Here is a 56,920-nt window from a genome sequence, read left to right on the forward strand (position 1 = left end):
ACCTGCATGGCGCTGCCCACCGACCAGCCGATCAATCCGCTGCGCAACACGCCGGAACTGCGCGCCACCAATCAGGAACAGCCGTTCCTGCCGATCTACAGCTATGCCGCCGTGACGGACAGCGTCGAAGGGCTGATCCTCGTGAACATCGACACCATGGCCGATGGCGAGTTCCGCAACAATTTTCTGAAGCGCGCGGTGACGTGGAACCCGGATCATGTGCTCGACGGTGCGCGGCACATCCAGCTGGCCGGGCAGGTCGCCTACATCACCGCCGATATTGGCTTGGTCGTGGTCGATCTTGCCGATCCGTTGCGTCCGCGCCTCGCGGCCGTGCGGCCGTTGAAAGACGCGCGGGCGAGCGCAATCCAGTTCCGCTATCTCTGGGTCAGTGATGCGGAAGGGGTGAAGCTGTTCGACGTGACGAAGCTGACCGATCCGGTCGCCGTACCGGGCGCGACCGTGCCGCTGGCCGACGCGCGCCGCATCTATGTTGCGCGCACCTACGCCTATGTCGCGGCCAAGAAGGATGGTCTCGTCATCATCAACGTCACCAATCCGCTCAAGCCCGTCGTCTACGCCAAGGAAACCTTCGGCGGACAGATGACCGATGCAGAGGATGTGATCGTCGGGTCGACCAACGCAAGCGCCTTTGCCTATGTGGCGGACGGGCGTAATGGGCTGAAAGTCATTCAGCTGACCTCGCCGGACAGCCAGCCCAATTTTTACGGTTTTTCGTCACCGCCCAAGCCGGAATTGATCGCCTGGGCGAAGACGCCGACCCCGGCGTTGGCCTTGTCCAAGGGGCTGGACAGGGACCGGGCTGTCGATGAAACCGGCGGGCAGATCGCTGTTTTTGGCCGACTGGGTTCTCGGCCCTTTACCCGGCCGGAAATGGAAAAACTGTTCCTCACCAGCAAGGGCGTGCCTTACAAAGTCAGCGATACGCCGGACATGACAGCATGGCGCGCGCCGATGAAGCTACCCGCGCAATAGAAGTTCTCCTGTCCTGTCCGAGAATTTCTCATATGCGGTAGTGCGTAATTGTTCCGCGTGTCCGCTCGGTTCATCGCATATTACTTAACACCCACCCTACTCTCGTTCATGCACGTGCGATGCTGACCGTCCGGAACGACCGCTCCATTCGTGCTCTTGCGATCGGTTACGGATTGCTGGTCCTGTCCGTGTCGGCGGCGATCTGGGTTTCTGTTCTGCAGCGCAAGGCGTTCGACATGGTCGAACATACCATGCGCGTAGAAATGACGCTGGGATCGGTGGAAACCCATATCCAGCAGGCGGAATCCGCACAGCGCGGCTATTTGCTGGTCCATGACGAGCGGTATCTGGATATGTTCCAGCAGGCTCTGGCAGCGCTCCCTGCGGATTTTCGGGAATTGCGCGGGCTGGTGGCGGACAACCCCGGACAAATCCAGCGGCTTGGCCAGCTCAGCGAAATCGTCGGTCTGCGTCGGGCCTCTCTATTGCAGGTGCTGGCGATGGACCGCGCCGGGCAGCCCCCCGATGCCGAACGTATCCGCCGTGGCCGTCAGCTTATGGACCGCGTCGATGCGGTCGTCCAGGAGATGCGCGGGGAGGAGCGCAGGCTGCTCGAAGAACGCACCACCTATGCGCATGGCCAGTGGCAGCTTGGCCTTGCTGGCCTTGTGGTGAGCGCGCTCGTCCTGTTGGCGCTGGGAATTTTCGCGCTGCGCCATGCCCGGATTCTGCTGGCGGAGACGACGGCATCGCGCGACGCTTACGCCGTGGCCCACGAGCAGCTGGTGGATGAAGTCAAACAGCGCCACGCCGCCGAAGAACAGATGCGGCAGATGCAGAAGACAGAAGCTCTGGGCCAGCTTACCGGAGGCATCGCGCATGATTTCAACAATATGCTGGGCGTGGTGATCGGTTCGCTCGACATTGCCCGGCTGCGACTCGCCGGGCAGGCGGAGCCGCGCGCGCTCCGTTCGCTCGACAACGCGATGGAAGGCGCCCAGCGCGCCGCGCAGCTGACCGCACGTTTGCTGGCCTTTTCCCGCCAGCAGCCGCTGGAGCCCAAGGCACTTGATGCGAATCGCCTCGTCAGTGGCATGTCCGATCTGCTCCACCGGACCACCGGCGATCATATCCGGGTGGAAACGGTGATGGGTGCGGGCATCTGGACGTGCTTTGCCGATGTCAGCCAGCTCGAGAATGCTGTCCTGAACCTGTGCGTCAACGCGCGGGACGCGATGCCCGATGGCGGACGCATGACAATCGAAACGACCAACGCTGCGCTGGATGACCGCTACGCTGCCACGCACACGGAGGTGCGGCCGGGGCAATATGTGATGATATCGGTCAGCGACACCGGGGCGGGCATGCCCGCGGATGTGATCGACCGGGCTTTTGATCCCTTCTTCACGACAAAGGGCGTGGGCAAGGGAACGGGCCTTGGCCTCAGCCAGGTGTTTGGCTTCGTCAAACAGTCGCACGGCCATGTGAAAATCTATTCGGAAGTCGGGCAGGGCACGACCGTCAAAATCTATCTGCCGCGCTATTATGGCTCGCAACCGGTCATGAGTTCGCCTGATGCGCAGCTCTCCACCGACCTGCTGCCCCGTGCGCGCGGGAACGAGGCGATCCTGATCGTCGAGGACGAGGAACGGGTGCGCCAGGTCGCGGTCGAGGCGCTGCGTGATCTTGGCTATCACATCGTGCAGGCAGGCGATGCGACGCAGGCGCTGGCGCTGCTCGCCATCCAGCCGCACATCGACCTGCTGTTCACCGATATCGTGATGCCGGACATCAACGGACGACGGCTGGCTGAGCAGGCGGTGACCCAGCGCCCTGGCCTCAAGGTGCTGTATACCACCGGCTACACGCGCAACGCGATCGTGCATAACGGGATGCTGGACCCCGGGCTCAACTTCCTTGCCAAGCCCTTCACGGTCGAACAGCTTGCCGTGAAGGTGCGCCAGGTGCTGGACAACACCCCGTAGAGTGTTGCTTCAGGCCGGGCGCTCGGCGATCAGGCTTTTTACCAGCGGCTGCATCGTGGCATCGAACTTCGCCAGCATCACATGTTCGTCCGCCGTCTCGAAGAAACTGACCAAGCCGTTCTCCGTCCAACTGTGGAGGGCATAAGCGGGCGCGTCGGCAATGATCATCGGGCGGTTGTCGGGCACGTCCGGGTCGATCGGCGACAGGTCGAGCGCCACCTGCGGCGCGGTCGATGGGCAGATGGTGACGGTCGTTCCGCGCCACGGCGCGACGATGGCACGGTGCAGATGGCCACAGATCAGCGCTTGCACCTGATGTCGTCCGGCAATGGTCTGAGCAAAACGGCGCACCCATGGTTCGTCGGCATGGGTGTTCATCCAGTCGATCCCGACTTCGACCGGCGGGTGGTGCATGACAATGATCGCCGGCGTTGCCTGGTCCTCGTCGAGCCGGGCTGAGAGCCACGCCGCCCGCGCCTCGCAAAACGCGCCCCCGTGGCGCCCGGGATCCAGCGTGTCAATGATCAACAGCCGTAGCCCGTCGAGCGCGACCGCATACTGAACGAACCCGTCCTCCGCCGGGATCCGCGGAAACTGCGAACGGAAATTGGCCCGGTCGTCATGATTGCCCATACACAGATAGACGGGAAATGGGCAGACGCTCAGCGCGTTGGCGAGGCGGCGGTAGCTGTCCTCATCCCCCCGGTCGACCAGATCACCGGTGGCGAGCAGCAGGTCTGGCCGGTTGGGACCGGTGAGCAGGCGCTGGATCACCTGATCCAGCCGCTTGCGGTTGAACTCGGCCGGATTGCCCGGATCGAATCCCAGATGGATGTCGGTGATCTGCGCGATCAGCATCCGTTACGTCCCTTCTTCCATCCGGGATTATGAACCGGCCTCGACACCGGCTTATGGCAGATCAGCGGCCCGTTCCGCCGTTGGTTTTTTGCGTTTCTGTTCTGGCCCCACAGCCGACGACCCCACGTGTGAGACCCATGGTGCGCCTTCATCCATATGATAGCTGTGACATAGAGCACAGGCGGAGGGAACATCCGACCGGGATTTTTCGCCTCCGTGGCATTCCCGGCAGGATTTGAGGTCCGGCAGCAGCAGATCCGTCGCCTTGGTCGACGTGGTGGTCGCGTGGCAGCTTTCGCATTTTTCGGTCTTGTGCGCGGCATGGTCAAACCAGCCCTTCTGCATATAGCGCATCGTCTGGTGCACCGGCAGGACCGTCCAGCCGGTCGCGCTGTTCACGCCCGGCGGCGTGACCGTATGGCAGTCATAGCAGGCGCCGCCCTTCGAAAACACCGCGGCGATGGCGGCATCCGCGCCGTTGGGCCGCGCGGCCACGGCGCCAAAATAGGCATGATAAACCTTGCCCTGCGCGTAGTCACCCGGCCTCCGCCGCGCCATTCCGCCCAGCTGGATCGGCACGGTCGGCCCGGTCGAGCGGTAGAAGGCCCGCAGATCGGCGATCACCTGGTCCGGTTGGCCATGGCGCAAGGTCCGCGTCACGCCGCCGATCGTCTCGAAGCCGAGGCTGTGGCAGGCCTGACAGTTGGTTTCCATGTCGACCGGTTTAAAGCGGACCCCATCGCTGGTGGGGGTGTGGCAGCTCTTGCACGCCAGCGCATCGCCATAGCCTTGTTCCGCACCGAGCCGCTGCGCCATGCGCGCGACCCCGCCCGTACGCGAGAGATGCAGGGCATGCGGGAATTTGAGACCGCTGTCGTCCATCGGCTTGCGATCGAGCGCGATCCGCTCGAAACGGGGATGCTTACCCGGCTGCACCATCACAAGCGGGCGGAATTGCGGATGGTCGGTGCCGAAATCGCTGGCGTTGCCGATTTTCGTGTCCGTGAGCCGACTGTCGAGCGTGGCGTGGCAATCGGCGCAGAAAATCTGCGGCGTGGGCTGCATCGGCCCCGCCCCCTCATGCTCGCGGTGGCAATCGACGCAGGCTCCCGGACCGGGCTTGCCGAACGCATGGGCGACGCTCGCGAGGAGGCGGCCGCCCAGCCCCGCTTCGGCGCGCGCTTGCGCAATGCGCTCCGGTCGGGCGTGATCGTGCACGTCGGTGTGGCAGGTCTTGCACGCGCTATCGCGGACGGACACGAACGCCTGAGTGTGGCAGCTCTCACATTTTCCTTCCAGTCCATGATGCGCCTTGCTCAGCGGACCGGATGACCAGCTGCTGTCGCCCAGCACGACGTCCTTCGCCGGACCGCGCTGCTTCATCACGGCGTAGATGTTGCGCGTGTCTTCGCGTGGGCGGGACAGATAGCTGGCGATCGGCACGGCGAGGAACGCGAGGAGGATCAGCACGACCGCGGCCCAGGCGAGCGGGCGCTTGCCGATCATCGTACCGGCTAGGGAGAAGACCTGATGCTCGTCGCGTTCCTCTGCTGCGTCGGATACGGCCTCGGTGCGCTGGACGGACAGCACGACTTCGTCCGCGTCGGATCGCGACACCGTGATCCGGTGGCCGCCGAAGCGCAGCTCCGCTCCGGTCGCGCTGTCGATCTCTGCGGATTGGCTCGGGCGTCCATCGACATCGAAGCCGAGCGTGCCGGTGGCGCGCACCGCGATCCGGCGCGCATCGATCCGTTCGATCCGGGCGTGGTCTGGCGTGACGGCCAGGTCGGGCAGGTGAATGTCGCATTCCGCCGACCGGCCGACCCGGATCTGCGGCTTGGCGATGGTCGCGCTGCGCACAAGCTCGCGCCCGTCGGCGGTGAAGCTTGTCGTTCGGATCAGAAATGCCATGGCCCCCGCCCTGTTCCCCGTATTCTCGTCCCCCGCGCTCATACCCGTTACCAGTAAAAGAAGACGCTGACGATATGCGCGGTCAGCGCCGCGAGCAGAGCGAAGGTTGCGGGCACATGCACGTAAAGCCAGATTTCAAGGAGCGCGCGCAGCCGCAGGTGACGCCGCAGTTGCGCCAGCATCGCTTCCTTGCGATCGAGCAGCGCATCCACCTTTTCCAGGGGATCATTGCCGAGATTGGGCCGTGTGGAAGTTGCGCGGCGCAACTCGCGATGCGCCTGCGTGGTCACGCAATCGCGGTGGTTTCCCGTCAATCGGCGCCATAAACCTCCTCCGAAGGGGTCCTGATCGAGCGACATCCGGACCAGCGCCGCATCCTCCTGCGCGAGGGGTTGCGCGGCGTCGTGCAACTGCCGGTCGATCGCGCGCAGGGCGTCGAGCATCTGGCCCTGCGTCATCTCGCTCCGGTTGCTGCTCAATGCGCGGGGCAGCACCGTGTAAACAGTGATGCCGTACAGGCCCGAGAGGATGACGAGCATCATCAGCCCATACGCGAGCGTGTGGACATTCCAGCCGAACTGGAAGCCGGTGTGCAGCGTGCCGATGACAATCAGGCTGAGGCCCAGATAGACATGGGCGGACGTCCACGCCTTCAATGACCAGCGGCCCGTCGTCATCGCCCGCTTGCGCAGGCCGAGCGCGGTCAGCCAGAGGATCAGCCCGACGCCGATGGTCCCAAGCGTGTAACCGTACCAGCTTCCGCCATTGTGGCGCGGCGTGATGTCGATCAGCGCGTAGCTGACGACCAGCAGCAGGCTCAATCCGCCCGCGATCTTCGCCCAGCGAAACCCGGCGTGGCGCAGGAAGCCGTCGTGGAGGGTCTCGCCTTTTGCGCGTGGGGTATGCGTGGAAGACGCGCGGGTCGCCATTAGAGCGCCTCCCCCCCAGACATTCCGTTCGGGCTGAGCCTGTCGAAGCCCTGACCTTTCTTGAGAAAACAGGACGGCCCTTCGACAAGCTCAGGGCGAACGGAGCGATCACCAGAAACCATCATCCGTTCTCCCGTTCCAGCCGGGCGACGGACAGGAAATCCTCCGGCGCGACGCGGATCGCGGCGCCGGTAGGGCAGGCGCGGACGCAGGCGGGGCCACCGTCAATGCCGGAGCACATGTCGCACTTTATCGCCTTCTTCGGTTTCTCGACGCCCGGTTCGGCATGTTTATACCGCCATTTTTTCGACGGCTCGCCCGGTCCCGGTCCCTTGCCCAGGAACAGCCAGCTCAGCAGCGATGGCTTGGGCGGTGGCACGCTGTCCATGCGGATCACGCCGTAGGGGCAGTTGCGCTGGCAGTTGCCGCAGCCGATGCAGGTATCGTCGATGAACACTTCGCCGTCTGGCCCGCGATGGATGGCGTTGGGCGGACAGTCGGCCATGCAGTGCGGATGCTCGCAATGGCGGCAGGATGTCGGCACGTGGAGATGGGCGTAGGTCTTGCCCGCTTCCCGGTCCAGCCGGGACAGGCCTTCATGGCTGTCTGCGCAGGCCTTTTCACAATTGTCGCAGCCGACGCACAGATTTTCGTCGATCAGCAGCACGTCGGTCGCCTCGCCAATGCCGTTGTCGACCAGGAAACGCGCGGTTTCGGAATACATGTCGACCGCGCCGGAAAAGCTGTCCTTGCGGCTTTCAATAAAGGCGTTCACATCCTGCCGCGATGCCATCATCGTGCGGGCGCGCTCGAGCAGCGCGGGCTTGCGGTCCATCAGCGCGCGCATCGCCGCGCCGTCGAGCTTGATGACCTCGGACTTGATCGCGGCCTTGACCGTCGCGGTGCGCTTGCCGCCGCCGATCAGTGTCATTTCCCCGACATAGGACCCGGCGGGAAGGTAGGAGAGGAACACCGGCTTCGCGGCGACCATCTTTTCGACGATCATCGATCCGACGCGGATGACATAGATGTCGGTGCCGTCCTCGCCCTCGGTGATGATCGGCTGTCCCGCGCGGACGGACAGGACCTCGGCGCTTTCCATGAGTTGCGCGACATCGTCGGTCGAAAGACCGGGGCCGAAAATCTGCAGCAGCTGCCGCTCGATCGAGATCCGGGTAACCGCGCGCTTGGCCGCCGGGACGGACGCCATCAGCTTCAATGCGGCGGTACGGGACACTTCGACCATGATCGATGCCGCGCCCGCGCGGACCGTAGCGCCACGCCGCCGCCCGGAAATCAGGCCGACCTCGCCGAAAATCGACCCCTGCTCAATGGGCACGGTGACAGACGGATCGGTGGGGTTGACCTCGACCAGCGCCGATCCTTCCGCCACAGCGAACAGCGACGAACCGGGTGCCGCCCGTTCGAACACCACGTCTCCCGCCTTGTAGGCGCGCACTTCGCTGTCGAGCATGAATTCGCGCATCTGCAGCGGGGACAGGTCGTTAAGGATCGTCACGCGCGCCCGGAGCAGCTCCAGCCATTCGTCCACCGAGCGCGTGCCGGGAAGGGCAGCGAACTTCGCTTCCAGGATCGGTTCGTCGGCGGGCTTCAGGTCGCGGTTGCCGTTGATAAACTCGACCACGTCGTAGCCCTGGTTCATGCAATGCTTGATGAGCGGATAGCCCGCCAGCGCGCCGATCACGAAGATGCCGGGATTGGTGGTTTCGAACACCGGGGACAGTTTCGGGAAGGCCTCGCGGTCTTCGCTGGTGAAGTCGATGCCGCAGCTTTCGACGAACTTGCGCGGCGCGGCGGAGCCCATGCGCGCGATGATCCGGTCGCAGCGGATGGTTTCCTGCCCGTCGCGCGTATCGAGCACCAGTTCGCCCGGGCGCACTTCCGCCGGGGACGTCTCGGTCATGATGCGAATGCGGCCCTGCTCGCCCGCCTCCATCAGCAGCTTGACGTTGGCGCTCTTGGCGCGCGCGAAGTCCGCGCCGCGGTTGAGGATCGTGACGACATTGCCCTGTGCTGCGTCGGCGGCGAGGCCGAGCGCGTTCTCGATCCCCGCATCGCCCGACCCGATCACAGTGATGTGCTCGTCGACATATTCGCCGGGATCGTCGAGCTGGTACTGGATGTGCGGCAGATCGCCGCCGGGGCAGCGCAGCAGATTGGGGTTGCCCTGCGTGCCGATGGCCATGATGACGGCTTCGGCGACGAACGTCTGGCCCTTGGTGGTGGTAATCGTAAACGCGCCCGCGCTTCCCGTAATCGCCTTCACCTCGGCCTGATAGGCGACGGTGACGCCCAGTTCCGCTGCTTGCCGGTTCCAGGTTTCGAGAATGGCCTCGCGCTTGCCCGCATCGAAATCGCAATCGGATCGCAATATCAGCTGGCTGGGCGTCGCCATGACGTGCTTGCCCTTCTGATATTTATAGATCGTATCGGACAGATGGTCCGTCTTTTCCAGCAGGACGTGCGACAGCCCAAGCTGCGCGGCGCGCGCGGCGGCGGACAAGCCAGCCGGACCCGAGCCGACGATGGCTATACGGACGCTGTCACTCAAGGCAGAACCCCCATTTCTGCGGAAGACGGTTGGCGATCAATCGCCGGTGTTGATTGCGGTTGCGAGCCCCGGGCGGACTTTACCAGCTTCACCCGAGGGTGCCAGTGCAAATTGCCGGATTTAGCGGCCGGATGTTGGAACGTGGGGGGAAAGGGGGACGGATCCTGCCGCGCGTGCACCCCGTATCCGCGCGATCAGGCGCGGAATGGGCGCATGACGGTCCATCCATGCGCTATAGTCGCGATAGGCCGGATCGGCGGAGAGGTGCGCCTCCTCGGTACGGGCGCGCCAATAATACACCGCGCTGGTCAGGGCGAGCAGGGCGCAATTGCGCACGGCGTCGGTCCAGTGCCCTGTGGTGGTCAGAACCGGGATGACCGAGAGCCACCAGAACAGGTTCTTGGCGAGATAGGCCGGGTGCCTGGTCCAGCGATAGGGTCCATGGGTGATGATCCCACGATGCGTGAGGTTCGAAAAGCGCAGGCCGAACGCGACCGTCGCCCACGCGTAGATGCCGGTCAGCAACACCAGCAGCCCGCCCCAGATCGCCAGCAGCAGCGGATGATCGGCCAGCCACACGCTCCAGTCCGCCGTGCCGCGATGATAATCGAGTGGGCCGCCGCTCCCCATCAGCACGAACGGCGGGTAGCAGATCAGCGCCGCCGCCCAGCCTGCCGTCAGCGGATTGGCGCTGCGGATATGCGCGTCGAGCGGGCGCAGGGTCAGCATATAGCCGACCGTGGCGAACGCGACGTCGATCAGGAACAGGCTTGCAATCAGGAAACTTGCGAGCGGCACCGGACCGGAGAGGATGTCGGCGGGCTGCCAGCGGATCACGCTTGCGAAGTTGTCCGGCACGACCGAGAGCATAAAGGCGAGGAAGAATGCCTTGACCGCCCAGCTCCGCAAATGATCGGCGATCTTTCCGGCTTCGGGCTGGCCCGCTGCGCCGCCGATCACCCATTGCCCGAAGGCAAAGCAGTCGTCGCGCGGCTCCACCAGCCGACGGTCGATCCACACGATATAGGGGACGGACAGCACGAACAGCACCGGCGCGGCCCCGGTCAGCAGCTTCATGGCGTAGACATAGCCGCCGTCCGAATACCAGCGCGCCAGTCCGTAAAAGAGCGCTATCCCGCCCCATGTCGCCCACAGGCCGGCAAGCTTCACGATGCTGATGTCGACTGTTTCGCGCAGCGGGCGGGGCGACCCCGTCCAGTTGATGCCGGTTGTCGGGTTGCGGTGCACCTTGTCGACGAGCAGCGACCATGCGATCATCGGGACGCCGCACGCCACGACAGCCGCGATGCCCGCGTGCGGGCCATCCATGCCGAAATGCCAGGCGATCAGCGTCCACCCGACCAAGCCGATGAGGCCCACCAGACCCACGCCATGGCTGACAGCCGAGCGCGGGCACCCGGAAGCGCCTTCGGAATGGGGAGCGGAACGGTCCTTCATGCCGTGCGGATAGACGGAAAAGGTAAGGATCCGGTGAAAGCGGCTCTCAGCCGCCCAGCACGTTGATCGTAAACGCCACGATGCCGAGATTGAACACAAACGCGGCCAGGCAATGCGCCGTCACCACTTTCCGGATTGAACGACTGGTAATATCCATGTCCGATGTCTGGAACGTCATGCCGAGTGTGAAGGAAAAATAGGTAAAGTCCCAGAATTCCGGCGGTCCGTCTCCGGGAAAGTCCACCCCTCCGCAATCGTCGCCTTCGGTATCGGGACTGTACCAGAGATAGGCGTAATGCATAGCGTAGATGAAATTCGAAAACAGCCAGGCAAGCATCAGGGTCGCGATGACCAGCGTGATCGTCCACGCCGAGTGGTTCTGCTTTTGCGACAGTTCTACGCCGACCGCCACGAGCAGCACGAACGACACGATGAACGTGACGAGCAGCATGACCTCGCGATTGGCGTTGTTGCGGCGGGCGGCGTCACGGATCTGTTTGTGGTCATGGCCAAAAAGGGGCCAGAGCGTCGCGATGAACACCATAGCCGCGATATCGAATCCGCCCATGACCGCGCGCGACCATGGCAGCGCCAGGGCAATCGGTACCGCCGACAGGCAGAGTGCGAGAAACAGTCCATAACGCCATGGCAGGAAGGGCGATTTTGCTCCACGCTCCAGGGGAACGGGCTGCTGCGCGGGGGACGTGTCGACCATTATCCAACTCTGCGCTGATTTTGACCTGGCACGCAAGGCCGGAACGCTTGCGCGCGTCCAGTCGTTAAATCGGCGAAAGGAATTTGCCATGAACGAACCGATGCACCGCGGCACCGAAGATACGAGGGCGGGAAGCACCAACCATATCGTCCGCTATGTGCTGGCGATTTCCGTCGCGCTTGCCGTGATCGGCATGGCAGTCGTCCTGTTATGGGGCGACGCCCGCGCACCCGACAACGCAACCGGCAGCACGACGATTTCGAAAGGCGAGGTGGACTGACGGGCCTTAGCGGTCCCGCCGCCCCAGCAGGCGCAGGCGCAGCGCGTTCAGCTTGATAAAGCCCGCTGCGTCGCGCTGGTCATAGGCACCCGCGTCGTCCTCGAACGTCACGACCTTTTCGCTGTAGAGGGAGTTCGGCGATTTGCGGCCGACGACATAGACCCCGCCCTTGTAGAGCTTCAGGCGGACTGTGCCCGTGACCTTGGTCTGGCTATGGTCAATGGCCGCCTGGAGCATCTCGCGTTCGGGTGAGAACCAGAAACCGTTGTAGATCAATTCGGCATAACGCGGAGCGAGCTCATCTTTCAAATGCGCCGCGCCGCGATCGAGCGTGATCTGCTCGATGCCGCGATGCGCGAGGTGATAGATGGTGCCGCCCGGCGTCTCGTACATGCCACGCGACTTCATGCCCACGAAGCGATTCTCGACCAGATCGAGTCGACCGATACCATGCTTGCGGCCGTATTCGTTGAGCGTTTCGAGAAGGGTGGCCTGGGACATGCCGACGCCGTTGATCGCTACCCCATCGCCGCGCTCGAAATCAATGGTGATGAACTCGGGTGCGTCCGGCGCGTCTTCCGGATTGACGGTGCGGCTGTACACATAGTCCGGCACTTCTTCCCACGGATCTTCCAGCACTTTCCCTTCAGATGACGTGTGCAGCATGTTCGCATCAGTGGAAAAGGGGCTTTCGCCGCGCTTGTCCTTGGGCACGGGGATCTGGTGCTTTTCGGCAAACGCGATCAGGGCCGTGCGGCTGGTCAGATCCCATTCGCGCCACGGGGCAATGACCTTGATATCGGGCTGGAGCGCGTAATAGCCCAGCTCGAAGCGCACCTGATCATTGCCCTTGCCGGTCGCGCCATGGCTCACGGCGTCGGCGCCCAGTTGCTTGGCGATTTCGATCTGGCGCTTGGCGATGAGCGGGCGGGCGATCGACGTGCCGAGCAGATAAAGCCCCTCATACAGCGCATTGGCGCGCATCATCGGGAACACATAATCCGCGACGAATTCCTCGCGCAGGTCGTCGATGAAGATGTGCTCTTCCTTCACCCCCATCAGGCGAGCCTTGGCGCGCGCGGGTTCCAGTTCCTCGCCCTGCCCCAGGTCGGCGGTGAAGGTCACCACCTCGCATTGGTAGGTCTGCTGCAGCCATTTCAGGATGACGCTGGTGTCGAGGCCGCCCGAAAAGGCGAGGACGACACGGTTGATCTTTTCTGGCGTGCTGGACATGGCGACGGGCTTTCCCTGAAGATATTTGATCGCGCCGGTACACGCCGCCGCGCGGTTTCGCAACATCTCACCACCAGTGCAGGGATGCACCCAGCAGCCAAAGGCCGATCGCGATGAACAGCGCGGCCGCGATCGCGCGCACGACGCCGAGCTTTACGCGCGCGATCAATGCTTCCCCGAGATAGACGGCAGGAACATTGGCGATCATCATCCCGAACGTCGTTCCGGCGGTGACGGCGTAGACATTGGCGAAGCGCGCGCCCAGCGCCACCGTCGCGATCTGGGTCTTGTCGCCCATTTCGACCAGGAAGAAAGCGATCAGGGTCGTCAGGAATATGCCCGAAGTGCGGGGCGTTTTCATCTCTTCGTCGATTTTATCCGGAACGAGCGTCCACAGTCCCATGCCGATGAACCCCAGCGCGATGGCGATGCGAAAGGCCGGGCTTTCCAGCATTCCCGCGAGGGTATGGCCGAGCAGTGCCGCCAGAAAATGATTGGCGATGGTCGCCGCGAAGATGCCCGCCACGATGGGCAAAGGACGCCGGAACCGCGTCGCGAGCAGGATGGCGAGAAGCTGAGTCTTGTCGCCAATTTCCGCCACGGCAACAAGGGCGGTGGATGTGAGGAACGCTTCCATGGATAGCCTTTGCGGGTCGGACGGTGCAGACGCAATGCCACCGGCCTTGCCGCCCGACCGAGCCCAAAGCCGATGTCATCGGTCTCGTCCAACCGGCGCTTGCGCGCTGGTCCCGCACACCATGGCATCTCTGCCAAATATGTTGATATGCGGTCCGCAACAGGGCGGAGGGGCTACTCCCCGGGTGACGCTCCGGCGATAGCCCGGCGCTGTGCGTGGGTCAAGGCGCTGTGCCCAGCCGCAGGCTCAGGCCACGCGCGATCGCGTCGAGCCGTGCCGCGTCCGTCCCCTCCCGCGCCATGGCCGAGAGTCCGGCCAGCAATGTCATCATCTGGTCCGTGGCGATGACGGCATGCTCCGGCGCGCTGCGGGATACGCCGCGATAGAGGGCGGCGGCAATGCCCAGCCGCAATTTCCGGACATAGGCGCTGACGACCGCGTCGCTGCAATTGTTGGCGGCTTCCAGGAGCATGCACCCGCCGGAGGATGCCTCACCCTGCGGCGCGAAACGCCGGGCGGAGCACGCCAACACATTGGCCAACCGATCGTCGAGCGGTAATTCGCTCGAAAGGGCGTCGCGGACCTCCTCTGTCCAGTCCCGCGCATAGGCATCTGCAATCCGTGCGAACAGCATCGCCTTGTTGCCGAAGGCTGCATAAAAACTCGGCGGATTGATTCCCATCGCGCCGGTCAGGTCGGCAAGCGTTACGCGGTCATACCCACGCGTGAGGAACATGGTCCGGGCGGCGTCCAGCGCCCGGTCGATGTCGAATGCGCGTGGCCGACCGCGCCGGGGACGGTCGATCGATGGGGCGGGCGCGCTCATGTTCATGCTATCGCAGAATTGGTTAACGGGCGCTACAATTTTGGTGGGCTAGCCCGGTCTCGCGCCCGTTCATCATGCAGATAGGTGGTCAGGCGTAGAGTTCGCGCAGGTTCAAAGGAGATTTCCATGCGCAAGATCTGGCTACTTGGTGGTGTGGCGGCGTTGGTCGCGGTTCCGGTTATCGCGGCGGAAATGGCCCCCGGCAAAACGATTGTCCGCAGTGAAGTGGAGGGCAAGGTCAAGGAGCATTTCGCCGAGGTCGACGCCAATCACGACGGCGCGATCACGCCGGAAGAAATGCGTGCGATGCGCGAGCATAAGCGCGCCGATTCGCTGGATGCGCATTTCAAGCGGCTGGACACGGACGGCAATGGCAGCATCAGCCGCGCCGAATTCAACGCGGGGCACGCCGCCATGGGCCCGATGGTGGAGCCGCCGATGGCACATGGCGGGGAGGGGCATGGTCCCGGTCCGGGTGGCCCGATGGGCGGCATGCACGGCATGGGCGGCATGATGATGTTCCAGCAGGCCGATGCCAACAAGGATGGCAAGGTCACGCTTGCCGAAGCGACGGCAGGTGCACTGCGCCTGTTCGATATGGTCGATACCAACAAGGATGGATCGGTGACGCCGGATGAACGGCGCGGGTTCCGTGACCAGATGCGCGCGCAATGGAAGGGCAAGCGCGGCGGGTAATCGCCGTGGGGCCGGGCGTCACACCGGCGCCCTCAGCTTCGCCTCGGTTTCGGTCATGTAATCGCGCGTGATCGGCAGCGTATGGCGGTTCCGCGCATATTGGAGCTGGTAGATCAGCATGCCGCCATGCTCAAACGCCGCCGTCGCCCCGGCGAGGTAGAAGCTCCACATGCGGAAAAAGCGCGCGTCGTACATCTCCTCGATCTCTGCACGATGGGCCTGCACCCGGTCGTACCAGGCGCGTGTCGTCAGGCCATAATGCAGGCGCAGCGCCTCGACATCGGTGGTGATCAGGCGGTTGGGTTCGCTACCCTTGAGGATTTCGCTCAACGCCGGGATATACCCGCCCGGAAAAATATACTTGCGCGTAAAGGCGTCGGTCGTGCCTGGCCCGCCCATGCGCCCGATGGTGTGGAGCAGCATCACGCCGTCCCGGGTCAGCAGGTTGTGGCAAACGCGAAAAAACTCGCGGTAGTTGGGCACGCCGACGTGCTCGAACATGCCGACCGACACGATCCGGTCGAACGGTCCCTTGACGTCACGATAATCGCACAGTTCGAACCGGACATGGTCAGCGACGCCGGCCGCCTGTGCACGCTCGCGCGCAATCTTGAGCTGCTCTTCCGACAAGGTGATGCCGGTGACGTCGACCCCGCACGTCCGATGCAGATAGAGGGCCATCCCGCCCCACCCGCAGCCGATATCGAGCACTTTCTGCCCCGGCAACAGGTGCAGCTTGGCGGCGATATGCGCCTTCTTGTCCGCCTGCGCCTGTTCGAGGCCGATGGACGGATCGGACCAGTAAGCACAGCTATATTGCCGGTCGCGGTCGAGGAAGAGATCGTAGAGAGCCGCCGACAGATCATAATGATGGGCGACGTTGCGCTTCGACGCGGCGCGGGCGTTCCACTGGTTGAGGGTACGGGATAGACCCTTCGTGACCTTTCGAAACGTGCTGCGGGGTTCGATGTCGCGCCCGCTTTCCCACGGGTTATTGCCACGGATGAGCGCGATAAAATCCATGATGTCGCCGCCCTCGATCGTCGCGCGGCCGTCCATATAGGCTTCGGCAAAGCCCAGGCGCGGGTCGAGGACGATCTGGCGCGCCACTTTTCCGTCATGAAGTTTGAGCGTGAGGTCGGGGAAGGCGGGATCAGGCTGGCCGTAACGGCGCGGGGCTGTTCCCGGCGTATCGAGTGTGAGCGTGCCGCGCTTCACCAGGCGGGGCAGGATCCGGTCTAGAAGAGTCATCGAAGCATAATCCGTGTTGCGGCGAAATGTTCAGATGCCCGCATACCACTGATATCCGGCGACATCTTCCCAATATCCGCCCTTGCCTCCAAAAATCGAGGCGAGATCCGACACCGCTTCGATGCGCATAAGATATTTCGCCTGCTTGTAACCCAATTGCCGTTCCACGCGCAAACGCAGCGGCGCGCCGTTCTGGACGGGCAGTGCCCTGTCGTTGAGCGCGTAAGCGAGAATCGTCTGTGGGTGAAACGCGTCGACCAAATCGATGCTTTCATAATAGGGGTCGGTGCCGCCACCGAAGTCGGCGCAGTGAAACACCAGATAGCGCGCCGTCGTGCGCATCCGCGCGGCGTGGAGCAGGACCGCCAGCGGCACGCCCCGCCATTTTCCGATCGCGCTCCATCCTTCGACGCAATCATGGCGGGTGATCTGCTCGCGGTGCGGCATCGCATGCAGCTGCGCGAGGGAAAGCGACAGGGGGCGATCGACCAGCCCGTCGATTTTCAGCCGCCAGTCGGCAAAGCCGTTGCGCCACAGCGCCTTGTAATCCTCGGTATTCGGGTTGAACGTGCCGTTGGCACGGAACACCGGCGACATCTGGTCGGGCGAAAATTCCTGGGCCAGCGCGTTCCGGTCGGTGATCGCGCGTTGCATCCACAGATGGAAGTTATCCGCCGTGAAAAGCGCCTTACGCACGCTTTCATGCTCGGCGAGCCTGTCGCATCCGGTGAGCAGGGCGGTGGCGGCCGCGCCTGCGCCGGTCACCAGCGCCCGGCGGGACAGGATCAGGGTCATGGGCGTTCCTCCCGCGCGGTGGGTTTTCCCGGCACGCGATACCAGCCGCTCAGCATCGATCGCAGTTCATTGAAGGGGCCAGCCAGCAGCACCATCGCGATATGGACGATGAAGAACGCGACTACCGCCCAGGCGGCGATGAAATGGATCGACCGCGCCGATTGTCGCCCGCCGAAGATCTCGACCAGCCAAGGGAACGCCGCGTTCATGCCCGGCGACATGGTCATGCCCGTGAGGATGAGCACAGGGAGCAGCAGAAACAGCGTTTTGTTATACGCGCCCTTCTGCAGCACATTGTAACGCAGCGCCTCCGCCCCGGTCGGGAAGCGCAGCCGCGCATGATCGGCAATGTCCTGCGCGATATGTCCCGGCGCCAGTTCCCCCTTGCGAAAGGCGAGATCGCGCCGGAAATGCCCGTTGATCAGGCTCCAGATCATGTAGACCAGCAGCCCGAACGCAAAGAACGGCGCGGCGAAAAAATGCCAGTGGCGCGACATGGCAAGGTTGTAATGACCGGGCAGGGTAAGCCAGCCGGGAAACCGCTCCAGCACCAGCCAGGCATGATCGAAGTTGGCGCCATAGTGCCCCCAGTAGAGGCGCGGATGAGCGTTGAAGATGCCCAGCCCGCTCATGAACAGCGTGGCGAGGGCGAAGACGTTGATCCAGTGCCACAGGCGCGTCGAGAGACGGTGGCGCTTCACCAGTGTCCCGGATGGATCGGCCTCGCTTGGGGCCGGAGCATCAGACTGTACGATTGTCGCCATAGCCGCCTCCCTCTGGAAGAGGGGCATAGCGCAATTTGGGCGATGAGGCGAGAGGTGCCTAGATTACCACGGCGGTCCCGGTTGCGGACACCATCAGCATCGATCCGTTGGAGCCGAGCACCTCGTAATCGAGATCGACGCCGATCACGGCGTTCGCGCCCAGCTCGGCCGCGCGCATGCGCATTTCGCCCAGCGCCTGTTCGCGCGCGCGGGCGAGAACGTCTTCATAGGCGCCGGAACGCCCGCCGACGATGTCGCGGATACTGGCGAACAGGTCACGGAACATGTTCGCGCCGACGATCACTTCGCCGGTGACGATACCGCGATACTGCTGGACGGGCCGGCCATCGACGCCGTTGGTGGTCGTCACGATCATATCGGACGATCCTGCCTCGCCCGATCCTGTATTCGATCCCCAGGGTGATTGAACCATCCCGTCCTCCTTATCCGCGTGTCACTCTAAACCCAGCGCAGCCTTGTAGGTTTCCAGCAGGGCTTCGGCTTCCTGCCGCACATGGCTTTCCAGCTTGCGCAGGCGGACGATCGCCCGCATCGTCTTGACGTCGTAGCCGGTCGACTTGGCTTCGGAATAGACGTCCTTGATGTCGTCGGCGATGCCCTTTTTCTCTTCTTCCAGGCGCTCGATCCGTTCGATGAATAGACGTAACTGGTCGGCCGCGACATTGCCTTCGCTCATGATATGCTCCCCGCTGAATGCGAACTGGTGAATCGGAGAGGAGGCTCTAGTGCGTCTCCTTGTTCTTCGCCACGCTTTCCTGCATGCGCTGCAACTGTTCCGGGGTCGCTTCGGCCTGATGCGCGGATTTCCACTGCGAATAGGGCATGCCGTAGATCGCTTCGCGCGCGGTTTCGCGGTCCATCGCGCCGCCCTGCGCCTGATCGGCTTCCGCCAGCCAGTCGGCGAGGCAGTTGCGGCAAAAGCCCGCCAGGCCCATCAGGTCGACATTCTGCGCGTCCGTGCGGTGCTGCAAATGCGCGACCAGCCGCCGAAACGCGGTCGCCGCCGCAGCATCATTGATTAACGGACCGGCCATTGATACGTCTCCTTCACGTTTCCGTCACAGGTCGGGGATAGGACAAAAACGCCTTCGGGAACAGACCGGAGCGACGGCGAGGAGATTTCGTGAAAGCTATTCGTCCCCGGCTCCGCAAGGTCCGCATCCTCGCGACCCTTGGTCCCGCCAGCAGCAATGCCGACATGATCCGCGACCTGTATCTGGCGGGCGCCGACGCCTTCCGCCTCAATATGAGCCACGGGTCGCACGAGGATCATGCCGCGAATGTCGCGCATATCCGCGCGCTGGAAAAGGAATATGGGCGGCCCACGACGATCCTCGCAGATCTTCAGGGCCCCAAGCTGCGCGTCGGCACGTTCCGCGACGGATCGGTGGAGCTTAAGGTCGGAGCGACCTTCGTGCTCGATCGCGACGATACACCGGGCGACGTTCACCGCGTAGCCCTACCGCATCCCGAAATTCACGCCGCGCTGCTGCCCGAGACACGGCTGCTGCTCGACGACGGCAAGATCGTTTTGCGGGTCAAATCCTGCGGCGACGGGCGGATCGAGACACGGGTGGAGGTCGGCGGAACCCTGTCGAACCGCAAGGGTGTCAACGTCCCCGACGTCGTCGTGCCGATGGCTGCGCTCACCGAGAAAGACCGGCGGGATCTGGGCTTTGCGCTTACGCTCGGCGTGGACTGGGTGGCGCTCTCCTTCGTGCAGCGGCCCGAAGATCTGGCGGAGGCGCGGCGGCTGATGGGCGGCTATGGAGCGCTGATGGCCAAGATCGAGAAGCCGTCGGCCGTGCAGCGCCTTGAGGAGATACTGGAGGTCGCCGATGGCGTCATGGTGGCGCGTGGCGATCTGGGGGTCGAGCTGCCGCCCGAGGCTGTGCCGCCGCTGCAAAAGCATATCGTCGCATCCGCGCGCAAGCTGGGCCGCCCGGTCGTCGTGGCAACCCAGATGCTCGAATCGATGATCAAGGCGCCGACCCCGACCCGGGCCGAAGTGTCGGATGTCGCCACCGCCGTCTATGACGGGGCGGATGCGATCATGCTGTCGGCGGAAACGGCGGCGGGCGACTGGCCGCGTGAGGCGGTGGCGATGATGGACAGCATCGCGCGGAGCGTCGAGGGCGACCCCGGCTATCTCGACCGGTTGCATTTTACCGAAACCAAGCCGGACGCGACGACTGCTGACGCGCTGGCCGAAGCAAGCAACAGCATCACCCGCACCGCCAACGCCAGTGCGATCGTGTGTTTCACCTCGTCGGGCAGCACGGTACGCCGTGTGGCGCGCGAGCGTCCTACCGCGCCGATCCTCGCGCTGACCCCACGCGCCGACACCGCGCGCAAAATGGGCCTGCTCTGGGGCGTGCATGCCGTGCGCACCAAGGACATCGGCAGCTTCGAGGAAATGATCGGCAAGGCGCGCCGCATGGCCCTGCGCCACAAGGCGGCGGTCGCGGGCGACAAGATCATCGTGCTCGCCGGTGTCCCCTTCGGCACGCCTGGATCAACCAATGTGCTGCATGTCGCGACGATTCGGGGGGACGAACTGAAGGGGCGGGACGAGTAGGGCGAGGCGCCTCATCCCGGCGAAGGCCGGGATCCCAGGCCGTAGTGGATGAAATAGCAGTCGAAAGATGCCAGCCTGCGCTGGCATGACGGGGATTTTACTCCCCCGCCGCAGTGCTGAGACCCAGTTCCGGCACGCCGATCGACCTTCGCCCGCCGAAATCGGTGCGCAGGACGATCCAGCCGTTCTTTTCCATATGCTCGATCAGGCGGCGCACACGCCCCGGAGACCGGGTGCCATAGGCGCGCGCGAGACTATCGTCGTCCGGACACGCGCCGCCGGTCAGCGCTGCATGGGCGATCATCAGAAACGGCGCGAGCATATCGTCCGGGACGCGTGCGGCAAGCTGGAGCGCATCGCGCCAGCGGGCATCGGTGTCGTCCAATATGCCCGCCTGCGCCATAGCGAAGCGCTTGCGGAAAGCGGGCAGGTCGAGCGGTGCCTTGAGCAGCCGCTCCATCCGGCAGCGCACGGAGAAATCCTGATATAAGGCCGCCATCGGCTGGAACGCGCAGTCCGGGTCGGCGACCATCGCGGCGAGGATCGCGTTGACGGTCTCCGCGCTGTCGGAATCGGGCGCTGTCGCCTCCGATGCTGCCTGTTCGAGGGGATGGGCGGCCTGGGCGATCTGGTCGAGCAGCGCGGCGCTGTCGACGGCCGGAGGCGGCGGGGCGGCGGGGCGGGACAGCGGAGCCTCTTCCAGATCCGCGAACAGCATCGCCTGGAAATTCTCAGGCTCCGCATTGGGCAGCGGGAGCAGGCTGTGCGTGCCGGTTGCGGCGCTGGTCGCCACCGCGCCGATACGCACCGACACCGGACGGCGGCAGATTGCGGGCCCGAGCGCCAGAAAGCGCCCGCGCTCCAGATCGCGGATCTGTTCCGCCTGCCGCCGTTCCATGCCGAGCAGATCAGCGGCGCGCGCCATGTCGATGTCAAGGAAGGTGCGCCCCATCAGGAAGTTAGAGGCTTCCGCCGCAACATTCTTCGCGAGCTTCGCCAGCCGCTGGGTTGCGATGACGCCCGCCAGCCCGCGCTTGCGCCCGCGGCACATCAGGTTGGTCATCGCCGCGAGCGACAGGCGGCGCACCTCGTCGCTGACATCCCCGGCGGCGACGGGCGCGAACATCTGCGCTTCGTCCACTACGACGAGTGCGGGGTACCAATGGTCGCGCGGCGCGTCGAACAGGGTGGCGAGGAAGGATGCCGCGCATTTCATCTGCGCCTCCAACTCCAGCCCATCGAGCGCCAAAACGACCGAGGCGCGATGCTCGCGGATGCGCGCGGCCATGCGGATGATCTCGCGCCCGTCATGTGCGGCGGCATCGATGACGACATGGCCGAAGGGTTCGGCCAGCGACACGAAGTCGCCTTCCGGATCAATCACCACCTGCTGCACCAGCTTGGCGCTTTCCTCCAGCAAACGGCGCAGCAGATGCGACTTTCCTGACCCGCTATTGCCCTGCACGAGCAGGCGGGTGGCCAGCAATTCCTCGATGTCGATGCGGACCGGCGCTCCCTGCGCGTCGGTGCCGATGTCTATGGTTGCGCTCACGCTGCTGTCCTTGGCGCAGCGGTGAGACGCGGGCAAGGGGGAAGTGCGTGGTAGGACCATGAGGCGACGCGGAGTTTGACTTGACGGGTTTCGCGCTGCGGTGCAGCAATAGCGACATGAACAGCCCCCATAAAACCGACTCATCCCTGTCGCAAAATCCCGACATCCGCTTTCTCGGCAAGCTGCTGGGCGATGTCATCCGGGCCTATGGCGGAGACAAGCTGTATCGCCAGACCGAATATATCCGCTCCGCTTCGGTCGATCGCGCGCGGGGCGTAGAGGGCGCGCACCTTGCCGACACTGGCCTCGACGCGCTGAGTCTTGACGACACGCTGAGCTTCGTGCGCGGGTTCATGCTCTTTTCGATGCTCGCCAATCTGGCCGAAGACCGGCAGGGCACGGGCAGCGATTTCGGGGCGGACCTCGCGACCGCCGTGGCGCAACTGGAGCAGCATGGCATCGACCGCGCCAAGATCGTGGAGATGCTGGACGGGGCGCTGATCGCGCCGGTCATGACCGCGCACCCGACCGAAGTGCGGCGCAAGAGCATGATCGACCACAAGAACCGCATCGCCGACCTGATGCGCCTCAAGGACGTGGGGCAGGACACGACGGAAGCAGGGGAAACGGTCGACGAGGCCATTTTCCGCCAGATCGCCCTTTTGTGGCAGACCCGCCCGTTGCGGCGTGAACGCCTCTATGTGCAGGACGAGATCGAGAACGTCCTCGCCTATTTCCGCGACGTGTTCCTGCCCGTATTGCCCGCGCTATATGCGCAGTGGGAACGGGTGCTGGGCAGTCGCCCGTCGAGCTTCCTGCGCGTCGGCAACTGGATCGGCGGCGACCGCGACGGCAACCCCTATGTCCAGGCCGACCAATTGCGCTCGGCGCTGTCGCGCGGGTGCCAGGAAGCGCTGGCTTATTATATGGACCGGCTGCACGAGCTGGGCGCGGAGCTTTCGATCTCGACCGAACTGGCCCATGTGCCGCAGGCGGTGCTCGACCTGGCGGAGGCCAGCGGCGACACCTCACCCAGCCGCGTGGACGAACCCTATCGCCGTGCGATTTCCGGCATCTATGCTCGCCTTGCCGCGACCTACCGGCAGCGGACTGGGAAAACGCCGCCTCGCCCCTCGGCCCTTCCGGGCGCGCCCTATGACGAGCCGGGGGCATTTCGCCGCGATCTGGTGCTTGTCGCGCAGGGGCTGGCGAGCGAGGGCAATGGCGCGCTTGCGACCGGCGGCGCGCTCGGTCGGCTGATCCGCGCGGTCGAGACGTTCGGCTTTCACCTTGCCACGCTCGACATGCGCCAGAACAGCGCGGTGCACGAACGGGTGGTCGCGGAACTGCTGAAGGAAGCGGGGGTCGCGACCGATTATGCCGGGCTCGACGAAATGGCCCGTGTTGCGCTGCTGCGCGCCGAACTCGCCAATAACCGCCCGTTGGGCGCGCGCGGTGCGGTCTATAGCGAAGAAACCACGTCCGAGCTCGCCATCGTGCAGGCCGCTGCCGACGCGCACCGGCTCTATGGGCCGCAGTGCATCGCGGTCTATATCATCAGCAAGGCAGAAAGCGTGTCGGACCTGCTGGAGGTCGCGCTGCTTTTGAAGGAGGCGGGGCTTTGGCGTGCGGCGACCAGCGAAGCCGCGCCGGTCTGCCCGATCATGCCGGTGCCGCTGTTCGAAACCATCGCCGACCTTGAAGCTGCGCCTGCGATCATGTCCGCCTATTTCGGCCTGCCGGAAATCGGTGCGCTGGTCCGTGCGCGTGGCCATCAGGAAGTGATGATCGGCTATTCCGATAGCAACAAGGACGGCGGCTACATCACCTCGACCTGGGGCCTCTACAAGGCGAGCAGCGCGCTGGAACCGGTGTTCGCGCAGGCAGGGACGAAGATGCAGTTGTTCCATGGGCGCGGCGGTGCGGTGGGCCGCGGCGGGGGTTCCGCCTTCGCCGCGATCCGCGCGCAACCCTCGGGCTCGGTACAGGGCCGCATCCGCATCACCGAACAGGGCGAGGTGATCGCGGCAAAGTATGGGACGCGCGATGTCGCGGCCGCCAACCTCGAATCGATGACGAGCGCGACGCTGCTTGCAACGCTCGAGCCCGAAGCGCTGAGCGTGACCGACCATGCGCGCTTTACAACGGTGATGGACCAGCTTTCACGCGATGCCTTTGCCGCCTATCGCAGTCTGGTGTACGACACGGCTGGGTTCCGCGAGTTCTTCCGCGAACTCACCCCGATCCAAGAAATCTCCGGCCTCAAGATCGGGTCGCGCCCCGCAAGCCGGACCAAGAGCACACGGATCGAAGATCTGCGCGCCATCCCGTGGGTGTTCAGCTGGGCGCAAGCACGCGTGATGCTGCCCGGCTGGTATGGTGTGGGCCACGCGCTTGATGCCTTTGGGGACAAGGCGCTGCTCGCGGACATGGCGCAGGCCTGGCCGTTTTTTCATTCCGCGCTCGCCAACATGGAAATGGTGCTCGCCAAGTCGGATCTCGCCATCGCCGAGCGCTATCTGCCGCTGGTGAAGGATCAGGACGCCGGTCAGGCCATCTTCGGACGGATTCGCGACGGCTGGATGAAGAGCCGTGACGGGCTCTTGGGTATCACCAGCCAGTCGCGCCTGCTGGAACGCAACGAACCGCTCGACCGCTCGATCCGCCTGCGCCTGCCCTATATCGAGCCGCTGAACCTGCTGCAGGTCGAACTGCTCAAGCGGCACCGTGCGGGGGACACCGACGAACGGATCAAGGAAGGGATCGAGCTCTCGATCAACGCGATCGCGACCGCGCTGCGGAACAGTGGGTAAACCCTTTTTCCTATACCGCTCGAACCGAACGGATGTCTTCTGTTCAAAAAAAAGGCCGGAGCATTGCCCCGGCCTTCCCCTGTCTGCTGAACCTGTCCGGAGACAGTCTCAGTATTTGAGCACCAGACCGGCCATCGGGCGGATCGAGTGGAAGTTGCCATAGGTGTCGGCCTGCACGCGCAGACGCAGATTGCTGCGGTCGGTTTTCAGGCCCATGTCGGCGAGGGAGAGTTCCGCACCGGCGCCATAGGTCCAGTCGTCATAATCCCGGCTGTTCTGGCCAAGCGCATCGAAGTTGACCCACTGGTAGCCAACCTTCGCGAAGATCAGGCTGTCCTTGCCGGCGCGGACGCCAACGCGACCCGCTGCGCCATATTCCCAATCGATCGCGCCATCGACGCCCTTGGTGGCATTGCCTTCAACACCCAGCATGAGCGGCCCGGCATTGAAATTGACGCCCGCGACACCTTCGACAATCCGGCCATGGAAACCGGCAGGAACGCCCGCACGGTTAGGCTCGTTGTCGAAATTATGGATACCGCCCAGCACGCCCACATAGGGTTCGATGCGGGAATTGGTCGGCGTTTCCGGACCAGCGGGGCCCGTATCCTGCGCATAAGCAGCGGGAACGAAGGCAACGGCGGCGGCCGCCGCGAAAAGCAGTTTCTTCATGTCTTTCGACCTCTTCATGGTTCGATGAATTCGCGCGGTTTGGACCCGCGTGCTGATGTCGCCTCCCCCTTCGGAATGCGCGATGCATCAGTCATGTCGTCCAATGGTCGAAGCGCGGCTTGGTTGCGTATTTTTTGAAGCCCCGTGGCTAAAACACGCTCCTGCGACAATAATGCAACGGTTTGTGAACCGTAGATGTACGGAGCCGCGACTTTATTCTTACGCTATACACAAGCAGGGCCGGAGTGATGTTCCACTCCGGCCCGCCATTCAGAATCATTACTGTAATGTGTTAACCGATATTCAGGAAACACTCGCCTTGACGATCTTGCCCGGCTTGGCCGGCGGCTCGCCCTTTGGCAGCGCGTCGACGTGCTCCATGCCCTCGGTCACTTCTCCCCACACGGTATATTGCCCGTCGAGGAAGGTCGCGTCGTCGAAGCAGATGAAGAACTGGCTGTTCGCGCTGTTCGGGTTGGACGACCGTGCCATCGAGCAGACGCCGCGGACGTGCGGCTCGCGGTTGAACTCGGCCTTGAGGTCGGGGAGCTTCGATCCGCCCATGCCCGATCCTGTCGGATCGCCGCCCTGCGCCATGAAGCCGGGGATTACGCGGTGGAACACGACACCGTCGTAAAAGCCCTCGCTGGCCAGCGTTGCGATGCGCTCCACATGGCCGGGGGCCAGGTCGGGGCGCAGCTTGATGACAACGTCGCCGGTGTCCAGGGTCAGGGTAAGCGTTTCGGCCATTGGTCAGGAGACTCCATACGGAACTATGCGTTGCGCGCGCCCTATAAGACTATCCCGGTCATGGGAAGCCCCAAAGGCCGGGCAGACCGCCGATTTCGACAAACTGCGCCATTGCAATTGCCTACCGCATGAGCGAAAGGGGGCGCATGCACGATCAGGACGACGGTCACAACACGGGCGAAGGAGGCGGCGATGAGCGAAGTTGGCGCATCCACCCCTGCGACCGCCCCGCCTGTGGGGCCGGAAGGCGATCCGCCCGAAATTGAAGGTTCCGTGCTGGCCGCGCCCCGCTCGCAGCTGGACGAGGACGACCGCCTGACTCCTGAATTCGTGTCGTCCGTGCTGGACGCGGTCGAGGACGGCGACAGCGAGCGCGCGCGTGATCTGGTCGCGCCCCTCCACCCGGCGGACGTCGCCGACCTTCTCGAACTCACGCCGTCGGACCGGCGCGCCGCTTTGGCCGCTGCGCTGGGAGACATGGTCAGCGCCGAAGTGCTGTCCGAGCTCAACGACTATGTCCGCGACGACCTGATCGACGCGCTGGAACCCGAGCAGGTCGCGGAGCTGGCCGCGACGCTCGATACCGACGATGCGGTCGCGATCATCGAGGACATGGAGGACGCCGATCAGCAGGCTGTTCTCGATGCGATGGGGCCGGAAGATCGCGCCGCGATCGAAAGCGCACTCGCCTATCCGGAAGAATCCGCCGGTCGCCTGATGCAGCGCGATCTGGTCGCTGTGCCCCAGCATATGACCGTGGGGCAGGTGATCGACTATCTGCGCGACTCCGACAATCTGACCACCGATTTCTGGGAAATCTTCGTGGTGGACGAAAGCCACCACCCGATCGGTACGTGCCAGTTGAGCTGGATCCTTACCTGCCCACGCGGCGTGAGCATCGGTGACGTCATGAAGCGGGAGCAGACATTGATCCCGGTCGACATGGATCAGGAGGAAGTCGCGCTGCGCTTCCAGAAATACGCGTTGATCTCCGCCGCCGTCGTCGATGCAAGCGGGCGGCTGGTCGGCATGATCACGGTCGATGACATTCTGCACATCGTCCAGCAGGAAGCGGGTGAGGATATCCTCCGCCTGTCGGGTGCTGGCGATGGCGACATCAACCAGCCGATCCTGCTGACGGTGCGCACGCGCCTGTCCTGGCTGGTCGTCAATCTGGGCACTGCCATCTTCGCCGCCTCGGTCGTCGGACTGTTTCAGGAAACGATCGCGAAATATGTCGTGCTCGCCGTGCTGATGCCGATCGTGTCGGGCATGGGCGGCAATGCGGGCACGCAGACGATGGCGGTTGCGGTGCGCGCACTTGCCACCAACCAGCTCACCAGTTCCAACACGCGGCGCAACATCGTGCGCGAATTGCGCATCGCGCTGGCCAACGGGCTGGTGCTGGGCGTTCTCATCGGCGTGGCGACGGGACTGATCTACGGCAATCCCGATCTGGGCATCGTCATTGCGCTTGCCATGCTCATCAACAATCTGACGGCCGGGCTGGGCGGCATCCTGGTGCCCGTGGCGCTCGAAAAGGCGGGAGTCGATCCGGCAGTGTCGTCGGCGGTGTTCGTCACGACCCTGACCGACGTGATGGGCTTTTTCTCGTTCCTCGGGCTGGCGACCGTGTGGGGGCTGTAAAGCCGATGGACGAGCCGCTGCACATCACAAAGGTCGCCTTTGCCAGCGCCGGTCCCGATTCGCTCCGGGCTTGGCTCGAAGGGCATGCCGACGCAGGCGAGGCGCGCCTGACGACCCGCTATCTGCCCAAGCGGGTCAGCGAGATGGCGGGCGGTTCGCTCTACTGGATCCACGGCCATATGCTCGTGGGTCGAAGCCCGATCATCGGCTTTATGGACAATGGTGCGGGCCGCCACTGGATCCGGCTCGAACCCCGGCTTATCGCCGTGCAGCCAGTGCCGCGCCGTGCGCATCAGGGCTGGCGTTATCTCGCCCATGCCGATGCGCCGCGCGACCTGGGCGAGGGCGAAGCGAGCGGCACCGAAGCGATGCCCGCCGCCTTGATCGGCGAGCTGAGCCGGCTGGGGCTGGTCTAACCGGCTGTCAGGGTCCAGCCCACCGGCGCCCAGAGAAACGGCAGGGCCACGCCGGTCGTCCACAGCAATCCCATGTCGCGGCGAAAATAGAAACGTCCGCGCAGGCTGGTAACAGAGCGCGGGCGGTTGGTAAGCCAGACATGCTCGACCTGTCGCACCCCCATCGCGAACAGGCCGGTCATCACCAAGGCACCCATATGGCAGGGCAAGCCCCCGCCCGTCGCGTTGATGATCACCATCTGGAGCAGGGTGAACACCAGCAAGGCAGCCGCAAGATGATTGCTCACCGCGCGCAAGGCAGGGTCACGGACCCTGGATGAGGATGAGGAGAAAAAACGGCGCAACAACAGACTTCCAGGGGATCGCTCTCTAACCGCGATCATCCTTCCTCATGGCGCAGGAATCAAGCCGTTTTATCGGTTTTTCAGGGTGCGCCGACCGATTGCCGCATCCGCTTCTCGGCAAACCATTGCCGCAGCATCGCGGCCGTGCAGCCGGTAAAGCCGTAACTGCCGTTGACCGAGCAGCTGCCCGGCTGCACGGCGCGCCCGGCGTCCTCCATCAATGCGACCTGCCCTGCCCAGCCCGGACCGCCGGACGGCGCCGGCTTGTCGCGCAACGGCTTCGGGATACGGTAGCGCTCGGATTCGGGCTTGCGGGCGCACACGACGATCTCGTCGCCCTCGCTCTTGGGACAGGGATCATCCCCATAGACCACCAGCGCGGCGATGCGCTGGGGCGGCGGCGCAGGCTGGCTCAGCGCCACACCCGGCGCAACCAGCAGACCTGCGGTCAGAAGCGGCAAAAAAGGGACGGAGCAACGCTGCATGACACTCTTCTCCGCCGTGCGCCCTGAACGGGGTATGTATGGAACGGTCAGGGTTTGGTGCTTGTTCCGGCTTGCGCGTCGGCCTTCGCCTTGGCGGCTTCCTCGGCTTTCACCCGTTCCTCGATGGCTTTCGAGTCGCTGTCGATCACCGACAGGCGCTTGGCGCGTTCCGCCGCGACAAGATCGGCCCAGCTCACATTATCCTGCTGCTGCCGCTCGGCCTTGGCCTGCGCCGCGATCTGCGAGAAGCATCCGGTAAAGCCGCCACCGCCCACCGGGGAACAGCTCTGCGTACCGTTGCGTCCGACATATTCGATCGACTTGACCCGGTTGGTCCACGCCTGGTTGGTGGAGAGATTGGGGTCGGTGCCACGCAGATTTTCCGGAATGCGATACCGCTCCGATTCCGCCTGTCGCACGCACACGACGATTTCGTCGTCGCTGCCTGCCTTGCAGGGATCGTCGCCATAGACAATCACCTGCACCACACGTTCCTGCCCGGGCGCGGGGCGCTCGGCCGATTCCGCATCCTGCGCCCGGGCGGGAGACGCCATCGCGACAAGCCCCGTGAGAGCGATGCCAAGGGAAAACAGGCGACTGGTCATGATCCTCATATCCTTTTCGATAGCGCAATCGCGGCGCGGCAGCCCAGCCGGATCGCCCCGGCCAGCAAGGGATAGGCCGGGGCATTTTCCGCGCCCTTGGCCAGGGCCGTATCACGATGCTCGACTTCCTCCGCCTGAAAATCCGCGATGGCCGCGCTGAGTTCCGGATCGTCGTTGCCCAGCTCCTCGCGCTGCTCCGCATAATGGCGGTCGATCTCGGTCTCGATGGCGGCGGTGCAGGCCATTGCCGCTTCCGGCCCGATCGCGGCGGTCACCGCGCCCAGCGCAAATCCCGCGACATGCCACAAGGGTTGCAGCAGCGTCGGCCGTACACCGCGCGCCTTCAGCATCGCGTCGAAATGCAGCCGATGGCGCTCTTCCTGCTGCGCCATGGCGGCGATCGAGCGCGACAGCGGATGCCGGTCGCCCATGACCGCGAGCTGTCCGGCGTAGATGCGCACCGCACCATATTCGCCCGCCTGGTCGACGCGGAGCATGGATGCGCTATCGACGGCGCGCGCCGAGGGACGCGGAAAATCGGGCGAACGGTCAGTCATAAGCCGGTCTCCGGCTGCGGTTCAGCAGCAGCATGATAAGAATGAACGAACCCAGCGAGATCAGCGCGTTGAACCCGGCCAGTGAAATTCCCGCCAGCGTCCACGGCGCGACGTCGCAGCGGGTGACCGGCGCGGCCATAATGCTGTCGAGCACGTCCTGCGTGCTGGTCCCGCCGAGCGTGGTCGAGCAGGCGGTCAGACCCTGCCACCAGCCATATTCGACCCCGGCGTGAAACGCCCCGATCCCGCCGCTCGCACCCATAGCCAGCGCGGCAAGGGCCGTGAACAGCGCGCTTTCGCTCGGGCGGCCCCGCACGCCGATCGCGCAAAGGGCAAAGGCAATGGCGATGAGGTGGGGCCAGCGCTGCCACATGCACATTTCGCAGGGAAACAGTCCGCCGATATATTGCGAGCCAATCGCCCCGCCGAGCAGCAGCACGGGTGTCATGATCGCCAGCAGGCGGGCAGCGGATAGGGCGGAAAGGCGGGTCATTGCAGTATCTATAGCCCCTTCCGTCCGCCCCGTCATCCGCGCTGTGTGCCCGATCCCGCCCTAACCGGGTATGAACGAAGCCTTTTCCCCGCGCCCACGTTGCGTTGCGCAAATTTCCCGCTATGGAGTGCGCGTTTTCCGGTCATCCTTCTCAGGAGCTTTTCATGCCCACACTCGTCCTGATCCGCCACGGCCAGTCGGCGTGGAATCTCGAAAACCGCTTCACCGGCTGGTGGGATGTCGACGTCACGGAAAAAGGTGCGGAGGAAGCGCGCGCGGCGGGGCGCCTGATGAAGGAGAAGGGGCTGGATTTTGACTGCTGCTTCACCTCGGTCCAGACCCGCGCGATCAAGACGCTGAACCTTGCGCTGGAGGAAATGGGCCGCCTGTGGCTGCCGGTGGAGAAGGACTGGCGCCTCAACGAACGGCATTATGGCGGGCTGACCGGCCTCAACAAGGCGGAAACGGCCGCCAAGCATGGCGACGAGCAGGTCCACATCTGGCGGCGCAGCTTCGATATCCCGCCGCCGCCGCTGGAAGCGGGCAGCCCGTTCGATCTGTCGACGGACCGCCGCTACGCCGGGATCGCCATTCCCGCTACCGAGAGCCTGAAGGACACGATCGCCCGCGTCCTCCCTTACTGGAACAGCCGCATTGTGCCGGAGCTGAAGGCGGGCAAGCGGGTGGTGATTTCCGCGCACGGCAATTCGCTGCGTGCACTGGTCAAGCACCTCTCCAACATCCCCGATGCCGACATCACCGCGCTGGAAATCCCCACGGGCCAGCCGATCGTCTATCAGCTCGACGACGACCTCAACGCCGTCGATCGCTATTATCTGTCGGAGCGCTGATCCGGCGCGTGGCCGGTGCGCACGTGCCATTCCCGCTTGCGGGCGTACATATCGGCATCGGCGCGCTCGATAACCGCGTCCTCGCGATCGTTTTCGCGAATGATCGTTACCCCGATGGATGCCGACACCGGCAGCAGGATGTCGCCATAGGCGCAGCGGCTCTCCCGCAACAGCTCGTCGAGCTGGTCGGCCTTCAGCCGGGCCTGAACTTCGTCGGCCTCTTCGAGGATCAGCGCGAATTCGTCGCCGCCGATGCGCGCGGCGACGTCGGTGCTGCGGATCTGCGCCGCGATGATCTGTGCAGCATAGACCAGGGCAAAATCCCCGGCCGCGTGTCCGTAAGCGTCGTTGATGAACTTCATGCGGTTGATGTCGATGAACAGCACCGCCGCCTGGGATTGGTAGCGGGTGCGGCGCAGGATCCGGTCGTTGAGCGCTCCGAGGAAAAAGCGCCGGTTGTGCAGCGGGGTCAGCGTATCGAGAATCGCCACCCGCTCCAGCTCGGCATTGGCCATGCGCAGCAGGCGCAGTTCCCGGTGCAGCCCGGCGATTTCGCGCTGAAGTTCGGCGATGTCGCTTGCTTCGCCCGCTGATTTCCCCGCACTGCTCATTGTGGGCGGGACAATGTTTTCCGGCTTGTGCGGTTCCATGGGCACTCGGGCGACAATCCTTTACGGTTCCAGACAACCCATTACGACAGACACGGAATACCAGCTTCCGTCGCTCTTGCACATTCCATTATAGGCCGCGCGTTATACGCCGTGGTCGCCTTGCGCGGGCCTGAACAATCGGCGGAGCGGCACCCGCAATTTTGCATTCGGGCATTGCCCGCGCGGCTCAGGCTGGTTAAGGCCCGGAACAAGCCATATCGGCCCAACAGAATGACCCAATGGGGGGTGGACGACCAGTGCCAAGCCAGACCACAGATGGCGAACTCCGCGTTGGGGTGATCATGGGCAGCCGCTCGGACTGGGAAACAATGCGGCACGCGGCGGAGACGCTCGAAACGCTGGGCATTGGGCATGAATGCAAGGTGGTTTCCGCCCACCGTACGCCGGAACGGCTGTACGACTATGCCCGGGGCGCGGCGGGAAGAGGCCTCAAGGTCATTATCGCGGGGGCGGGTGGCGCGGCGCATCTGCCGGGCATGGCGGCATCGATGACGCGCCTGCCGGTGCTCGGTGTACCCGTGGAGTCCAAGGCGCTGTCCGGCATGGACAGCCTGCTCTCCATTGTGCAGATGCCCGCCGGTGTGCCGGTGGGGACGCTTGCCATCGGGCGGGCGGGCGCGGTCAATGCGGCGCTGCTGGCGGCAGCGATGCTGGCCACGACCGACGAGGCACTGGCTGAACGGCTCGATGCCTGGCGCGCGGTACAGACGGCTTCGGTCGCCCACGACCCGCAGGACCCCGAATGAAGCAGAGCCGCGCATGACCGTGGTGGCGCCGGGCGGAACAATCGGCATATTGGGGGGCGGCCAGCTGGGCCGGATGCTGAGCATGGCGGCGGCGCAGCTCGGCTATCGCACGCACATCTACGCGCCGGAGGAAAGTGGCCCGGCGGCGGATGTGTCCTCGGACTGGACGCGCGGCGGCTATGACAACGCGGATGCGCTGCTGCGCTTCGGGGCGTGCGTCGACGTAGTCACCTATGAGTTCGAGAATGTCGAGACGGCGGCGATCGAGGTGCTATCGCACAGCCGGATCGTGCGCCCGGGCGTCGGCGCGCTGAAGATCGCGCAGGACCGGCTCGCCGAAAAGAGCTTCGTTGCCGGTCTGGGCGGAGCGACCGCCCCTTATCGCGCCGTAAACAGCGTGGCGGATCTGCACGACGCGATCGCGGCGGTCGGCACGCCCTGCATCCTCAAGACGAACCGCTTCGGCTATGACGGCAAGGGTCAGGTGCGCATCGCCGATGCCGGGGAAGCGGACGCCGCATGGGACGCGATCGGCGGCCATCCCGCGATCCTCGAAGGGTTCGTGCGCTTCGATGAGGAGTTTTCCGTCATTCTCGTGCGTGGCGAGGACGGCGCGGTGCGCTTCTGGGACAGCGCGGCCAATGTGCATCGCGACGGTATTCTGGCAACGTCCACGGTCCCGGCGGGCGCGGCCATTTCTGCCCAGGTCGACACGGCACGCGCCATGGCGCGGACCATCGCCGATGGGTTGGATTATGTCGGCGTGCTGGCCGTGGAATTCTTCGCAGGCGAGGACGGTCCGGTCTTCAACGAAATGGCCCCCCGCGTGCACAACAGCGGGCACTGGACGATCGAGGGCGCGATCACCAGCCAGTTCGAAAATCACATTCGCGCAATTTGCGGCCTGCCGCTGGGGGCGACAGGTCTGGCGGTGCCGCGTGTCGAGATGCGCAACCTGATCGGAGACGAGGCGAACCACTGGCGCGCCATTCTGGCGGACCCCGCCAGCCACCTCCACCTTTACGGCAAGAGCGAAGCCCGCCCCGGCCGCAAGATGGGCCATGTGACCCGGCTGGTCTTTCCATGAACCATCCCGAGATCGTCCTGATCCTGGCGCGCGCCGCCAACGGTACGATCGGGCGGGATGGCAAGCTGCCCTGGCATCTGCCCGCAGATCTGCGCCGCTTCAAGATGCTGACGCAGGGTCGCCCGATGATCATGGGGCGCAAGACCTTCGACAGCCTGCCCGGCCTGCTCGAAGGGCGGCGGCATATTGTGCTGACGCGTGACCCGGACTGGCAGGACGATGGTGCAGAAGTCGCGCGCAGCTTCGAGGACGCGATCCGCATCGCCAATGCGCCGGTCATTTCGGTCATCGGCGGGGCGGAAATCTACCGCCTGTTCCTGCCGCGTGCCGACCGGATCGAGCTGACCCAACTTGCCGTGCCGTTCGCTGGCGACACCAGCATCGACGCCCCCGACCCGGCGCAGTGGACGGAGGCCGCGCGGGAAGACCATGCGGCGGAAGGAAACCGTCCGGCGTACAGCTTCATCACCTGGCGGCGCATCACGGAACGAACCGGCTGATCGCACGCTAGGGCTGTCTCGCTCATGCAGGAGATAGCCCCATGTATATCGACGCCGGTGACGGCACAAAACTTCACGTCAAGGATATGGGCGAAGGCCAGCCTGTCATTCTGATCCATGGCTGGCCGCTCACTGGCGACATGTGGGAATATCAGGTCGTTGCCCTGTTGGAAGCGGGCTACCGCGTCATCACTTATGACAGGCGCGGTTTCGGTCAGTCGGGTCATCCGGCGGGTGCCTATGATTATGATCGTCTGGCGGATGATCTCGCCGCGATTGTCGATCATCTCGATCTGTCGTCCGTGGATCTGGTCGGCTTTTCGATGGGTGGCGGCGAGGTTGTACGTTATCTTCGCCGTCATGGCAGCAGCAAGGTGCGCCGCGCGGTGCTGGTCGCATCGGTGGTCCCCTATATGCTGAAGGACGACAGCAACCCGGATGGCGTGGATTCGTCCGACTTCGACACGATGCGGGCCCAGATCCGTGAGGACCGCTTCGCTTTCCTCCAGACGTTTGGCAAGCAATTCTATGGCGTGGGCCTTGTCTCTCGCCCGGTGAGTCAGGCGCTGTTGGATTGGACCTTCACGCTCGGGATCATGGCCAGCCCGCTCGCGACATTGCGCTGTCTGGACGCGTTCGCGGAAACCGATTTCCGTCCCGATCTCGCAAGCGTTGATGTGCCGACGCTCATCATCCACGGCACCAGTGACAAGACGGTGCCGATCGATCCGACCGCCCGCGCGGCGGCGGCGGGCATCGCCCAGGCAACGCTGATCGAATATGACGGCGAGCCCCATGGCCTGTTCGCGACCGTTCCGGACCGGCTGAATGCCGACTTGCTGGATTTCCTGCGCCCGGGCGTCTGACGCGGGCGTGGCCCCGCGCCCTGCGCTCCGGCGGGGCGCGGGGCAATTGCCTCCGCGCCCAACCCTGCTATAGCCGCCGCGATGGAGCGTTTCGACGATGGGGGCGATATCCCGGCGCATCTGCGCGGGAGCATATTGGCACTCGGCAATTTTGACGGATTTCATCTCGGCCACCAGGCGGTGGTCGGGCGTGCGGTCGGCTGGGCGCGGGACGAGGGCCGCCCCGTCATCATCGCGACCTTCGATCCCCATCCCGTCCGACTGTTCCGCCCCGACGCACCGCCCTTTCGCCTGACGACCCTGGACCAGCGTGAGCGCCTGTTCGCTGCGGCGGGGGGGGATGCAATGCTGGTGTTTCGCTTCACTCCGGTGCTGGCGGCGCTCGATGCCGATGCGTTCGTCGCCATGCTGGTGGAGCGCTTCGGTGTCGCGGGCGTCGTCACGGGTGAGGATTTCACCTTCGGCAATGGGCGTTCGGGCAACACCCAGCGGCTGGCGGAGATCGGCGCGACATTGGGCATCCGCAGCGAGGCGGTCGCCCCGGTAACGAGCACGGACGGCGGCGTCGTCAGCTCCAGCCGCATCCGCGCAGCGTTGCGATCGGGCGATTGCGCGACGGCCACACAGCTGCTGACCCGCCCGTTCACCATTGAGGGTGTCGTGCAGCATGGCGACAAGCTGGGCCGCACGATCGCCTTTCCGACCGCCAATATCGATATGGGCGCCTATCTGCGGCCTGCTTATGGCATTTATGCGGTGCGCGGACGTCTGGCCGACGGTCGGTTGCTCGATGGCGCGGCGAACCTTGGTATCCGCCCGACCTTCGACCCGCCCAAGGAACTGCTCGAGCCGCATTTCTTCGATTTCGCCGAAGACCTGTACGACCAGACCATCGAGGTGGAACTGATCGAATGGCTGCGCGGGGAAGAGAAATTCGCGGATCTTGACGCCCTTACCGCCCAGATCGCCCGCGATTGCGACCATGCGCGGCAAATCCTTGCGGGAACTCCGCCCCTCGCGTAGGGCCGGACAACTTTGCTTTCTCCTTTGAGAACCGAACGATGACCGACACGCCCGAAGCGCCTCGCCAAGAGGCACAAGATTACAAGTCCACCGTGTTCCTGCCCGCCACCGACTTCCCGATGAAGGCCGGTCTGGCGCAGAAGGAACCGACGATTGCGGCGCAGTGGGCGGCGGACGGCCTCTACGGCAAGTTGCGTGAACGCCGCGCGGGCCGCGAACGCTTCATTCTGCACGATGGCCCGCCTTATGCGAATGGCGACATTCACATGGGCCATGCCATGAACAAGGTGCTGAAGGACATCATCGTCCGCTCGCAGACCTTGCTCGGCAAGGATGCGCCCTATGTGCCCGGCTGGGACTGCCACGGCCTCCCGATCGAATGGAAGATCGAGGAGGAATATCGCAAGAAGAAGCTCAACAAGGACGAGGTTCCACCCCAGGAATTCCGCGCCCAGTGCCGCGCCTATGCCGACAAGTGGGTCGGCGTGCAGAAGGAACAGTTCCAGCGGCTGGGTATCCTCGGTGACTGGGACGATCCCTATCTGACCATGAAGTATGAGGCGGAAGCCGCGATCGTCGGCGAACTGCTGAAATTCGCAGAGAGCGGCCAGCTTTATCGCGGCGCGAAGCCGGTGATGTGGTCCCCGGTCGAAAAGACCGCTCTTGCGGAGGCCGAGGTAGAATATGAGGACGTCACCTCGACCCAGATCGACGTGGCGTTCGAGATCACCGAAGCGCCGAACGCGCCGGAGCTGGTCGGTGCCTATGCCGTCATCTGGACGACGACCCCGTGGACGATCCCGACCAACCAGGGCATCGCTTATGGGGAGGGGATTGAGTATTCTCTTCTACCGCTCGACGACAGAAGATACTTGGTCAACACCACCAATGTCGGGGATTTCTTGCACCGTCTAGCGGCGGGCGATCATCAAGAATTGATCCGTTTGTCTAGTCAGACACTAGATCCGAGCGGACAATTTAATTGCGTCTTTGGTAAGGGGAAGAGGCTCGCCGGAGCCACCGCCCGCCATCCGATGCACCATCTCGGGGGCTTCTTCGCCAAGCCCCGCCCGTTCCTCGCCGCGCCGCATGTCACCACCGACGCGGGTACCGGCCTCGTCCATATGGCGCCCGACCATGGCGAGGAGGATTTCCTCGCCTGCAAGCCGCTCGGCATTGATCCGGTGTTTGCGGTGCAGGGCGATGGCATGTACCGCGCCGACTGGGCGTGGCTCGGCGGGCAGGGCAGCGTTATCAACACCAAGTTCAATGGCCCGGATGGTCCGATCTGCACGGATCTGCGCGGAGCGGGCGCGCTGCTCTCCGCCGCGCCGTTCCAGCACAGCTATCCGCACTCGTGGCGATCGAAAGCGCGGATCATCTACCGCTGCACGCCGCAGTGGTTTATCCCCATGGACAAGCCAACGTCTATCTCCGTTCCGGCTGAGCCTGTCGAAGCCCCGTCCTTCTCGTCGGAAGGAAATGCGGCCCTTCGACAAGCTCAGGGCGAACGGATGTTGAGCAACGCACCCACCCTGCGCGAAACAGCGCTTGACGCTATCGCCCACACCCGCTGGGTGCCGGAGCGATCGACCAACCGTATCCGCTCGATGGTCGAGGGCCGTCCGGACTGGGTGATCTCGCGCCAGCGCGCATGGGGGGTGCCGATCGCGCTTTATGTCCACCGCCAGTCGGGCGAATATTTGAACAACCCGGCCGTCAACGCGCGCATCGTCGAAGCGTTCAAGGCGGGCGGGGCGGACGCATGGTTCGGCGCGGACCATCAGGCGCTGCTCGGCCCGGATTACGCGCTCGCCGATTATGAGGTGGTAAACGACATCCTCGACGTGTGGTTCGACAGCGGATCAACCCACAGCTTCGTGGTCGAGGCACGCTATGGGGAAGGCGTGCGCGCCGACCTCTATCTCGAAGGCAGCGACCAGCATCGCGGCTGGTTCCAGTCGAGCCTGCTCGAAAGCTGCGGCACGCGGGGGCGCGCTCCCTATGAGGCGGTGCTGACCCACGGCTTTGCGCTCGACCAGTCGGGCCGCAAGATGTCGAAGTCGCTCGGCAATGTCGTTGACCCGCTGAAAATCATGAGCGAGAGCGGCGCGGACATCCTGCGCATGTGGGTCGCCAGCACCGATTATTTCGACGATGTGAAGGTCGGCAAGGAAGTACTCGCGGGCGCGTCCGACGCCTATCGCAAGCTGCGCAACACGTTCCGTTACCTGCTCGGTGCGCTCGCCGATTTCCGCGAGGATGAGAAGGTCGCGGTTTCCGACATGCCGGAGCTGGAGCGCTATATGCTGCACCGGCTGGCGGAACTGGACGCGGAGCTGAAGGGCGTGGTCGATCGTGCCGCAGGCAGCGAGAGCTGGCTGGAATTCGGCCGCTACACCCGCGCGTTGAACGATTTCGCGAACAGCGATCTGTCGGCCTTCTTCTTCGATATCCGCAAGGACTGTCTCTACTGCGACGTCAACCCGGCCACCGGCGCGCAGACCGACAAGCGCCGCGCGTACCGCACCGTGCTCGACACGCTGTTCCACGCCCTCGTCCGCTACGCCGCGCCGATTATCCCCTTCACGGCGGAGGAAGTGTGGAAGAGCCGTTTCCCGGGCGCCGACAGCGTGCATTTGCTGGAATGGCCGGAGGTTGATGCGGGTTGGAAGAATGAAACACTTGGAGACAAGTGGGCGCGTATCCGTAACACGCGTGCACTCGCCACGGAAAGAATTGAACCGTTGCGACGTGAAAAGGTTGTCGGTTCAAGTCTCGAGGCCGAAGTCTATGCTCCTGTCGAGCTAGGCGATGTTGACTGGAGTGAACTCTTCATCTCGGCAACGGTGCATAAAGGAGAGTGGAAGGTCGAAAAAACCACCCACCACAAATGCGGCCGCTGCTGGCGGCACCTTCCCGAAGTCACACAGGACGGCGACCTGTGCGACCGTTGTGAAACGGTGCTGGCGCAATGACGCCAACCTTTGTTCATCCCGCCGACAGGATCGGGCGTTAAGGGATGGCCACCATGCCGCGCACCCGCCATCGCCCGCTTGGGCTGTTCACCGCGCTGGTCGTGCTGGGGCTCGATCAGATCATCAAATATATCGTCACCTATCCGCTGTCGCTGCAATCGCGCGGGGATGAAGGGCTAGTCCTGCTGCCGATCTTCAAGCTGAGCTGGCTCGAAAATCGCGGCGTGTCGATGGGGTTCTTCCACGCGAACACGGAAACCGCCCGCTGGCTGCTGGTGGCGATGACGAGCGCCATCGCGCTGTTCGTGGCTGTCTGGATGTGGCGTGAGAAGGCGCGGCAGGATGTGCTGGCATTGGGGCTGGTGCTCGGCGGGGCGATCGGCAATATCGTCGATCGGATCCGGCTGGGCTTCGTCATCGATTATGCCGATCTGCACTTCGGCGAATGGCGCCCGTTCCTCGTTTTCAACCTGGCGGACGCCGCAATTACCATCGGAGTGCTGATCCTGCTTGCGCGGGCGGTGCTGCTGGGCGAAAAGAGCCCAAAGACGGAGAGTCACGAAAATGCGTAAAGTTTCTGTTGCCGCCAGCCTCGGCCTTATGGTGACCTTGTCCGCTTGCGGGTCGAGCGGCCTGTTCAACCGCAGCCGACCGGATGAGTTTGCGGTCTCGCGGCAGGCTCCGCTCGTGATCCCGCCCGATTTCGCGCTGATTCCGCCGGTTCCGGGCGCCGCGCCGACCGCCACGGCGGAAAGCAGCCGTCAGGCGATGGAGGCGATGTTCGGCGGCCCCGCGCAGCGCAGCGCGAGCGAAAGCGCCGCTCTGGGTACGGCTGGCCGCGACGCCGCCGCCCCGGGCATCCGCTCTTCGGTGGGCGATCCCAACACCAATGTCGTCGAAAAGGGCGCTACTACGCGCGACATCATCGCCGCACCGGAAGGCGATGGCCAGTTCGCACGGGCTGCGGCTGGGAAGTAAGCTGCGTTACACCGTTCGCCCTGAGCGGCTGGCGTAGCCAGCCAGTCGCAGGGTCGTCCTTTTTTCTGAAAGGACAGGACTCCAACAGGCTCAGCCCGAACGGATGCAGGCTGGAGCGCTACGCAGTGTCCGGCAGCGACCAGTCGATTTCCGGTTCTCCTTGCTCGCGCAGGAAGGCGTTGGCGCGGCTGAACGGGCGGCTGCCGAAAAATCCGTTGTGCGCCGATAACGGCGAGGGATGTACGGATTTGATGACCAAGTGCCGCCCACCCTGTTCGACGCTTTTGACGAACGCGGCCTTGCGCTGCGCATAGGCGCCCCACAGGATGAAGACGATCGGCCGGTCTTCTCTGGCAACCAGCTGGATGACGGCGTCGGTAAACTGCTCCCACCCTTTTCCCTGATGCGACGCGGCATTGCCCATCGCGACCGTCAGCACGCTGTTGAGCAGCAGCACGCCCTGTTCCGCCCAATGGGTCAGGTTGCCATGGCCCGGGCGGGGGATACCGAGGTCAGCCTCCAGTTCCTTGAAGATGTTGAGCAGCGAGGGTGGCGGCCGTACCCCGCGCGGCACCGAAAAGCTCAATCCATGCGCCTGCCCCTCGCCATGATAGGGGTCCTGCCCCAGAATGACGACGCGAACGCGGTCGAGCGGCGTGATATCGAGCGCGCGGAAATATTCGCTGCCCTTGGGAAAGATGCGCTTGCCCGCCGCCTTCTCGCTCAGCAGGAACTGCTTGAGCGCGGCCATGCGCGGGCTGGTGAGCGTCTCGGCAAGCGGTTCGCGCCAGCTGGCGTCGAGCTTGACGGGGGAGGGGGTTGCGGTGTCGGCCATGCTCTACCCTATGGCAGAGGCTTGGGGCAGGCAAGCGGCAGAGGACGGCTTGACCGGCGCGCGACGGCCTGCGCAATAGGGATATGACCCTCGTCGTCACCCTTGAACCGGTTACGGACATCGCCGCGCTGGAACAGCGCTGGCGGGCGTTGGAAACGCATTGCGTGGCCTCCTTCTTCCTTGGCTGGACATGGATGGGGAGCTGGCTGTCGGCATGCGTGGAGGGAACCGCACCGCTGCCTGATCTGCTCGCGGTGCAACGCGGTGGAGAGGATGTTGCCCTCGCGCTCGTCGGCCACTCCGTCGAACGCCGGACCTTTGGCCGGGCGCGGACGTGGTGGCTCAATCAGGCCGGACACGGGGACGCCGACCGTCCCTTTATCGAATATAACGGGCTTCTAGTGCGCGCCCAGGATGCGAACGAGGCGGCCCGCGCTGCGTGGGACGCGATCATGACGCGCCGCGACTGGTCGGCGCTGATGCTGTCGGGGATGGCACCGGACGATGCTCTGCTGACGGCTGCTCCTGCGGTACGGCGGCGTACCCTGCGGGACAGCTCGCCCGCCTATTTTATGGATCTGCATGCGGTGCGCGCGGCGAAGGGTGATGCCCTGTCCCTGCTCAGCAGCAACACACGCAGCCAGATCAAGCGATCGATCAAGGACCAGCCGGGCGATATCGTCATCGACCGCGCACAGGACGACGCAACCGTGACGGACTGGCTCGCTGAAATGAAGCAGATGAACAGCGGGCGTCATGCCGATAATGCGTGGGATCTGCCGATTTTTCAGCGCTTTGCTGCGCACATTACGCGTGCGGGAATGGCCGGCGGATCGGTCGAATTGCTGCGCTTATGCTGCAGCAATGCTGCACTGGGATATCTCCTGAATTTCGTGCACAATGGCTGTGCCATGAATTACCAGTCGGCCTTTGCCGAGCCGCTTACGCCGCGCTCGAAGCCAGGGTTGATGTGCCACATGGCTGCCGCGTCGCGCTACGCCGATGCGGGGCTGGAGCGCTATTCGCTGCTCGCAGGGAAAGACCGCTACAAGCAGAGCCTTTCCACCGGGGCGGAGGAACTGCACTGGCTGCGGCTTGAACGTTTTACTCCGGCGCTGGAAGCCGAAGCATGCGTCCGGCGGATCCTGCGCCGCTAAGCTAAAGACCGATCCGTCGCGCGACGCGGAACAGGCCGCGCGCAAACATCTGTCGCTCAGGCCGCGCGCCAACCGCAACGAGCGGCAAATGGCGACGGCGCAGGCGACCGTTGAGGCTGTGCAGCTCGCCTTCCGCCACGCTACGGCTTGAGCGCCAGGTAATCGAAAAGCTGACCGAGGCCTGGTCGCCGTTCTGCACGAAATGCGGGGCCTTCACCGGGACATGGATTGCGTCCCCCGGTTGCAGATGCACGGCGGTGCCCCGCGCCGCGAATGCGTCGTTCCAGATGAGGTTACGGTGCCCGCCGCTCGCGAAACTCTCGCTCTTTTCCGGCGGAACGAGCTGCGAATCGCTGGCAGGAAAGACGGTCATCGTCTTCTCGCCCTCAATCTGGAGCAGGATATTATGCTCCGGGTCCATGTGGAACGGCGTCACGCTGCCCGGCGAGGTGATAAACGCAAAGGCCTCGCGATGGAGCATCGGACCGGTAGCCGCCCGCACGATCGGCTCCAGCGGCGCGAGCGCCTCGTCGAGCAGCGCGCCATAGGCCGGATCGCGCTCGACATTCTTGAGCACGGCCCAGCTGCCATTGTCCGCGATCGTCGCAATCGTTTCGGCAAGGGTCAAGCCGTTGTGCGGGGTCTCGTCCGGATCGACGCCCAGCGGCAGGCGGCCGAGATTATATTCGACGCTGGATGCGGGCATGCGCGCCGCCAGTTCGCCGAGCGCCGCCCGCGTCAGCAGCGGATGCCCGGCGAGCTGATGGGTGAGCTTGACCGAAGCATCGGGATAGGCCGTGGCGAAATCGGTTAGCGCCGCAGTACCGAACGATGGCAAGAGATCGGAACCGGGTGTTATGCTGCTGTGCAGGGTCATCATCATGCCTTTCTGCGCAAGCCCCGCCGGGCGCGTTCGACGCTGCCCGCGAGAGTGAAGGATGTGGCACGGGACAGGCGGGCGAAGCCGCGCCCGTGCAGCGCCACGCGATATTGGCCGATTCGTCGCCGCTGCGCCCACAGACCGTCGATCATCGGGTGGTCGGGTGCGGCGCAACTGTCCATCCAGTCGAGCGCGTCATCATCTTGCGTTCGGTAAAGATTATCGATCTCGATCAGCACGCCGGGGGAAAAGCGGCCAAAATTCTCGTCGATCGCGATCTTGTAGGAAAAGCCACCCCGGCCGTGGCGGAAGTTGACCAGCATGGCAATCGCGTGTCCGTCACAGTCGATGCGCAGCATGTCGAGCATGCCCGCCTGTTGCGCCCCGGCAAGGGCGGCACGGAAATAGGCGTCGGTCGCCGGATGGCTGGCGATCGCGCTGCCGTTCGCGCCTTTCCAGCCCGATGCCTCGATCCGCAGAAAATCCTCGGTCCAATCCGGCAGCTCCGCCGGATCCGCGAGGCGGCGGTGGACGACGGTGCCCATCTCATCCAGCCGGTTGATGAGCCGCCGGATCTCCTTGCGCTTCTTGGGCCGCATCTGCGCTTCCCAATAGTCCTGTGCGGAAAGCGGCGAGGCAAGCAGCGCCCGCTCATAATGTCCGACGCGGTCAATGCCCCGGCCCGTGCGCGCGCACAGGCGCTGAAGCGCCGCCAGAACCGGCCCGTCCTCGTCCTGCGCGGTGAGGTGGAGAAGCTGCCCGGCCCAGGGCGCGGCGTCCAGTTGCGTCAGCAGCGCCTGCCAGCCTTCTTCCTCGCGGCCACTGCACAGCAAGGGCGCGCCGAAGAAGCAGTGGGGGTGGACCCAGTTGACGACATTGGCGATCGGCAGGCGTCCGTGGCGCGGGGCGGACATGACAGGCATGGCGGCGATCAGCATGCCCCCTTGTTCCGCCGTCAGCAGGCGGGCACCATGACCGAGATCAAGATGGTCGAGCGCGGGCAACAGCAGTGCGGGATGGTAAAAGGGGTTCGGTTCCGCGCACTGTTCCGCGAGTTCTCCCAGGGCTGCATGGCGGCTGTCGGACGCAGTGGGCCACGCTATGCCGGGCGCGTCTGGTTCGCGAAAAAGTCGGGCGGGCGCCATCTTCATGGTCCGGCCCTATCCGAAAATGATTAGAAAATGCTTGCGGACCGCGGGCGGCTTACGCCGAGGGCAGGAGTGCAGCGACCATGTCGCCGACATGCACGAACTTTTCGCGCGGCGCGCCGGGGCGCGCCCGGGCGATTTCGGCGGCATCGATATTCTGCCAGTCCTGGAACGTAACGATGCGGGTGCCGCGCTGTTCGATCAACGCCTCCAGCGCCTCCCGTCCCGCCTTGCCGGACCCCTCGCCGATGTCCTCGGCGATTTTGTCGGCGATCATTGCGCCGTCCGGCTTGTTGGTGCCGATCGTACCCGTCGGCCCGCGCCGCGCCCAGCCGACGCAATACAGGCCGGGAAGGATCCGCCCCTCGTCGCTGGCAAATCGCCCACGCTCCTGTTCGTAGGGCACGCCCTCGATGGGCGGCGTCTGATAGCCGATGCAGCTGACGACCAAAGACGCCTCGATGGCGTAACGCTCCCCGGTGCCCTGGCTCCGCCCCGCCTCGTCGACCTGCGTGCGCTCGACGATGACCCGTTCCACACGCCCGTTACCTTCCACCGCGACCGGCATCGCGAAAAAGTCAAATGCAACCGTGACCGGCCGGTCGACGGGGTTGGCGGCGAATTCGCGCAGCAGCGTAACGGATTTGCGCACGCCCGGTTCGAGCAGCGCGTCGGCGCCTTCGTCGGGCAGGTCGGCGGGGTCGACGCGCGGCGCCGCGCGTTCCAGTCGCCCCAGTTCGGCCAGTTCCTTGGGTGTCATCGCGATCTGGTGGGGACCACGCCGTCCCAGCAGCGCGATCGTGCGGATCTGCGACCGTTCCAGCATGTCGCGGGCATGCGCGACGATATCGCTGCCGTGGAATTCTTCCGGAGTCTTGGCCAGAATGCGCGCCACGTCGAGCGCCACATTGCCGTTGCCGATCACGACCGCGCCCTGGCCATCGAGCGGCGGGTCGAGATGCGCGTAATCCGGATGGCCGTTATACCAGCCGACAAAAGCCGCGCTTCCCACGACACCCGGCAGGTCGGCGCCAGGAATGCCGAGCGGCCGGTCGTGCGGGGCCCCGGTGGCGATCACCACTGCGTCATAGAATTGCTGCAGTTCCGCGATGCTGACATCCTCGCCGACCGAAACATTGCCCATGAAGCGTACCGTGTCGGTCAGGGCCACCGCCTCATAGCGGCGCGACACCGCCTTGATCGACTGATGGTCGGGCGCGACGCCGGTCCGGATCAGCCCGAACGGCACCGGCAGACGGTCGATCACATCGATTCTCGCTCCATCGCCGAAGATATTCCGGCACGCTTCGGCCGTATAATATCCCGCCGGACCCGATCCGATAATTGCGATATGCCGCATCCGATCTCTCCATCGCTTATGTTTCAACATGCTAGCGGGATAACGGTTTGCCGCAAGCGCAAAAGTTACGGAAATCGGCGGCATCGGGTAACCAGATGGTAAGCGTTATGAGTGCAAGGAGAAGAGATGGCACTCTCACGCATTCGATTGCACAAACAGGAAGTTACGGCGCATCCGTCGACCATCGTGTCGCTCGGGCTGGCCGACGCGCGGCAGGATATGACGGCGCAATGGAACGCCGAATCGATCCGGGCGATTTCGTTGCTGTGGCCGGTGCTGATCTTCGCCAAGCTGTGTTTGCTTGCGGGGTCGGTCGATCTGCGCCATCTGGCCGAAGGCGGACACTGGGCACCGCTGGTACTCATACTCGGGATGTTCTGCGTCGACATCGCCATCTGGATAGCGCCGCGCCTTCCGATGTTGCGCCGCCAGTTGCCGCATCGCCAATTCTGGCTGCTGCTGGGGCTGATGCTGTTGTCGGGGGTCATGACCAATCTGTCTTACGAGCAGGTGCCGGAACCCCTGCTTTCGGGCGTCATGTCACCCATGATCGGTCAGATGGCGCTCGCCCTTCTGGCTGTCAGCATCTGTGGCGCGCGGCGGTTGTGCGGGCTCGTCTATTGCCTGGGCGCGGGAATGGCTACGCTTCTCCATGGCGGGATGGGCACCAGCGCGGTGTTCGTGCTGTTCCTGATGTCGATGGCGCTGGCGACGCTGGCGCAGGCACGGATGGAGCAGGCGCGTCTGGCGGTGATCCAGGCAAACGAACTGCGCGGGCGGCGGTCGGAGCGGCTGCTGCTCGAATATGAAGAGGCGGGGCGCGGCTGGTTCTGGGAAACGGACCGTACCGGCGTTCTCACTTATATCTCGGACCGGTTGGCGCGCTCGCTTCACAGCAGCGCGGAGCAACTGACCGGACGTCCGCTGACCGACCTGATTGCCGCGGGAGATTCCATGGCCCGCGAGGGTGACCGGACGCTGGGCTTCCACCTTTCCGCCCGGTCGAGCTTTTCCGATGTCGCGGTGCGCGTCGCGGTAAGCGATGATGAACGCTGGTGGGCGATCTCCGGCCGTCCGATCATCAACGAATATGGCCAATTCCAGGGCTTCCGTGGTAGTGGCGCCGACCTCACCGAGATGCGCCGCAGCCAGGCGGAGGTAAACCGGTTGGCGCAATATGATTCGCTCACCGGCCTTGCCAACCGGGTGCAGATGATGCGCACGCTTGAACAGGCAATGACCGATCCGTCGGGCCGCATGGGCGAGTGCGCCCTGCTGCTTCTCGACCTCGACCGGTTCAAGAGCGTCAACGACACTATGGGCCATCCGGCAGGCGATGCCTTGCTGCGTCAGGTCAGCCAGCGCTTGCAGCGCGTCGTGGGCGACCGCGGCATGGTCGGGCGCCTCGGGGGCGACGAGTTCAAGGTTGTCATGCCGGGCCTCGTCGACCGGACGAAGGTCGCCATTCTGGCGCAAGCCATCATCGCCACCTTGTCTCAGGCCTATATGATAGAGGACAATCAGGTCGTGATCGGCGCCTCTATTGGCATCGCTTTATGCCCCGACGACGGCACGACCGCCGACGCGTTGATCCGGAATGCGGACCTTGCGCTGTACGCCGCCAAGGGCGACGGCCGCGGCGTGCACCGCTTCTATTCGGCGGAAATGCATGCCGATGCCGAGGATCGCCGTCGACTGGAAGAGGATCTGCGCCAGGCCCTGGCGGGCGATGCGCTGCACCTCGTCTATCAGCCTGTGGTGAGCGCCGTAACGGAAAAGGTTAGCGGGTTCGAGGCACTGCTGCGGTGGAACCACCCGGTACGCGGGCCGATTTCCCCGTCGGTTTTCATTCCCATCGCAGAGGATGCGGGCCTGATCCCTGCGATCGGCGAATGGGTACTGCGCACCGCATGCGCGGACGCGGTGCACTGGCCGGAAGGCGTTCGGGTAGCGGTGAACGTCTCCCCGATCCAGTTCGCCAATCCTTCGCTCCCCACGATCGTCATGAACACGCTGGCGCAGACCGGGCTGGCCGCCGAGCGGCTGGAACTGGAAATTACCGAGAGCGTGTTCCTGAACGACGACGACGCCACCGATCGCATGTTTGCGAGCTTGAAGGCGGTCGGCGTGCGGCTGGCGCTCGACGATTTCGGCACGGGCTACAGCTCGCTGGGCTACCTCAAAAAGGCGCCGTTCGACAAGATCAAGATCGATCAGAGCTTCGTGCGCGGCGCGGCCATGCGCGGCAGCCGCAACAGCGCGATTATCAAGTCGATCGTCAGTCTGGCCGAAGCGCTCAACATGGACACCACCGCCGAAGGGGTGGAAACGCATGATGAGCTGGACCTGATCCGCTCGCTGGGCTGTTCGCATATCCAGGGGTTCATCTATGGACAGGGCGCCCCGGCGGAAGAAGTGCTCGCCCGCTTTGCGCAGAAGAGCGCCCCCAAAGCGGAGGCGAGCGGTTACCAGTCCGCCCGTCCGCCCCGCAAGACGATGCTGCGCACGGTTTCGATCGCGCATGCGGGTCAGCAATATGTCGGCAGGGTGCGCAATATATCGGCCAGCGGTGCGATGATCGAGGGTTTGTGGAATGTGCCCGAGGGCACAACCTTCACCATTGAGCTGGCGGATGGGCTGACGGTGGACGCCACCACGCGCTGGTCGACGCAGGACCGTATGGGGGTCGTCTTTGCGGACGATATCGACCTGCGGCTGCTCAACGCCCCGCCGATGAAGATGGCGTCCTAGCTCCCTAATATCTACGCATTGATTTTCACGGATTACGCCGCTTTCCGCTCGCCTATCCAGATCGTGTATCGTGAGCAATGCGGCTTAAGGTAGCCCGAATACGGGCGCCTTCATGCCCATAGAATCTCGTCTGAGCCCACAAGAAAACTACTGGCAATGCAACGGATCACCGATGCGCGCGTTAGTGTGGAAAGATCTCCGAAAGAAGATCCGTACAGACGGCTATTGGGCAATGTTCCCGGGCCGTCCCGAATTCGCATGACAGGTATCAGGTTGGCGATGCAGCCTTAGCGCGCGCATTCGCCCGCACCAGGAGATTGGGTTGTGAGCGAGTTGATCACCAAGACAGGAATGGACCCTTCGAAGGGACAGTCCACGCCAATGCCCCGTCGGGAACCCGCAGGTGACGTGCAGCCTGACGAAAACGACATCGATCCGCGTACCGCTGGCGGGCAGCCGCAGGAGAAGGTCGAGGATCGTCCCAATGTCAGCACGGTGACTCCGGAAGATTATCCGGAAGCGGATCGGAACAAGGGATGAACCTGTATCAGCGCGATATCGTAACTCCTCCACCTCCTGTTTCCCTCGCGGGCAGAAGGGACGAGGCTATGCTCCAGCGTTTTGTTGATGCACAGGCTACGGCTTATGGGGGCGCGCTGGCGGAAATCCGGCGCGGTGCGAAGCATGGGCACTGGATGTGGTTCGTCTTTCCGCAGCTTGCCGGTCTGGGCCGCAGCTCGATGGCGCACTTCTACGGCATTCGTTCGGCGGATGAGGCACGCGCCTATCTCGACCATCCGGTGCTGGGGCAGCGTTATGTGGAATGTGTCGAGGCGCTGCAGGATCTCGCATCGAGCAACGCGGTGGCCGTGTTTGGCGATATCGACGCGATGAAGCTGCGATCCTCGCTCACGCTCTTTGAAGCCGTGGCTCCACATCCCTTGTTCGCTGCGGCGCTCAATCGCTGGTTTCGCGGCGAACGCGATGCGATGACGCTGGCACTTCTGGACGAGCCGCGCGTCGGGCAGGATCTCCCGCTGTCCTAGCGCCCGTCATCCTGACCATCGCGGTATCTTCCCGAATCAGAATCGACTTCATCCGGAACCCTCCCGCTGCTGTCCGGTTTCAAAGACAGAGAAAGAGGTTCATCCGTGCAATCCGATAAACTTGCGTTGTGGGCGGGACCAGAATGCACGATCGCCCGTGTCGGTGATGTGTGGCGAAACCAGGTTGTGGAAACCGGGCACAGCGATCGCCCAGAGGATCTGGCCCGGTTTGCGGAGCTGGGCGTAGAAGCGGTCCGCTATCCCATTCTCTGGGAACAGATTGCACCCGATAACCTCGACGCATGCGATTTCAGCTGGACCGACGCACGCATCTTTGCCCTCTTGGGAGCGGGTATCGAGGTCATTGGCGGATTGCTCCACCATGGATCGGGGCCGCATTATACCCATCTGCTCGACCCCGAATTTCCGGACACGTTCGCCGCGTTCGCGCAGCGCGTTGTCGAGCGCTATCCGTGGATAGACAAATGGACCCCGGTGAACGAGCCGCTGACAACCGCGCGCTTTTCGGCGCTCTACGGCCATTGGTATCCCCATCATCGCGCCTTCCGTTCCTTCGCACGAGCGCTGGTCAACCAGTGCCTGGGCACCGTACGGGCAATGCGGGTCATCCGTTCCGTCAATCCCCAGGCACAACTGGTCCAGACCGAGGATCTGGGGCGGACTTTTTCCACGGCTCCCTTGCGGGGGCAGGCGGCGCATGACAATCAGCGCCGCTGGCTGACGTTCGATCTGTTGTGCGGCAAGGTGGTGCGCGGCCATGTTTTCTATCGCACGCTGCTGGAAGCCGGTATCGGCGAGGCGGAACTTGCCGAACTGGCGACCGGCGATGGCAAGCCCGACATCATGGGCATCAACCATTATCTGACGAGCGACCGCTATCTCGACGATCGCACGCAGCTCTATCTCGCCAGCCAGATCGGCGGAAACGCGACGCAGCGTTACGCGGATGTCGAGGCTACGCGTGTTCATCATCTCGCGGGCCAGACAGGGATCCGGCGGCGCCTGCACGAAGCGTGGAAACGCTATGGCATCCCTATTGCGGTGACCGAGGTCCACCATGGCTGCACGCGCGAAGAACAGACGCGCTGGTTTTGCGAAGTGTGGGACGAGAGCACGCGAGCGAGGCGCGAAGGCGTCGACCTGCACGCCGTCACCTTGTGGTCGGCCTTTGGCGCGATGGACTGGCGCTCCCTGCTCACCCGGCGCGAGGGCCGCTACGATGTGGGCGCGTTCGACCTACGGGGCAGCGAGGCCCGGCCTACGCTGGTCGCGCAGGCCGCCAAGGCGCTGGCGGCGACAGGTTCGTTCGACCATCCGGTGCTCGACGCGCCGGGCTGGTGGAAGCGTTCGTCACGCCTATACGACTGGCACGGCGCGGATCGCGAAGAGAGGCCCCATGCTGGTCGGCCCATCTGGATCACCGGGGCGACCGGAACGCTGGGGCAGTCGCTCGCACGCATCTGCAGCCATCGCGGCCTTGCCTGTGTGCTGACAGACCGCAGCGCCTGCGATATTGCCGATCAGGCTTCCGTGCAGTCGGCCCTGCACCGTATCAGGCCGTGGGCGGTCATCAACACGGCGGGTTTTGTCCGCGTCGACGATGCCGAGCGCGAAGTAGAGGCCTGCATGGCGGTCAACCATGCCGGAGCGGTCGCTCTCGCCGCCGCCTGTCAGGGCGCGGACATTCCCTTCCTGACCTTCTCGTCCGACCTGGTGTTCGACGGGGCGAACGGCCCTTATGACGAGGCGGCCCCGACCTGCCCCACCGGGGTTTATGGGCAGAGCAAGGCGATGGCCGAGCAGGCGCTCACGGGCATGTCGGACAAACATCTGATCGTGCGGACATCGGCCTTTTTCAGCGGATGGGACCGGTATAATTTCGCCTATCATGTGGCGGCGAGTCTGATGGCCGGGCGGCTGGTGCGCGCGTGCCCGGACACGGTCATTTCCCCCACCTTCGTGCCCGACCTGTGCCACGCGAGCCTCGACCTGCTGCTCGATGGCTGTACCGGCATCGCCCATGTCGCGAACGAGGGCGCGGTGAGCTGGTACGCGTTCGCCCGGATGGTCGCGGACATTATGGGGTATGACAAGGCATTGGTCGTAGCGGCCGCGAGCGGCCAATCCTCCGACACAACGTTGTTGAGCACCCGTTTCGCGCCGCTCCGCCCTTTGAACGAGGCGCTGGGCGACTGGGCGCATGATGTCCGTTTGGCCGACATTCTGCCGGTCCCGCTGGTATCCGCCGCCGAATAAAGAAAGCCGCCTGGCCATAACCGGGCGGCTTTCTGTAATGGGGTCGTGACCGATCAGGCGGTCTGGACGAGCGGCTCCGGCGCGGCCTCGACAACGGGACCTATGCCAAGCTTGCGATAGGTGGCGAGCGCCTGTCCCACGACCTGATCCATATTATAATAGCGGTAGGTGGCAAGGCGGCCGACGAACAGCACGTCCTCTGCCGCATCGGCCAGCGCTTCGTACCGCTTGTACAGCAACTGGTTCGCCGCACGCGGAATGGGGTAATAAGGGTCACCTTCTTCGCTCGGAAATTCGTAGGTGATGCTGGTGCGCTCGGCGCGTTGCCCGGTGAGGTGCTTGTACTCCGTCACGCGGGTATAGGGCACCGATGGTTCGGGATAGTTGATGACAGCGACCGGCTGGAACTGCGCGGTATCCACAGTCTCGTGCTTGAACTGGAGCGAGCGGTACGGCAAGCGGCCATAGCAATAATCGAAATATTCATCGACCGGGCCGGTAAAGACGAGCCGGTCGAAGCTGACCCGTTCGCGGACATCGCGATAATCGACGCCCAGTTCGATATCGATATTGGGATGCGACAGCATATTCTCGAACATCGCCGTAAACCCGTTGCGGGGCATGACCTGGAATTTATCGGTAAAATAGCGGTCGTCGGTGTTCGAGCGTGTTGGTACGCGGGCCGTGACCGACTTATCCAACTCGGATGGGTCCATGCCCCACTGCTTGCGGGTGTAGCCCTGGAAGAATTTCTCGTAGAGGTCGCGTCCGATCTTCGAGATCACCACATCGGCCGACGTCCGCACCACCTCCACCGGTTCCGCGCGGCTGGCGAGAAAGGCGTCCACTTCGTCTTCGGTGGTGAGATCCAGGGCGTACAGCGCGTTAATCGTGGTCCGGTTGATCGGCATGGGCACCAACATGCCATCCACACTGGCGAGCACGCGATGCTCGTAAGACCGCCAGGATGTGAAGCGCGAGAGATAGGCGAAAATATCTTCCGAATTGGTGTGAAAGATATGCGGACCATATTGGTGGATCAGGATGCCTGCATCGTCGAGGCGGTCAAACGCGTTGCCCGCTATATGGGGGCGCCGGTCGATGACCAGAACCTTCTTGCCCGCGTCGGCGGCCAGCCGTTCGGCCATCACCGATCCGGCGAACCCGGCGCCGACAACCAGATAGTCATAATGCGGGCCATCCCGGCGGGCGTTCGCCGGGCGGTTCCAGCCCTGCGGGCGCTTCATGCGCGCGGCGACAAGTTCAGCCATGTGGCTGAATGTCTTGTCCCACGACATGTCGGCGAGCAGGGCATCGGCCTGATCGCGCCAGGCGTGGCTTTCGCGACGGAGGGCGAGCAGGGCGTCACAGGCTTCGACAAAAGCGTCGGGCGTATCGGCGATGCGCACGGCGGCAAGGTCGCCATAATGACGCACGACATCTGCGATCGGCGTGCTCACCACCGGGCAGCCCCCGGCGAGATATTCGGGCGTCTTTGTGGGGCTGATGAACCGCGTTGCCTCGTTGATCGCGAATGGCATCAACGCAACATCCCAGCCGCCCAGATAGGCCGGCAGTTCACTGTAATCCTTGCTGCCCAACCAATGGATATTGGGATGACGGGGCAGGGTCGCGGGGTCGATCTTCACCACCGGGCCGATGAGCACGATCGACCAGTCGGGCCGCGCCTGTGCCAGATGGCTGACCAGGTCGAGATCCATCCGCTCGTCGATGACGCCGTAAAAGCCCAGGCGGGGGCGGGGCAAATGCGCCTGATCCTCAGGCTCCTGCTCTTGCGTTCGGGCTGTGTTGAAGTGGGCGACGTCGACGCTGGACGGGAAAGGATGGATATCGTCGTGCCGGTCCTGCATCGCTTCATAAAGGCTGTATCCGCCCGTGAACACGAGGTCAGCCGCCTCCAGCAGGTCTGCCTCACGGCTCAGCAATTCGGGCGGCGCATTCTTGAAATTGGCGAGCGCATCCATGCAGTCGTAGATCGTGCATTGCGCCGCGATGTGTCGGGAGAACGGGAACATCATCGGCGTGTAGTACCAGCGCACGAGCGGTCCGGTTTCGGTGGTCATCAGCGTGTCGAGCAGGCCGCGCAGGCTGTGCTCTTCATCCTGCGGACTCATCCCGGCGGGCAGTTCCGGCCGTGCAACAATGACACCGGTCTTGGCGCAAGGACGGATATCGAGGCGGGCGGTGCCTTGGGCATCAGCGAAATATTCGGGCTCTTCCCAGAAGATGACGCGATTGTCTTTGGCGAAACGCGCCATCAGATGCTGAGGGCGCTGGAAGACAAAATCCCACCGTAAGTGGCTAAAACAGATAATAGTGGCACCGGACCGCGTGTCGCTGTTCAATAGGCGCAATTTAGCGGCCTGAGCCGAGGTTTGGTTCATGGGGGACTCGCTGAAAAGAGAGGACAATCTCTTCAACGAAAGGCGATGCAACCAGTTCCTGACGCAACCGGGCACAGCGCCGATTTGCGACAGCCTGAGTTGATATGTTGTCGGAACTTCAACGCGTCTTGGTTTCGACAATCAAATCCATGGAAAGGGTCATCTCCTCTCCTGCACCAAGCGCGCGAATACCCAGCATGGCCCGTTCGCCGTCGGGGCGGGACAGGGCGTCATTGGCGTGGGTCACCGGCTCCGCAACAAAGATGCCGCCCCCTGGCGGCGAATAGAGCTGGAAATACGGGACAGCAGGTGAGGACAGAATGAGGTCGAACGGGCGACCGGGCTCGCAAATGCGTGCCGTGCCGCTCCAGCCATCATAGCCGTTGTCGAGATCGCGTCCACAAACCGGCCCGTCGAGGGAGAAGCGGCCTGTGGCGGGAATGCGTTCCACCGGCAGCACGTCCTCGTCGACCGTCCAGACATGGCCGACGTCGGTTTCGAGCCGTGTGGTAGCGTCGCACAGGAAATAGGGATGGAAACCGAGCCCGCACGGCATGGGATCGGGTGAAAGGTTGCGGCAGGACAGAGTAGCGACCAGCCGATCGGCATGCAGATGATAATCGATCCGCGCCGCGTAATCCCACGGCCATTCGTCCGCCACATGATGATAGGTGAGGATGGCGCGATCCGCACCGCTGCTGTCGACGCGCCACGGAACCAGCCAGCCCTGCCCGTGCAGAGGGCTGGGATCGCCCTTCATATTGGGCGCAAGGAAGATGCGCCTGTCCTGCCAGACAAAGGTGCCGCCGCGAATCCGGTTCGAGAAAGGCACCAGGGGGAAACAGCCGCATGCGAGCGCATGTTGGGCGTCATCCGGGGCGGGGCGAAGGAGCGGAAAGGTCTCGTCATCCCGCCGATATTTGAGGCGTCCGATCGATCCGCCCCATTCGGGCAGGACAGTCATGCGGAGCGGACCGGACGTTAATTCCAGCATGAGAAGGGCCTGCAAAGCATGCGGCGGGCAAAGGTTCCCTTCCGTTCGTCGCATTTATGGGAATTTTCGCACGACTTAACGTAAAATGCGGATATTCTGGGCAAATAGTGGATGTGTTGGTTCAGTGTCCACTTATGCGGGGATGGCATATGGCAACGATGATGAGAGAGTTTGCACAGGTTCGTGAGCCGGTGGGGCTGGACGATCTGATCGAGGCGCTGACGCAACTGCGCGCGGCGCTTCCGGAAGGCGCGGAGGCTGATGTGCGGTTCAAGGGCGACGACGTATTCGGTCGCCAGATCTGCATTTCCTGGCTGCGCGAACAAACGGCCGAAGAAGCCGAGCTCGATGCACGCTATACCGCGGCGTCTGCCACGTCCCTGTCGCTCGCCGCCTGACATCACCATTCGGCAAAGCTGCCGTCGGCATTGTGCCACACCGGGTTGCGCCAGCGATGACGATCCCGGTCGGCGGCGCGAACGGCGGCTTCGTCGATATCGACCCCTAGCCCTGGCCCTTCCGGAATGGCGAGAAAGCCGTCCACCGTGGCCAGTACCTCGGGATTGGTAACGAAACTCAGCAGGTCGTGCCCGACATTGTAATGGATGCCGAGCGAGATTTCCTGAATCGCGACATTGGGCGTGCATCCGGCGAGTTGCAGGCACGAAGCGAGCGCCAGCGGCCCAAGCGGGCAATGCGGTGCGACCGCCACATCGGCGGCCTCCGCCATCGCCGCGATCCGGCGGCATTCGGACAGGCCCCCGGCATGGCTGAGGTCGGGTTGGATAATGTCGACCGTCGCACTCGCCAGTAAGGATTTGAAATCCCAGCGGGAATAGAGCCGTTCGCCCAGCGCGATCGGTGTGCTGGTAATCGCCGCAATCTGTGCCAGTCCCTCCCAGTTTTCCGACAGCAGCGGCTCCTCGATAAAGAGCAGGCCCAAAGGTTCGAGCATCTTGGCAAGCTGCTTCGCCATCGGCTTGTGAACCCTGCCGTGGAAATCGAGGCCGACATCCATCCCCTGCCCCTGCGCGGCTTCGACCCGGCGAACGACATCGTCGAACAGCCGGGGTGTACCCAGCCAGTCCAGTTCGGCGGTGGCGTTCATCTTGACAGCGGAAAAGCCCTGCGCCTTGCGGGCGGCGGCGGCCTCGGCGATCTCGTGCGGCCGGTCCCCACCGATCCACGCATAGGCGCGGATCTTGTCGCGCACCCGCCCGCCCAGCATGTCCCACGCGGGAAGGCCGGTTACACGCCCTTTCAGATCCCACAGCGCCTGATCGAGCCCGGACAGCGCGCTCATCAGCACCGGGCCGCCGCGATAGAAGCCGCCGCGATAGGCGATCTGCCAGATGTCCTCGATCCGGCGGGGATCATAACCCAAAAACCGGTCGCGCAGCGCCTCGAACGCCCCTTCTACCGCCTCGGCATGTCCTTCCAGGCTGGCCTCGCCCCAGCCGACGGCGCCATCCTCGCTCTCCACGCGGACGAACAGCCAACGTGGCGGCACCAGGAAGGTTTCGATGCG

Annotated in this window: 54 protein-coding genes (2 of these 54 only partly in view); 23 read left to right on the forward strand and 31 right to left on the reverse strand. The window is 64.1% G+C overall.

The window, feature by feature from the left end; genetic code table 11:
- Together FHS92_RS09430 and FHS92_RS09435 are read left to right on the forward strand one after the other, a co-directional pair.
- Window positions 1–996, forward strand: partial view of an LVIVD repeat-containing protein gene (locus FHS92_RS09430; RefSeq protein WP_184079822.1) — the final stretch only. The gene continues 3,012 nt to the left of window position 1, outside the view; only the last 996 of its 4,008 coding nucleotides appear in the window; the start codon falls outside the window, past its left edge; its stop codon occupies window positions 994–996.
- A gap of 119 nt (window positions 997–1,115) precedes the next feature.
- Window positions 1,116–2,981, forward strand: a complete 1,866-nt coding sequence (locus FHS92_RS09435) for a CHASE3 domain-containing protein (RefSeq protein ID WP_184079824.1) — start codon at window positions 1,116–1,118, stop codon at window positions 2,979–2,981.
- A gap of 9 nt (window positions 2,982–2,990) precedes the next feature.
- Here FHS92_RS09435 and FHS92_RS09440 read toward each other — a convergent pair whose 3' ends face one another.
- From FHS92_RS09440 to FHS92_RS09465, 6 genes are all read right to left on the reverse strand, one after another.
- Window positions 2,991–3,839, reverse strand: a complete 849-nt coding sequence (locus FHS92_RS09440) for a phosphodiesterase (protein ID WP_184079826.1) — start codon at window positions 3,837–3,839, stop codon at window positions 2,991–2,993.
- Window positions 3,840–3,890: 51 nt separating this feature from the next.
- Window positions 3,891–5,750, reverse strand: a complete 1,860-nt coding sequence (locus tag FHS92_RS09445; protein ID WP_184079828.1) for a cytochrome c3 family protein — start codon at window positions 5,748–5,750, stop codon at window positions 3,891–3,893.
- A gap of 47 nt (window positions 5,751–5,797) precedes the next feature.
- Window positions 5,798–6,679: a hypothetical protein gene (locus FHS92_RS09450; protein ID WP_184079830.1), complete on the reverse strand. Its 882-nt coding sequence runs from the start codon at window positions 6,677–6,679 to the stop codon at window positions 5,798–5,800.
- A 121-nt stretch (window positions 6,680–6,800) separates the two neighbouring features.
- Window positions 6,801–9,251 (reverse strand): NAD(P)-binding domain-containing protein, encoded by a 2,451-nt coding sequence (locus FHS92_RS09455; RefSeq protein ID WP_184079832.1) that lies wholly within the window; start codon window positions 9,249–9,251, stop codon window positions 6,801–6,803.
- A gap of 120 nt (window positions 9,252–9,371) precedes the next feature.
- Entirely contained in the window at window positions 9,372–10,709 is a 1,338-nt protein-coding gene (locus tag FHS92_RS09460) for a methyltransferase family protein (RefSeq protein ID WP_184079834.1), read from the reverse strand.
- 46 nt (window positions 10,710–10,755) lie between these two features.
- The gene (locus FHS92_RS09465) at window positions 10,756–11,424 is read right to left on the reverse strand and encodes a DUF1345 domain-containing protein (protein ID WP_184079835.1); all 669 of its coding nucleotides are present in this window, start codon (window positions 11,422–11,424) and stop codon (window positions 10,756–10,758) included.
- A gap of 88 nt (window positions 11,425–11,512) precedes the next feature.
- On the opposite strand from FHS92_RS09465, the gene FHS92_RS09470 reads away from it, so the two are divergent.
- Window positions 11,513–11,704: a hypothetical protein gene (locus tag FHS92_RS09470; protein ID WP_184080396.1), complete on the forward strand. Its 192-nt coding sequence runs from the start codon at window positions 11,513–11,515 to the stop codon at window positions 11,702–11,704.
- Between the two features lie 6 nt (window positions 11,705–11,710).
- Here FHS92_RS09470 and FHS92_RS09475 read toward each other — a convergent pair whose 3' ends face one another.
- The 3 genes from FHS92_RS09475 to FHS92_RS09485 form a co-directional block, all read right to left on the reverse strand.
- Entirely contained in the window at window positions 11,711–12,937 is a 1,227-nt protein-coding gene (locus FHS92_RS09475) for an argininosuccinate synthase (RefSeq protein ID WP_184079836.1), read from the reverse strand.
- 67 nt (window positions 12,938–13,004) lie between these two features.
- Window positions 13,005–13,574 (reverse strand): TMEM165/GDT1 family protein, encoded by a 570-nt coding sequence (locus FHS92_RS09480; protein ID WP_184079837.1) that lies wholly within the window; start codon window positions 13,572–13,574, stop codon window positions 13,005–13,007.
- A gap of 220 nt (window positions 13,575–13,794) precedes the next feature.
- A complete protein-coding gene (locus FHS92_RS09485; protein WP_184079838.1) occupies window positions 13,795–14,400 on the reverse strand; it encodes a TetR/AcrR family transcriptional regulator in 606 nt (201 codons plus the stop codon).
- Between the two features lie 126 nt (window positions 14,401–14,526).
- On the opposite strand from FHS92_RS09485, the gene FHS92_RS09490 reads away from it, so the two are divergent.
- Window positions 14,527–15,096 (forward strand): EF-hand domain-containing protein, encoded by a 570-nt coding sequence (locus FHS92_RS09490; protein WP_184079839.1) that lies wholly within the window; start codon window positions 14,527–14,529, stop codon window positions 15,094–15,096.
- 18 nt (window positions 15,097–15,114) lie between these two features.
- Here FHS92_RS09490 and FHS92_RS09495 read toward each other — a convergent pair whose 3' ends face one another.
- From FHS92_RS09495 to FHS92_RS09520, 6 genes are all read right to left on the reverse strand, one after another.
- A complete protein-coding gene (locus tag FHS92_RS09495) occupies window positions 15,115–16,347 on the reverse strand; it encodes an SAM-dependent methyltransferase (RefSeq protein WP_184079840.1) in 1,233 nt (410 codons plus the stop codon).
- 30 nt (window positions 16,348–16,377) lie between these two features.
- Window positions 16,378–17,142 (reverse strand): molybdopterin-binding protein, encoded by a 765-nt coding sequence (locus FHS92_RS09500; RefSeq protein WP_184079842.1) that lies wholly within the window; start codon window positions 17,140–17,142, stop codon window positions 16,378–16,380.
- Window positions 17,139–17,906: a cytochrome b/b6 domain-containing protein gene (locus FHS92_RS09505; protein ID WP_184079844.1), complete on the reverse strand. Its 768-nt coding sequence runs from the start codon at window positions 17,904–17,906 to the stop codon at window positions 17,139–17,141. Before FHS92_RS09505 ends, FHS92_RS09500 begins: the two co-directional genes overlap by 4 nt.
- 58 nt (window positions 17,907–17,964) lie before the next feature.
- The gene (locus FHS92_RS09510; RefSeq protein WP_184080342.1) at window positions 17,965–18,282 is read right to left on the reverse strand and encodes a heavy metal-binding domain-containing protein; all 318 of its coding nucleotides are present in this window, start codon (window positions 18,280–18,282) and stop codon (window positions 17,965–17,967) included.
- A gap of 78 nt (window positions 18,283–18,360) precedes the next feature.
- Entirely contained in the window at window positions 18,361–18,603 is a 243-nt protein-coding gene (locus tag FHS92_RS09515; protein WP_184079846.1) for a DUF2312 domain-containing protein, read from the reverse strand.
- A gap of 46 nt (window positions 18,604–18,649) precedes the next feature.
- Window positions 18,650–18,961 (reverse strand): DUF1244 domain-containing protein, encoded by a 312-nt coding sequence (locus FHS92_RS09520; RefSeq protein ID WP_184079848.1) that lies wholly within the window; start codon window positions 18,959–18,961, stop codon window positions 18,650–18,652.
- Window positions 18,962–19,050: 89 nt separating this feature from the next.
- Here FHS92_RS09520 and pyk point away from each other — a divergent pair, with 89 nt between their 5' ends.
- On the forward strand, window positions 19,051–20,505 hold the full coding sequence (pyk, locus tag FHS92_RS09525) for a pyruvate kinase (protein ID WP_184079850.1): 1,455 nt from the start codon (window positions 19,051–19,053) through the stop codon (window positions 20,503–20,505).
- A gap of 97 nt (window positions 20,506–20,602) precedes the next feature.
- Here pyk and FHS92_RS09530 read toward each other — a convergent pair whose 3' ends face one another.
- Window positions 20,603–22,057 (reverse strand): helicase HerA domain-containing protein, encoded by a 1,455-nt coding sequence (locus tag FHS92_RS09530; protein ID WP_184079853.1) that lies wholly within the window; start codon window positions 22,055–22,057, stop codon window positions 20,603–20,605.
- Between the two features lie 116 nt (window positions 22,058–22,173).
- On the opposite strand from FHS92_RS09530, the gene ppc reads away from it, so the two are divergent.
- A complete protein-coding gene (gene ppc, locus FHS92_RS09535) occupies window positions 22,174–24,870 on the forward strand; it encodes a phosphoenolpyruvate carboxylase (RefSeq protein WP_184079854.1) in 2,697 nt (898 codons plus the stop codon).
- Between the two features lie 108 nt (window positions 24,871–24,978).
- Here ppc and FHS92_RS09540 read toward each other — a convergent pair whose 3' ends face one another.
- Both FHS92_RS09540 and FHS92_RS09545 read right to left on the reverse strand, forming a co-directional pair.
- Window positions 24,979–25,542 (reverse strand): outer membrane protein, encoded by a 564-nt coding sequence (locus FHS92_RS09540; RefSeq protein ID WP_184079856.1) that lies wholly within the window; start codon window positions 25,540–25,542, stop codon window positions 24,979–24,981.
- 303 nt (window positions 25,543–25,845) lie between these two features.
- Complete coding sequence (locus tag FHS92_RS09545) at window positions 25,846–26,292, reverse strand: peptidylprolyl isomerase (RefSeq protein ID WP_184079857.1); 447 nt, start codon at window positions 26,290–26,292, stop codon at window positions 25,846–25,848.
- Window positions 26,293–26,484: 192 nt separating this feature from the next.
- On the opposite strand from FHS92_RS09545, the gene mgtE reads away from it, so the two are divergent.
- Complete coding sequence (gene mgtE, locus FHS92_RS09550; RefSeq protein ID WP_184079858.1) at window positions 26,485–27,939, forward strand: magnesium transporter; 1,455 nt, start codon at window positions 26,485–26,487, stop codon at window positions 27,937–27,939.
- A 5-nt stretch (window positions 27,940–27,944) separates the two neighbouring features.
- On the forward strand, window positions 27,945–28,355 hold the full coding sequence (locus FHS92_RS09555; protein ID WP_184079859.1) for a DUF1489 family protein: 411 nt from the start codon (window positions 27,945–27,947) through the stop codon (window positions 28,353–28,355).
- Here the strand turns inward: FHS92_RS09555 and FHS92_RS09560 are convergent.
- The 5 genes from FHS92_RS09560 to FHS92_RS09580 form a co-directional block, all read right to left on the reverse strand.
- Complete coding sequence (locus tag FHS92_RS09560) at window positions 28,352–28,642, reverse strand: hypothetical protein (RefSeq protein ID WP_184079860.1); 291 nt, start codon at window positions 28,640–28,642, stop codon at window positions 28,352–28,354. The two genes, FHS92_RS09555 and FHS92_RS09560, sit on opposite strands and share 4 nt — an antisense overlap.
- Window positions 28,643–28,779: 137 nt before the next feature.
- A complete protein-coding gene (locus FHS92_RS09565) occupies window positions 28,780–29,184 on the reverse strand; it encodes a hypothetical protein (protein ID WP_184079861.1) in 405 nt (134 codons plus the stop codon).
- A gap of 47 nt (window positions 29,185–29,231) precedes the next feature.
- Window positions 29,232–29,789 carry a hypothetical protein gene (locus FHS92_RS09570; RefSeq protein WP_184079862.1) on the reverse strand — a complete coding sequence of 186 codons (558 nt, stop codon included), beginning with the start codon at window positions 29,787–29,789 and terminating at the stop codon, window positions 29,232–29,234.
- Window positions 29,790–29,794: 5 nt separating this feature from the next.
- The gene (locus FHS92_RS09575) at window positions 29,795–30,346 is read right to left on the reverse strand and encodes a demethoxyubiquinone hydroxylase family protein (RefSeq protein WP_184079864.1); all 552 of its coding nucleotides are present in this window, start codon (window positions 30,344–30,346) and stop codon (window positions 29,795–29,797) included.
- A complete protein-coding gene (locus FHS92_RS09580) occupies window positions 30,339–30,839 on the reverse strand; it encodes a disulfide bond formation protein B (protein WP_184079866.1) in 501 nt (166 codons plus the stop codon). The genes FHS92_RS09575 and FHS92_RS09580 overlap by 8 nt, the downstream gene beginning before the upstream one ends.
- Window positions 30,840–31,003: 164 nt before the next feature.
- Here FHS92_RS09580 and gpmA point away from each other — a divergent pair, with 164 nt between their 5' ends.
- On the forward strand, window positions 31,004–31,690 hold the full coding sequence (gene gpmA / locus FHS92_RS09585) for a 2,3-diphosphoglycerate-dependent phosphoglycerate mutase (protein ID WP_184079868.1): 687 nt from the start codon (window positions 31,004–31,006) through the stop codon (window positions 31,688–31,690).
- Here the strand turns inward: gpmA and FHS92_RS09590 are convergent.
- Complete coding sequence (locus FHS92_RS09590) at window positions 31,672–32,340, reverse strand: GGDEF domain-containing protein (RefSeq protein WP_246351926.1); 669 nt, start codon at window positions 32,338–32,340, stop codon at window positions 31,672–31,674. The genes gpmA and FHS92_RS09590 overlap by 19 nt on opposite strands.
- A 257-nt stretch (window positions 32,341–32,597) precedes the next feature.
- On the opposite strand from FHS92_RS09590, the gene purE reads away from it, so the two are divergent.
- The 8 genes from purE (at window position 32,598) to FHS92_RS09630 (ending at window position 40,539) form a co-directional block, all read left to right on the forward strand.
- A complete protein-coding gene (gene purE, locus FHS92_RS09595; RefSeq protein ID WP_343056711.1) occupies window positions 32,598–33,107 on the forward strand; it encodes a 5-(carboxyamino)imidazole ribonucleotide mutase in 510 nt (169 codons plus the stop codon).
- Window positions 33,108–33,120: 13 nt separating this feature from the next.
- Window positions 33,121–34,194: a 5-(carboxyamino)imidazole ribonucleotide synthase gene (locus FHS92_RS09600; protein ID WP_184079874.1), complete on the forward strand. Its 1,074-nt coding sequence runs from the start codon at window positions 33,121–33,123 to the stop codon at window positions 34,192–34,194.
- The gene (locus FHS92_RS09605; RefSeq protein ID WP_184079876.1) at window positions 34,191–34,694 is read left to right on the forward strand and encodes a dihydrofolate reductase; all 504 of its coding nucleotides are present in this window, start codon (window positions 34,191–34,193) and stop codon (window positions 34,692–34,694) included. Before FHS92_RS09600 ends, FHS92_RS09605 begins: the two co-directional genes overlap by 4 nt.
- A gap of 41 nt (window positions 34,695–34,735) precedes the next feature.
- Window positions 34,736–35,560, forward strand: coding sequence for an alpha/beta fold hydrolase (locus FHS92_RS09610; protein WP_184079878.1), 825 nt, complete (start codon window positions 34,736–34,738; stop codon window positions 35,558–35,560).
- An 81-nt stretch (window positions 35,561–35,641) separates the two neighbouring features.
- A complete protein-coding gene (locus FHS92_RS09615; protein WP_184079880.1) occupies window positions 35,642–36,583 on the forward strand; it encodes a bifunctional riboflavin kinase/FAD synthetase in 942 nt (313 codons plus the stop codon).
- Between the two features lie 38 nt (window positions 36,584–36,621).
- Complete coding sequence (gene ileS, locus FHS92_RS09620) at window positions 36,622–39,561, forward strand: isoleucine--tRNA ligase (RefSeq protein ID WP_184079882.1); 2,940 nt, start codon at window positions 36,622–36,624, stop codon at window positions 39,559–39,561.
- A gap of 53 nt (window positions 39,562–39,614) precedes the next feature.
- A complete protein-coding gene (gene lspA / locus FHS92_RS09625) occupies window positions 39,615–40,133 on the forward strand; it encodes a signal peptidase II (RefSeq protein WP_246351890.1) in 519 nt (172 codons plus the stop codon).
- Entirely contained in the window at window positions 40,126–40,539 is a 414-nt protein-coding gene (locus tag FHS92_RS09630) for a DUF3035 domain-containing protein (RefSeq protein ID WP_184079886.1), read from the forward strand. The genes lspA and FHS92_RS09630 overlap by 8 nt, the downstream gene beginning before the upstream one ends.
- Before the next feature lie 118 nt (window positions 40,540–40,657).
- Here the strand turns inward: FHS92_RS09630 and ung are convergent, their stop codons facing one another.
- Window positions 40,658–41,374: a uracil-DNA glycosylase gene (ung, locus tag FHS92_RS09635; RefSeq protein WP_184079888.1), complete on the reverse strand. Its 717-nt coding sequence runs from the start codon at window positions 41,372–41,374 to the stop codon at window positions 40,658–40,660.
- An 83-nt stretch (window positions 41,375–41,457) separates the two neighbouring features.
- Between ung and FHS92_RS09640 the strand changes: the two genes are divergently transcribed.
- Complete coding sequence (locus tag FHS92_RS09640; protein ID WP_184079890.1) at window positions 41,458–42,531, forward strand: GNAT family N-acetyltransferase; 1,074 nt, start codon at window positions 41,458–41,460, stop codon at window positions 42,529–42,531.
- Window position 42,532: 1 nt separating this feature from the next.
- Here the strand turns inward: FHS92_RS09640 and FHS92_RS09645 are convergent, their stop codons facing one another.
- The 3 genes from FHS92_RS09645 to FHS92_RS09655 are packed head-to-tail and all read right to left on the reverse strand — an operon-like array spanning window position 42,533 to window position 45,919.
- Complete coding sequence (locus FHS92_RS09645) at window positions 42,533–43,408, reverse strand: cupin-like domain-containing protein (protein ID WP_184080344.1); 876 nt, start codon at window positions 43,406–43,408, stop codon at window positions 42,533–42,535.
- Window positions 43,409–43,410: 2 nt separating this feature from the next.
- Window positions 43,411–44,562, reverse strand: coding sequence for a GNAT family N-acetyltransferase (locus FHS92_RS09650; RefSeq protein WP_246351891.1), 1,152 nt, complete (start codon window positions 44,560–44,562; stop codon window positions 43,411–43,413).
- A gap of 52 nt (window positions 44,563–44,614) precedes the next feature.
- Window positions 44,615–45,919 carry an FAD-dependent oxidoreductase gene (locus tag FHS92_RS09655; RefSeq protein WP_184079892.1) on the reverse strand — a complete coding sequence of 435 codons (1,305 nt, stop codon included), beginning with the start codon at window positions 45,917–45,919 and terminating at the stop codon, window positions 44,615–44,617.
- Window positions 45,920–46,045: 126 nt separating this feature from the next.
- On the opposite strand from FHS92_RS09655, the gene FHS92_RS09660 reads away from it, so the two are divergent.
- The 4 genes from FHS92_RS09660 (at window position 46,046) to FHS92_RS09675 (ending at window position 51,993) form a co-directional block, all read left to right on the forward strand.
- Window positions 46,046–48,670 (forward strand): EAL domain-containing protein, encoded by a 2,625-nt coding sequence (locus FHS92_RS09660; protein ID WP_184079894.1) that lies wholly within the window; start codon window positions 46,046–46,048, stop codon window positions 48,668–48,670.
- A gap of 324 nt (window positions 48,671–48,994) precedes the next feature.
- Window positions 48,995–49,210: a hypothetical protein gene (locus FHS92_RS09665; RefSeq protein WP_184079896.1), complete on the forward strand. Its 216-nt coding sequence runs from the start codon at window positions 48,995–48,997 to the stop codon at window positions 49,208–49,210.
- A gap of 68 nt (window positions 49,211–49,278) precedes the next feature.
- Window positions 49,279–49,716 carry a DUF1810 domain-containing protein gene (locus FHS92_RS09670; protein ID WP_184079898.1) on the forward strand — a complete coding sequence of 146 codons (438 nt, stop codon included), beginning with the start codon at window positions 49,279–49,281 and terminating at the stop codon, window positions 49,714–49,716.
- Between the two features lie 105 nt (window positions 49,717–49,821).
- Window positions 49,822–51,993 carry a family 1 glycosylhydrolase gene (locus FHS92_RS09675; RefSeq protein ID WP_184079900.1) on the forward strand — a complete coding sequence of 724 codons (2,172 nt, stop codon included), beginning with the start codon at window positions 49,822–49,824 and terminating at the stop codon, window positions 51,991–51,993.
- A 53-nt stretch (window positions 51,994–52,046) separates the two neighbouring features.
- On the opposite strand, the gene glf is transcribed toward FHS92_RS09675, so the two are convergent.
- Both glf and FHS92_RS09685 read right to left on the reverse strand, forming a co-directional pair.
- Window positions 52,047–54,272, reverse strand: a complete 2,226-nt coding sequence (glf, locus tag FHS92_RS09680; RefSeq protein WP_184079902.1) for a UDP-galactopyranose mutase — start codon at window positions 54,270–54,272, stop codon at window positions 52,047–52,049.
- 244 nt (window positions 54,273–54,516) lie between these two features.
- Window positions 54,517–55,392, reverse strand: a complete 876-nt coding sequence (locus FHS92_RS09685) for an aldose 1-epimerase (RefSeq protein ID WP_221230974.1) — start codon at window positions 55,390–55,392, stop codon at window positions 54,517–54,519.
- Window positions 55,393–55,550: 158 nt separating this feature from the next.
- On the opposite strand from FHS92_RS09685, the gene FHS92_RS09690 reads away from it, so the two are divergent.
- Window positions 55,551–55,790, forward strand: coding sequence for a hypothetical protein (locus tag FHS92_RS09690; protein ID WP_184079906.1), 240 nt, complete (start codon window positions 55,551–55,553; stop codon window positions 55,788–55,790).
- A gap of 2 nt (window positions 55,791–55,792) precedes the next feature.
- On the opposite strand, the gene dgoD is transcribed toward FHS92_RS09690, so the two are convergent.
- On the reverse strand, window positions 55,793–56,920 hold the 3' portion of the coding sequence (dgoD, locus tag FHS92_RS09695) for a galactonate dehydratase (protein WP_184079908.1). 12 nt of this gene lie beyond the right edge of the window; only the last 1,128 of its 1,140 coding nucleotides appear in the window; its start codon lies off the right edge, out of view; its stop codon occupies window positions 55,793–55,795.

It is taken from the genome of Sphingobium subterraneum, assembly GCF_014199435.1.
GTDB lineage: Bacteria > Pseudomonadota > Alphaproteobacteria > Sphingomonadales > Sphingomonadaceae > Sphingobium > Sphingobium subterraneum.

Coding starts and splice junctions, on each gene's coding strand:
- FHS92_RS09640 (WP_184079890.1), top strand. CDS start 41,458: ATGACCCTCGTCGTCACCCTTGAACCGGTTACGGACATCGCCGCGCTG.
- FHS92_RS09565 (WP_184079861.1), bottom strand. CDS start 29,184: ATGCAGCGTTGCTCCGTCCCTTTTTTGCCGCTTCTGACCGCAGGTCTG.
- FHS92_RS09670 (WP_184079898.1), top strand. CDS start 49,279: ATGCTCCAGCGTTTTGTTGATGCACAGGCTACGGCTTATGGGGGCGCG.
- FHS92_RS09600 (WP_184079874.1), top strand. CDS start 33,121: ATGACCGTGGTGGCGCCGGGCGGAACAATCGGCATATTGGGGGGCGGC.
- FHS92_RS09690 (WP_184079906.1), top strand. CDS start 55,551: ATGATGAGAGAGTTTGCACAGGTTCGTGAGCCGGTGGGGCTGGACGAT.
- FHS92_RS09485 (WP_184079838.1), bottom strand. CDS start 14,400: ATGAGCGCGCCCGCCCCATCGATCGACCGTCCCCGGCGCGGTCGGCCA.
- FHS92_RS09540 (WP_184079856.1), bottom strand. CDS start 25,542: ATGAAGAAACTGCTTTTCGCGGCGGCCGCCGCCGTTGCCTTCGTTCCC.
- FHS92_RS09685 (WP_221230974.1), bottom strand. CDS start 55,392: ATGCTGGAATTAACGTCCGGTCCGCTCCGCATGACTGTCCTGCCCGAA.
- mgtE (WP_184079858.1), top strand. CDS start 26,485: ATGAGCGAAGTTGGCGCATCCACCCCTGCGACCGCCCCGCCTGTGGGG.
- ppc (WP_184079854.1), top strand. CDS start 22,174: ATGAACAGCCCCCATAAAACCGACTCATCCCTGTCGCAAAATCCCGAC.
- FHS92_RS09500 (WP_184079842.1), bottom strand. CDS start 17,142: ATGACCCTGATCCTGTCCCGCCGGGCGCTGGTGACCGGCGCAGGCGCG.
- FHS92_RS09645 (WP_184080344.1), bottom strand. CDS start 43,408: ATGACCCTGCACAGCAGCATAACACCCGGTTCCGATCTCTTGCCATCG.
- FHS92_RS09580 (WP_184079866.1), bottom strand. CDS start 30,839: ATGACCCGCCTTTCCGCCCTATCCGCTGCCCGCCTGCTGGCGATCATG.
- FHS92_RS09605 (WP_184079876.1), top strand. CDS start 34,191: ATGAACCATCCCGAGATCGTCCTGATCCTGGCGCGCGCCGCCAACGGT.
- FHS92_RS09615 (WP_184079880.1), top strand. CDS start 35,642: ATGGAGCGTTTCGACGATGGGGGCGATATCCCGGCGCATCTGCGCGGG.
- FHS92_RS09545 (WP_184079857.1), bottom strand. CDS start 26,292: ATGGCCGAAACGCTTACCCTGACCCTGGACACCGGCGACGTTGTCATC.
- gpmA (WP_184079868.1), top strand. CDS start 31,004: ATGCCCACACTCGTCCTGATCCGCCACGGCCAGTCGGCGTGGAATCTC.
- FHS92_RS09505 (WP_184079844.1), bottom strand. CDS start 17,906: ATGGCGACAATCGTACAGTCTGATGCTCCGGCCCCAAGCGAGGCCGAT.
- FHS92_RS09440 (WP_184079826.1), bottom strand. CDS start 3,839: ATGCTGATCGCGCAGATCACCGACATCCATCTGGGATTCGATCCGGGC.
- ileS (WP_184079882.1), top strand. CDS start 36,622: ATGACCGACACGCCCGAAGCGCCTCGCCAAGAGGCACAAGATTACAAG.
- FHS92_RS09650 (WP_246351891.1), bottom strand. CDS start 44,562: ATGAAGATGGCGCCCGCCCGACTTTTTCGCGAACCAGACGCGCCCGGC.
- ung (WP_184079888.1), bottom strand. CDS start 41,374: ATGGCCGACACCGCAACCCCCTCCCCCGTCAAGCTCGACGCCAGCTGG.
- FHS92_RS09465 (WP_184079835.1), bottom strand. CDS start 11,424: ATGGTCGACACGTCCCCCGCGCAGCAGCCCGTTCCCCTGGAGCGTGGA.
- lspA (WP_246351890.1), top strand. CDS start 39,615: ATGCCGCGCACCCGCCATCGCCCGCTTGGGCTGTTCACCGCGCTGGTC.
- FHS92_RS09495 (WP_184079840.1), bottom strand. CDS start 16,347: ATGACTCTTCTAGACCGGATCCTGCCCCGCCTGGTGAAGCGCGGCACG.
- FHS92_RS09555 (WP_184079859.1), top strand. CDS start 27,945: ATGGACGAGCCGCTGCACATCACAAAGGTCGCCTTTGCCAGCGCCGGT.
- FHS92_RS09475 (WP_184079836.1), bottom strand. CDS start 12,937: ATGTCCAGCACGCCAGAAAAGATCAACCGTGTCGTCCTCGCCTTTTCG.
- FHS92_RS09575 (WP_184079864.1), bottom strand. CDS start 30,346: ATGACTGACCGTTCGCCCGATTTTCCGCGTCCCTCGGCGCGCGCCGTC.
- FHS92_RS09510 (WP_184080342.1), bottom strand. CDS start 18,282: ATGATCGTGACGACCACCAACGGCGTCGATGGCCGGCCCGTCCAGCAG.
- FHS92_RS09470 (WP_184080396.1), top strand. CDS start 11,513: ATGAACGAACCGATGCACCGCGGCACCGAAGATACGAGGGCGGGAAGC.
- FHS92_RS09590 (WP_246351926.1), bottom strand. CDS start 32,340: ATGGAACCGCACAAGCCGGAAAACATTGTCCCGCCCACAATGAGCAGT.
- FHS92_RS09515 (WP_184079846.1), bottom strand. CDS start 18,603: ATGAGCGAAGGCAATGTCGCGGCCGACCAGTTACGTCTATTCATCGAA.
- FHS92_RS09460 (WP_184079834.1), bottom strand. CDS start 10,709: ATGAAGGACCGTTCCGCTCCCCATTCCGAAGGCGCTTCCGGGTGCCCG.
- FHS92_RS09610 (WP_184079878.1), top strand. CDS start 34,736: ATGTATATCGACGCCGGTGACGGCACAAAACTTCACGTCAAGGATATG.
- FHS92_RS09450 (WP_184079830.1), bottom strand. CDS start 6,679: ATGGCGACCCGCGCGTCTTCCACGCATACCCCACGCGCAAAAGGCGAG.
- FHS92_RS09520 (WP_184079848.1), bottom strand. CDS start 18,961: ATGGCCGGTCCGTTAATCAATGATGCTGCGGCGGCGACCGCGTTTCGG.
- FHS92_RS09480 (WP_184079837.1), bottom strand. CDS start 13,574: ATGGAAGCGTTCCTCACATCCACCGCCCTTGTTGCCGTGGCGGAAATT.
- FHS92_RS09445 (WP_184079828.1), bottom strand. CDS start 5,750: ATGGCATTTCTGATCCGAACGACAAGCTTCACCGCCGACGGGCGCGAG.
- FHS92_RS09570 (WP_184079862.1), bottom strand. CDS start 29,789: ATGACCAGTCGCCTGTTTTCCCTTGGCATCGCTCTCACGGGGCTTGTC.
- FHS92_RS09660 (WP_184079894.1), top strand. CDS start 46,046: ATGGCACTCTCACGCATTCGATTGCACAAACAGGAAGTTACGGCGCAT.
- glf (WP_184079902.1), bottom strand. CDS start 54,272: ATGGCGCGTTTCGCCAAAGACAATCGCGTCATCTTCTGGGAAGAGCCC.
- FHS92_RS09490 (WP_184079839.1), top strand. CDS start 14,527: ATGCGCAAGATCTGGCTACTTGGTGGTGTGGCGGCGTTGGTCGCGGTT.
- FHS92_RS09630 (WP_184079886.1), top strand. CDS start 40,126: ATGCGTAAAGTTTCTGTTGCCGCCAGCCTCGGCCTTATGGTGACCTTG.
- FHS92_RS09655 (WP_184079892.1), bottom strand. CDS start 45,919: ATGCGGCATATCGCAATTATCGGATCGGGTCCGGCGGGATATTATACG.
- FHS92_RS09435 (WP_184079824.1), top strand. CDS start 1,116: ATGCTGACCGTCCGGAACGACCGCTCCATTCGTGCTCTTGCGATCGGT.